Raw genomic sequence first — 57,073 nt, forward strand, 5'->3', positions numbered from 1 at the left:
AACAAATTTGCAGGCAACATTTTTGAATGAATACAATGATCTAAAGTTTGTTCAATCCGATCATAGCTTTCGAGACAGATGTTTCTTTGCGCCTGCTGAACTATAGTCATTTCTCCCACAAATTCACATTTGTGGAATATAATCTCCATCAATAAACGTCGCCGTTCTTCTGTCACGGTAGATTCAAGGAGATGAACGAGTATTTCTCTTAACACTGATAGTGGATCGTCGGGGAATTTTGCCTGATACTCAGTCTCAAGCTCACCAATACTGGATTCTGATAGTTCCCAGATTTCACTAAATAAATCCGACTTGTTTTTGAAATGCCAATAGATTGCACCGCGAGTCACGCCAGCGGCTTTTGCAATCTCCGCCAGCGAGGTGGAAGATACCCCTTGTTGCGAGAACAACCGTAGCGCTACATCCAGGATGTGTTGTCGTGTTTCCTGCGCTTGTTGTTTGGTTTTTCGTGCCATATGTCGGTGAATTTACAGGTGTTAGATTTACATACATTTATGGATGTATGTACCATAGCACGACGATAATATAAACGCAGCAATGGGTTTGTGGACTTTTGACCATTGATCAATTTGAAATCGGACACTCGAGGTTTACATATGAACAAAAACAGAGGGTTTACGCCTCTGGCGGTCGTTCTGATGCTCTCAGGCAGCTTAGCGCTTACAGGATGTGACGACAAACAGGCCCAACAAGGGGGCCAGCAGATGCCAGAAGTTGGGGTTGTGACGCTCAAAACCGAACCTCTACAGATCACAACTGAACTGCCGGGTCGCACCAGTGCTTTCCGTATTGCGGAAGTTCGTCCTCAGGTAAGCGGGATTATCCTGAAGCGTAATTTCGAGGAAGGTAGTGATATCGAAGCAGGAGTGTCTCTCTATCAGATTGATCCTGCGACGTATCAAGCCACTTATGAAAGCGCGAAAGGCGATCTGGCGAAAGCCCAGGCCGCTGCCAGCATCGCTCAGGTAACGGTTAACCGTTATAAAAAGCTGCTCGGCACGCAGTACATCAGTCAACAAGATTACGATCAGGCGCTGGCCGATGCGCAACAGGCGAATGCCGCTGTCGTTGCCGCGAAAGCCGCCGTTGAAACCGCGCGCATTAACCTGGCGTACACCAAAGTGACCTCTCCGATTAGCGGCCGTATTGGTAAATCTGCCGTGACGGAAGGCGCGCTGGTGCAAAACGGTCAGGCGACAGCGCTGGCAACCGTGCAGCAGCTCGATCCTATCTATGTTGACGTGACGCAGTCGAGCAACGACTTCCTGCGTCTGAAACAAGAACTGGCTAACGGAACGCTGAAGCAGGAAAACGGCAAGGCGAAAGTCGAGCTGGTGACCAGCGACGGCATCAAATTCCCGCAGACCGGTACGCTTGAGTTTTCAGACGTGACCGTCGATCAGACCACCGGTTCTATCACCATCCGCGCCGTCTTCCCTAACCCGGATCACACCTTATTGCCGGGAATGTTTGTTCGCGCGCGTCTGGAAGAAGGAACCAACCCTACTGCGTTACTGGTGCCGCAACAAGGCGTGACCCGTACGCCGCGCGGCGATGCTACCGTGCTGGTTGTGGGTGCGGATGACAAAGTGGAAAACCGTCAAATCGTGGCCAGTCAGGCGATTGGCGACAAATGGCTGGTGACCAGTGGTCTGAAAGCAGGCGAACGCGTCATTATCAGTGGGCTGCAGAAAGTGCGTCCTGGTGCGCAGGTGAAAGCACAAGAGATTACCGCAGAGAACAACCAGCAAGCCGCTAGCGGTAACCAGCCTGAGCAGTCTAAGTCTTAACTTAAACAGGAGCCGTTAAGACATGCCTAATTTCTTTATCGATCGCCCCATATTTGCATGGGTGATCGCCATCATCATCATGTTGGCAGGGGGGCTTGCGATCCTCAAGCTGCCGGTCGCGCAATATCCGACGATTGCGCCGCCCGCAGTGACGATCTCCGCAACCTACCCTGGCGCTGATGCCAAAACCGTGCAGGATACGGTCACGCAGGTTATCGAACAGAATATGAACGGTATCGATAACCTGATGTACATGTCCTCAAACAGTGACTCCACGGGTACCGTGCAGATCACCCTGACGTTTGAATCCGGTACGGATGCAGATATCGCGCAGGTTCAGGTGCAGAACAAACTGCAGCTGGCGATGCCGTTACTGCCGCAGGAAGTACAACAACAGGGTGTGAGCGTTGAGAAGTCGTCCAGTAGCTTCCTGATGGTTGTCGGGGTTATCAATACCGACGGCACTATGACGCAGGAAGATATTTCGGATTACGTCGCCGCCAACATGAAAGACACCATCAGCCGTACTTCCGGCGTGGGTGACGTTCAACTGTTTGGTTCGCAGTATGCGATGCGTATCTGGATGGACCCGACCGAACTCAACAAGTATCAGTTGACCCCGGTCGATGTCATTGCGGCTATCAAAGCGCAGAACGCCCAGGTAGCCGCCGGTCAGTTAGGCGGTACGCCGCCGGTGAAAGGCCAGCAGCTTAACGCATCGATTATTGCTCAGACCCGTCTGACATCAACCGACGAGTTCGGCAAAATCCTGCTGAAAGTGAACAAGGACGGCTCTCAGGTTCGCCTGCGTGACGTCGCGAAAATTGAACTGGGCGGCGAGAACTACGACATCATCGCGAAGTTCAACGGTAAACCGGCCTCCGGTCTGGGGATCAAACTGGCGACCGGCGCGAACGCGCTGGATACCGCCGCGGCGATCCGTGCCGAACTGGTGAAGATGGAACCTTTCTTCCCGTCAGGCCTGAAAATCGTTTACCCGTATGACACTACCCCATTCGTGAAAATCTCTATTCACGAAGTGGTGAAAACGCTGGCGGAAGCGATCATCCTCGTGTTCCTCGTGATGTATCTGTTCCTGCAGAACTTCCGCGCGACGCTGATCCCGACTATTGCAGTACCGGTCGTTCTGTTGGGGACCTTTGCGGTGCTTGCCGCTTTTGGCTTCTCGATAAACACCCTGACGATGTTCGGGATGGTGCTCGCCATCGGCCTGTTGGTGGATGACGCCATCGTGGTGGTCGAGAACGTCGAACGTGTCATGTCCGAAGAGGGGTTACCGCCGAAAGAAGCCACGCGTAAATCCATGGGCCAGATTCAGGGCGCACTGGTGGGTATCGCGATGGTGCTGTCTGCGGTATTTATCCCGATGGCTTTCTTTGGCGGATCTACCGGTGCGATTTATCGTCAGTTCTCCATCACCATTGTGTCCGCAATGGCGCTGTCCGTACTGGTTGCGTTGATCCTGACGCCGGCGCTGTGCGCCACCATGCTTAAACCGGTTGCCAAAGGCGACCACGGTGAAGGCAAGAAAGGCTTCTTCGGCTGGTTTAACCGCATGTTCGATAAGAGCACGCACCATTACACCGACAGCGTGGGTAATATTCTGCGCAGCACCGGTCGTTATCTGCTGCTGTATCTGATCATCGTCGTCGGCATGGCGTTCCTGTTCGTCCGTCTGCCAAGCTCCTTCCTGCCGGACGAAGACCAGGGCGTATTCCTGAGCATGGCCCAGTTGCCTGCGGGGGCGACCCAGGAACGGACGCAGAAAGTGCTTGATGAGATGACCGACTACTTCCTTACCAAAGAGAAGAACAACGTTGAATCGGTGTTTGCGGTTAACGGCTTCGGCTTTGCAGGTCGTGGTCAGAACACCGGTATCGCGTTCGTCTCATTGAAAGACTGGGCTGACCGTCCGGGTGAAGAGAACAAGGTTGAAGCCATTACCCAACGCGCTTCTGCCGCCTTCTCGCAGATTAAAGACGCCATGGTATTCGCCTTTAACCTGCCCGCGATTGTGGAACTGGGAACCGCGACTGGTTTTGACTTCCAGTTGATTGACCAGGCGGGACTCGGTCACGAAAAACTGACCCAGGCGCGTAACCAGTTGTTCGGCGAAGTGGCAAAACATCCGGATCTGCTGGTCGGCGTTCGTCCGAACGGTCTGGAAGATACGCCGCAGTTCAAGATTGATATCGACCAGGAAAAAGCACAGGCGCTGGGTGTTTCCATTAGCGACATTAATACCACGCTGGGTGCCGCATGGGGCGGAAGCTATGTGAACGACTTTATCGACCGCGGTCGTGTGAAGAAAGTTTACGTCATGTCCGAAGCCAAATACCGTATGTTGCCGGAAGATATCGGTAACTGGTATGTGCGCGGCAGCGATGGTCAAATGGTGCCATTCTCAGCCTTCTCGTCTTCACGCTGGGAATACGGTTCACCGCGTCTGGAACGCTATAACGGTCTGCCTTCTATGGAGATCTTAGGTCAGGCGGCACCGGGTAAGAGTACCGGTGAAGCGATGGCAATGATGGAGCAGTTGGCCAGTAAGCTGCCATCCGGTATCGGCTACGACTGGACGGGGATGTCCTACCAGGAACGTCTGTCCGGTAACCAGGCCCCTGCCCTGTATGCCATCTCACTGATTGTCGTCTTCCTGTGTCTGGCGGCGTTGTATGAGAGCTGGTCGATTCCGTTCTCCGTTATGCTGGTGGTTCCGCTGGGGGTAATTGGTGCGCTGTTAGCGGCCACTTTCCGCGGTCTGACCAACGACGTTTACTTCCAGGTGGGCCTGCTCACAACCATTGGGTTGTCGGCGAAGAACGCGATACTGATCGTCGAATTCGCCAAAGATCTGATGGATAAAGAGGGCAAAGGCCTGATTGAAGCGACTCTGGATGCGGTTCGTATGCGTTTACGTCCGATCCTGATGACCTCTCTGGCGTTCATTCTGGGCGTTATGCCACTGGTTATCAGCTCCGGTGCCGGTTCCGGCGCGCAGAACGCCGTAGGTACTGGCGTAATGGGTGGGATGGTCACCGCAACGGTTCTGGCTATCTTCTTCGTCCCGGTTTTCTTTGTGGTGGTACGCCGCCGCTTCAGCCGGAAAAGTGAAGATATTGAACACAGCCATTCCGTAGAACATCGCTGATGCTCATCTGATAAAAGGCCGCGCAAGCGGCCTTTTTTTCGAATGAAATCAGCAAAAGGGCTTATTGATACCTTGTTGACTTTTGGTTGTAGATAATAAAGGTTATAATCCATAAGAGGATGAAGGCTATTTCTGGCCATTTGGCTTATGGCTTATTCCCTGCTTAACCACTCATTATTAAGACAATTCCTGGGGGGCATCCGTTTCTGGTTTCGTGCCGGAGGTAAGCGATGAGGATGGAAAGAGAGGATAATCTGATGAATTTCAAAATAATCACGTAATTATCTCATTTCGGAATGGGCTGGCGACATGCTATAATGAGAAAAATCCACAAACCTTCACTTTCTCTCATATTACATTAATTGTAATTTTTCGTAATATAACGATGAAATCTTTTTTAGAGTAGATTATAGTTAAATCATCAAGCGTAGAAGGCAAGTACCAGGTCAGTTAGTTGTACCCATCCCGAAAGGTGTTCGGTTAGTTCAAGCCACTAAGAAGGGGATGCGTTATGGATGAATACTCACCCAAAAGACATGATATAGCGCAGCTTAAATTTCTTTGTGAAACGCTTTATCACGACTGTCTTGCAAACCTTGAAGAAAGCAATCATGGCTGGGTAAACGACCCAACCTCGGCGATCAACCTTCAACTCAACGAACTGATAGAGCATATTGCAACCTTCGCACTTAATTATAAAATTAAGTATAATGAGGACAATAAGCTGATTGAGCAGATTGATGAATATCTGGACGACACATTTATGTTGTTCAGCAGTTATGGCATTAATGCGCAGGATCTGCAGAAATGGCGGAAATCAGGTAATCGCTTGTTCCGCTGCTTTGTGAATGCCACCAGAGCTAACCCTGTTAGTTTATCTTGTTAAAAATTATTACAATCATAGGTAAGATTTATGTCCGATAAACCATTAACTAAAACTGATTATTTGATGCGCTTGCGACGCTGTCAGACAATTGACACGCTTGAACGCGTGATTGAGAAAAATAAATATGAATTATCTGACAATGAATTGGCTGTATTTTACTCAGCCGCCGATCACCGTCTTGCAGAATTGACGATGAATAAACTTTACGACAAGATCCCCTCCTCCGTCTGGAAATTCATTCGTTAATTTGATTACTGAATATCAGGAAATACGGATGTTTTCCTGGGGAACATTTATCTTATTTGCAATAACAATAGCATGGCTATTGTGACTTCTGTCACGGTATAGTTCAGGGATCGTTCCCTGATTAACGCAGACCCTCTACTGTATTGCCTCACCAGTGAACAGGCAGAGAGCGCAGAATGAGTGAAGAGAAGCGTAAAATGATAGCGGGTGAACGGTATCACCCGGCAGATGAGACTCTGCGCCATGACCGATTGCAGGCGCGTCGGTTCGTTCACCGCTACAATCACACCGCCCCGGATGAAAAGGCCGAACGCCTGGCTATTCTCCACGCCCTGTTAGGTCAGTGCGACCGCCCCTACATCGAGCCGTCATTTCGCTGTGACTACGGTTACAATATCTTCCTGGGTAAAGACTTTTACGCCAACTTCGACTGCGTCATGCTCGACGTTTGTCCCATTATTATTGGTGATAACTGCATGCTGGCTCCCGGCGTTCATATCTATACCGCCACGCATCCGCTGGATGCGACAGAACGCAATAGCGGACTGGAGTTCGGCAAACCCGTCACGATTGGCAATAATGTCTGGATTGGTGGGCGTGCGGTCATTAATCCCGGCGTCAGCATTGGTGACAATGTGGTGGTTGCCTCCGGCGCCGTAGTGACCAAAAGCGTACCCGCCAACGTCGTGGTGGGGGGTAATCCAGCACGGATTATTAAAACACTGTAAATAGAATTGTAACTGTTATGCTAAATTGTGGTTAATCTGTTACTTTTTTCAGGCTAATCGCCCACTTAAAATAGGGCGTTCCCCTGTAAGTTGCGAAATCACGAAGGCAAAAAATGACAGAAATACAACGCCTGCTCACTGAAACCATCGACGATCTAAATGTGCGTGAGAAGCGCGATAATAAGCCCCGCTTTAGCATCAGCTTTATTCGTAAACATCCAGGCCTGTTTATCGGGATGTATGTTGCGTGGTTTGCCACGCTGGCGGTCATGCTGCAATCAGAAACGCTGGTTGACTCCGTCTGGCTGCTGGTGGTGCTGTTTGTCATCCTCAACGGTTTTTTCTTTTTTGATGTCGCCCCGCGCTATCGCTATGAAGATATCGACGTACTGGATTTCAGGGTGTGTTACAACGGCGAGTGGTACAACACCCGCTTTGTGCCTCCTACACTGATTAGCACCATCCTTCACTCCCCGGACGTTGACGATGAACGCAAAGCGCAATTACAGAAGATGCTGACGCGTAAAGGCGAACTGTCGTTTTACGATATCTTCACTCTTGCCCGCGCAGAAGCCACACCATAGCCAATTGGTATTGCCGGATAGACTTTCCCTCTATCCGGCCCTCTTCTCTCTAACGCCGTTTTTTCCTTCCCTGTACCGCTTTGAAACGCGGGTTGCTCTTACAAATCACATATAAACGCCCTTTCCGCTTTACGATCTGACAGTCGGGATGGCGCTGCTTTGCGCTACGTAATGAATTCAAGACCTGCATGATATCCTCATCAGCGTTGATATTGTGTTATAGTATAACATTACTTTATCGCTGAACGCATGACAGTTCAATCCTTTCCGCATTAACGCGCGTTCTTTTGCATTGAAGACGGCGAAAAGTCGGACTCCCCACAAAAAATTCTGCAGATTAACGACATCATTTACAGGGCTTTTTTCCCGATCGGATATACTTTCTCTACAATGCGTTATTAAGGATATTTGCGTGAGAACACGACATCTGGTCAGTCTGGTAACAGGAGTGCTTATCCTCGCCGTATTGGTTCCGGTCGGTTTGAGTGTCTGGCTCGCTCATCGCCAGGTCGAAAAGAAATTCATCGAGGAGCTGGATACCTACTCATCGCGCGTCTCTGAACGTACTGAACGCGTGGTGGCCCAGGCAAAACAGGCATTACAGCAGATTAACGCCGTGAACAGCGCACCGTGCTCGCGTGAACACTTACTGGCGATGCGGAGACTTTCCTTCAGCTATCGCTATGTCCAGGAAGTACTGTATCTGCGAAACAACATACCACGCTGTTCCTCTCTGGAGCAGGAAAGTTATACGTCGGCCTTCCCGCCGCCCATGAAAATCACTAACGATGGCTACCGCGCCTGGTTTACCGCGCATAACGATCTGGGGATCGAGCGTTACATGGCAGCACTGGGCTATGGCGACTATATCGTGATGATTGATCCCGCCTCATTTATCGACGTGGTTCCTTTTGGCGCCTGGCAGATCGATGTCGCGATTATTGGCGTAAAACGCAATACCGTCATTGCCAGCAGCAGCGCGCTCGCACCGAATATTCTGCAATTTACTCAGGAAACCACGCCTCGCCACATGGAAAGTCATGGCATTATTTATGAGATTCGCCCTTTCCCGGAGATGGGCATTACCATTGTCAGTTGGGCGTCGACCCTCCCACTACAAAAAATCTGGTACCGGCAGGCGCTGATCTGGGTTCCCGCCGGCACTCTGATCGGTCTGCTGGCCGCCGCCTTTATTTTGCGCATTCTGCGCCGTCTCCAGTCACCCCACCACCGATTGCAGGATGCCATCAATAACCGCGATATTAAGGTCCATTATCAGCCTATTGTGTCACTCAGCACCGGCAAAATCGTAGGGGCGGAAGCGCTGGCGCGCTGGCCGCAAACTGACGGCAGCTACCTGTCGCCCGACATTTTCATCACTCTGGCCGAAGAGACTGGTCTTACCGAACCTCTCACCCGCTTAATCATTGAAACGGTATTTGAGGATATGGGGAAATGGCTGAAGCAGCATCCCGAACAGCATATTTCCATAAATGTTGAAGCGGCGGATCTCGCCTCTGAAAAGCTCCCGACGTTGCTCAGTAAACGGCTTAACCGGTATCAGCTTGCCCCCTCACAGATTGCGCTGGAACTGACGGAACGGGGATTTGCCGATCCGAAAACCAGTTCACCCATTGTCGCCCGCTATCGTAAGGCGGGGCATGCTATCTATATTGATGATTTTGGCACCGGCTATTCCAGTCTTAGTTATTTGCAGAATCTGGACGTAGATATCCTGAAAATCGACAAATCGTTTGTCGATGCGCTCGAATATAAAAACGTGACGCCGCATATCATCGAAATGGCCAAAACGCTGAAGCTGAAAATGGTGGCGGAAGGAATTGAAACGGCTAATCAGGAAGACTGGTTGCGCCAGCACGGCGTCCATTATGGGCAGGGCTGGCTTTACAGCAAAGCACTGCCCAAAGAAGCATTTATTCTGTGGGCGGAAAAACGCTTATAACGCAAAGATGGCTGGCGGCACGCCGCACAGCCAGTCACGCTAGTCGTCGATAATGGGGGAGAATCCGCCGTAAATCATACGTTTACCATCAAACGGCATCGACTCACTGAACGCTTTCATGCGCGGATCGTTCATCATCTTCTGATTCGCCGCATCCCGCACTTCTTTCGACGGGTATTCAATCCAACTGAATACCACTTCTTCGTGCTCCTCGGCTTTCACCGCCATACGAAAATCGGTGAGTTTGCCATCGGGCACATCCTCAGCCCAGCATTCCACAATGCGGAGCGCGCCAAATTCCTTGAACAGCGGTGCTGCTTTTGCCGCCATCGCCTTATAAGCCTCCTTGTTTTCGGCAGGTACGGCAAGGACAAATCCATCCACGTACTTCATGAGAAAAACCTCCGAAGTCCACCGCACGGCAAGCCTATTCCAGCCGCGTCAGTCGTGAATAAGTGTAGTCGCCCTCTCCTGTCTACGCCGTCTGAATCCGCGCCCTGGGTTTGTAGCGAAACCACGGCAGGCAGATCTGGATCAGCGGCCCAATCGCCAGCGCATACAGCACGGTTCCGACGCCAAGCGTACCGCCGAGCAGCCAACCGCTCAGTAAAACAGAAACTTCAATCGCCGTTCGGATCGTACGCACCGACCATCCCGTGCGGGCGTGAATACCGGTCATCAGACCGTCTCTCGGCCCGGCGCCAAACCCCGCGCCAATGTACATCCCCGTCGCCAGGGCGTTCACTACCACGGCCGCCACCAGCATAAGGCTACGCACCGCGAGAGAGGAAAACGTTGGTATCATCGCCAGCGCGGCATCGGCGGCAAGCCCGATCACAATCACGTTACTGAGCGTCCCCAATCCTGGGCGCTGACGCAGGGGGATCCACAGCAGGAGTACCAGCGCGCCGACAATAATCATCACCACGCCAATCTTCATCGACAACAGATTCGCCAGCCCCAGATGGAACACGTTCCACGGATCGGCACCTAAATCCGCGCGCACAAACATCGCGGTTGATACCCCATACAGAGCCAGCCCAAAATAAAGTTGAACCAGACGACGTCCCATTTTCACCCTCCCCGTTCAGATAGTCTTCATCATCTCTGTAATTGGCACTATGATTAATGACCAGTTTTGAAAAAGTGGACTGCAATGTCATCACGTCGTTATGGAAGTCAATCTCTCCAGCGCCTGATTGGGCACTGGCAGGACAGCGCCGCAAGAACTCCGCTCTGGCGGCAACTGGCAGAAGCGTTGCGTCTGCTGATCCTCGACGGGCGTCTGGCACTCGACAGCCGTTTGCCCGGAGAACGCGAACTGGCTGCGGTACTCGACATCAGCCGGACCACCGTGGCCAGCGCGCTGGCGCAATTGCGGGAAGAGGGATATCTGGAGAGTCGGCACGGCAGTGGGTCGCGTGTGGTTCTGCCAGGTCATATCCGCGAAGTGCCGACGCGAACCGGTACCACGATGGCATTGGATCTCTCCACCGCCGCCCTCAGTGCGGGGCCTGAAATCCATCAGGCTTATCAACAGGCGCTGGTTGCGATGCCACCGCATTTGCTGACGTCGGGCTATCAACCGCAGGGATTACTCTGCTTGCGTGAATCGCTCGCCCGTCATTACTGTGCGCGAGGCCTTCCGACAACGGCGGATGAAATCATGGTGGTCAACGGCGCGGTCAGTGGTCTGGCGCTGATCCTGCGCTTATTGACTGGCCCCGGTGATCGGGTAGTGGTCGATCATCCGACGTACCCGCTGGCAATTGCGGCCATTCAGGGCGCCTCCTGTCGACCGGTGGGCGTGTCATTACCCGAACAGGGTTGGGATACGGATGGACTGGCCGCAACCATCGCCCAGACCTCACCGAGAATGGCCTATCTGATGCCGGATTTCCATAATCCCACCGGGCGGTGTATGGATGATGGGACGCGGCACGTCATCGCGGATATCGCTGCCCGTACGCGTACAACGCTAGTGATTGACGAAACGATGGTGAACCTCTGGTACGACGCCCCACCGCCCCCGCCACTGGCGGCGTATCACCGCGACGCCCCGGTAATTATGCTGGGTTCAGCGGGCAAGAGTTTCTGGGGAGGACTGCGTCTGGGCTGGGTGCGTGCGCCATCACGTACCATCGCCGCGCTGGTGCAAACGCGGGATACGGTCGATTTGGGCTCGCCGGTCATCGAACAACTTGCCACCACGTGGCTCCTGGATAATGCTGATTCATTTTTGCCGCAGCGCAGACAACAGCTCGCCGCGCGGCGCGCACTCTGCAACACCCTGATGCGCAAACACTTTCCCGAGTGGCGCTATCAGCAACCACAGGGCGGATTATCCTTCTGGGTAGAACTGCCGGATACGCTGGCAACGCTTTTCGCCACGCGGGCGGAAAGCGTCGGGATCCAACTCGGAACAGGCACCCGTTTTGGGCTCGCGGGCGCGTTTGATCGTTTCTTACGTATGCCGTTTGCCTTACCGGAAGAGCCTCTGCGCGCGGCGTTTAACACCCTGGAACCGATCTGGGAAACACTGCGTCTGCAGTCCGGCAACGCTAAGGTGCGTAAGATTATTTAATGCTGACGAGGAACCGGAAACCCCTTGAGGGAAATCACAAAATTATCGCCCTCTTTCTTTATTTTGGCACCGGCATCGCACCAGTCAGAGGCTATACGGAAAAATTCATCACTACCGACGTTCCAGCTCAGGCAAACATGCTTAACATAACCCGAGCGGAGCAGTTCACAGGCTTCGCCATAGTTACTGGCGATGGAGAGCGTTTGCTGTTTCATTTTTTCTTCTTCAGTAGTCTTCGCAATGCTTTGATTTCTTTAGGAGTCAGTGGCTCAACAAACGACTCTTCCGTGTGTTGGCTATCGATATCGCCAGCCGAGACCCCCGCCTCTGCCGCAACGTCGAAGGCAATCAGCAGCAGTTTTTCTGTCGTGACGCTTAAATTCTCATTATTCAGTTCAGCGTAATGACGAAGTTTTTCTTTTAATGTCTCATCAATTTTGACATTCAGTACTGCAGTAGCCATCGTAAGAATCCTTGTGGACAGGCAAAAGCACGGTTCCGGCGACGACAGGATCGCCATGACGTGATAAGCGAATTGAGCGCCAGGATTTAACATCCCAAGAACACTCTGCCAGCATTTGATGACAAAAAAATGACAAAACTATGACAACAACAAGAAGAAAAACGAAGATGTGATGCCAGATGGCACAAATGGGTGGGGGYCCTGCCAGCTACATCCCGGCACACGCGTCATCTGCCTTGGCTGCTTCCTTCCGGACCTGACCTGGTAAACAGAGTAGCGTTGCGGGAGAACCAACAGAGCCCCCATTGAGAGCGTTGTTAACCAACGCGCAGGCGCATTATCACTGCTGCCCCCTGTAATTGCAAGCCATCGGCGGTCAGATGCTGGTTTCTTGCGCAATGGAACTTCCCGCGCCCGCCATTCCAGATTATGCTGAAAGATTACCGCAGGAAGAGACCATGGACAGACAAGACACTTTCCCACAGCGCGTCTGGCAAATTGTTGCCTCCATTCCCGAAGGCTGTGTCACCACTTATGGCGACGTCGCGTTGCTCGCAGGTTCTCCGCGCGCGGCCAGACAGGTCGGCGGCGTACTCAAACGTTTACCCGAAGGCAGCACTCTGCCCTGGCATCGGGTGGTGAATCGGCACGGCGCGATTTCACTCACCGGTCCCGATCTACAGCGACAACGGCAGGCATTACTGGCGGAAGGTATTGTGGTATCAGGGAGCGGGCTGATTGATTTGCAACGGTATCGCTGGAATTATTGACCCTCTCCGGGTGGAGAGGGTCAGACAGGCCTTAGTACTGTGTCGGAGCAGGCACCGCTGAAGACGGGTTGACCTGCGTTGGCGAAGTTGAAGGCACCGTTGTCGCTGCCCCACCGCTTGCCTGCACAGGCACTTCCGTTTGCTGCACCGGCACCAGAGTCAGATCGGCTTTCGTACCGCCCTGGTTGATGACCGGCTGAACGGTATCGGTAATAAACACCAGTTTGTCATTCACCGTAATTGCCGCACTCAGCAGAATGCGGGCATTCGGCTGCACGTCAGCCGGGTTAAACGGCAGAACGAAGCTAAATGGCGCCTGTTTCCCTTCGGTACGAACCGCTTTCTGGGACAACACTTTCGACGGGGCGTCGGCGAGCGACGCATCCGACAGGGTCACGGTAAGCACGGCGTCAGGCGGCAATGCCACTTTCTGACGGATCCATACGGTACCCGAGACATTAGGTTGCTGAATAGCAGGCTGTGTGGCCGTTGCTGAAGTGTTTGGGTTTGGCGCTGGCGTCTGGATATCCGCGCTTTTATCCGCGCAGGCGGCCAGAGCAACCGCAACCGCTAAACCACTTACCATGTGCATGAGCTTCATTAAATTCTCCTTATCATCTCTGCACCAGCGGGTTTTCCTCCCGCCGGAAGAGTGGTTAACAAAAACGTAACGTAGCTAAGTGTGGCACATATCACTTATTTTTGCCTGGAATTGGCCAGTTTTTCAGACTATTGCACCCATCGGACCACTTCCAAAATTGCGTTATACTCTGCCTATCTCGCTTCGGCGTCGTTGTTACCTGGAGAGCATGTATGAGTCAGGCACTGAACAATTTGCTGACATTGTTGAATCTGGAAAAAATTGAGGAAGGACTCTTTCGGGGCCAAAGTGAAGACTTAGGGTTGCGCCAGGTATTTGGTGGACAGGTCGTCGGTCAGGCGCTGTATGCAGCGAAAGAAACGGTACCAGAAGAACGCCTGGTCCACTCGTTTCATAGCTATTTTTTACGCCCTGGTGATAGCCAGCGACCGATTATTTATGACGTGGAAGTTCTGCGCGACGGCAACAGCTTCAGCGCCCGCCGCGTTGCCGCTATTCAGAACGGAAAGCCTATCTTTTATATGACCGCTTCATTCCAGGCGCCAGAGCCCGGTTTCGAACATCAAAAAACCATGCCGCACGCCCCCGCGCCGGAAGGATTGACATCAGAGACCGACATTGCCCGGTCAGTCGCGCATCAGTTGCCGCCGATTTTAAAAGATAAATTTCTCTGCGATCGCCCGCTGGAAGTGCGTCCCGTTGAGTTTCATAACCCGTTAAAAGGCCATGTGGCAGAACCCACGCGCCAGGTGTGGATCCGCGCGAACGGTACGTTACCCAACGACATTCGCGTCCATCAGTATCTGTTGGGCTACGCCTCCGATCTCAATTTCCTGCCGGTTGCCCTGCAACCTCACGGCATTGGTTTCCTGGAAAAAGGGATTCAGATTGCCACGATCGACCACTCCATGTGGTTCCACCGTCCGTTTGATTTGAATGAATGGCTGCTGTACAGCGTGGAAAGCACGTCGGCCTCCAGCGCGCGTGGATTTGTTCGCGGCGAGTTCTACACGCAGGATGGCAAACTGGTGGCCTCGACCGTGCAGGAAGGGGTAATGCGTAATCACAACGAATAAAAAACCGGATGGCATTGCTGCGCATCCGGCGATATCCCGCGTTGCCCGGTTAAGTTCACCGGGCATTTTTCTGTTATGCGTTGTAGGCATTCTCGCCGTGACTGTTCACATCCAGCCCTTCGCGCTCTTGCTCTTCCGGGACGCGCAGACCAACGGTCATATCCGCCAGCTTGTAGCCGATGAAGGCCACGACGCCAGACCAGACGATCGTGATGGCGATGCTCTCAAGCTGAACCAGCAGCTGATGCCCCATCGTCACCCCTTCAGCAAAGCCCACACCGCCCAGTGCGCTTGAGGCAAAGACCCCGGTAAGAATACAACCGACAATCCCGCAGACACCGTGAACGCCAAACACATCACACGGGTCATCAACGCGCAGCAGACGTTTGAGCATTGTCACGCCCCACAGCCCGGCCACGCCAGCCACCACGCCAATGATTAACGCGCCACCGACACCGATGTAACCACAGGCAGGCGTCACGCCGACCAGACCAGCAATCGCCCCTGAGCATGCCCCCAGCAGAGACGGTTTACCGCGCAACGCCCACTCGCCGAAGATCCAGCCGAGGATCGCGGCGGCCGTGGCAACAACGGTGTTCACAAAGGCCAGCGCAGCAATTTCGTTCGCCGTCCCTGCGGAACCGGCGTTAAAGCCGAACCAACCGATATAGAGGATCGCCGTACCGGTAAAGACCATCGGCAGGTTATGCGGTTTGAACGCCTCTTTGCCGAAACCCACACGTTTGCCAATCAGGTAAGCCCCCACCAGGCCAGCGATGGCGGCGTTGATATGCACGACGGTACCGCCGGCAAAGTCCAGCGCACCGTGCGATCCCAACAGGCCGCCGCCCCACACCATATGGGCAATCGGAATGTAGGAGAGGGTCAGCCAGACCACCACGAAGATCAGGACGGCAGAGAAACGGATGCGTTCCGCCAGCGAACCGACGATCAGGCCGACAGTAATACAGGCAAACGATCCCTGGAATGCAACGTGAATATATTGGTAGATACTGCCCATTACGGCGGTCAGTTCAATGTTTTTCAGCATCACCCAGTTGAAGTTACCGAAGAAGCTGTTCCCTTCGCCGAATGCCAGTGAATAACCAAACACCACCCATATGATGCACACCAGCGCAAAGGTGACGGTGACCTGCGTCAGCATCGACAGGACGTTCTTCCCGCGGATCAAACCGCCGTAAAACAGGGCGATACCCGGTATGGTCATAAACAGCACCAACGCGGTACAAATCATCATAAAGGCGTTATCGGCTTTATCCGCCACTGCCGGAGCAGCCATCGCGAGACCTGGCAGCAGCGCCAGCGAAGCAAGGCCCGTTTTCATCGTTGCTATCTTCATTTTGTCGTTTCCCGTTACTGTGTGCCAGGCTTTACAGCGCCGCTTCGTCAGCTTCGCCGGTGCGAATACGAATGACGCGTTGCAGCTCCGCGACGAAAATTTTGCCGTCGCCAATTTTTCCGGTGTAGGCCGCCTTGCTGATGACATCGATCACTTCATCCAGTTGGTCGTCGGCAATGGCCACATCAATCTTCACTTTAGGCAGGAAGTTGACACTGTACTCTGCACCCCGATATAACTCGGCATGACCCTTCTGACGTCCGAACCCTTTCACTTCGGTGACGGTCAGCCCTTGAATACCAATAGAAGAGAGCGCTTCGCGAACGTCTTCCAGTTTGAACGGTTTGATTACCACGGTAACCAGCTTCATAGATCCCCTCCAGTCAGAATTCGGCATATGGTGCGACTACACGACTGAGGTATTGCAAGGGGTATGCCAGAATTGAAAAAGCGGGGCCGATGTCTGTTCTACAGGCCGTCTGACTGGCGATTCAGAATGGAAAACGGAACGGGAAAAGAAAAACGCACCATGGCAGTGCATGATGCGTTACATTTTTGCACCACCGCCGAAGCGACCCGGCAGTGGCGGTGCATCAGGCGGGAAGCGACTCCTCACGAACGCTGGCGGCAAGCTCTTCGCCAGCGAGCTGGAGCTGATACATCTGCCAGTAGCGCCCTTGCGCCGCAAGCAGTTGCTGATGAGTACCACGCTCTACCGCCTGTCCACGATGAAGCACCAGAATGGTGTCCGCCTCAACAATGGTCGACAGTCGGTGCGCAATCACCACCAGCGTGGTGTGTTCGCGCACGGCGGCCAGCGCATGCTGAATGGCCTGCTCGGTACCGGAATCGATACTGGCGGTCGCTTCGTCGAGGATCAAAATTTGCGGCGTTGCCACCAGCACCCGCGCCAGCGCCAGTAACTGTTTCTGCCCGACGGAGAGATTGTTCCCCTGCTCGCCAAGTTGAGTATGAATGCCTTCGCTCATCCCGCGAGCCAGCTCCGCCAGTTGCACCGTCTCCAGGGCTTGCCACACTTGTTCTTCAGAGATATCCCGCCCCAGCGTCACGTTTGCCAGGAATGAATCCGCCATGACCACCGGATCCTGTTGCACCATCGCGACGCCCTGACGCAACGCGCTGTGACTCAGTGAACGTAATGGACGCCCGTCAAGGCGAATCTCCCCCTGACTCAGTGGGTAATAGCCCATCAGCAGACTGGCAAGCGTACTTTTACCGCTGCCGGTATGCCCAACCAGTGCAACAAAACTGCGGGACGGTACGGAAAGGCTGACATTTTGCAGCACCAGATTATCATCGCGGTAGGCGAACGACACATCCTCAACGTCAATCTGCCCGGACGCCAGCGGTCGCGGGTCCTGCCCGTAACGCTGGCGCGGCCCGTCCATCAGTTCAAACACGCGCTCCCCGGCCACCACGGCCTGTTGCAGCATCGACTGCTGAGTGGTCAGTTCGATCAGCGGTTCATTAAGGCGTCCCAGATAACTGATAAAGGCGTAGAGCACCCCGACTTCTATTGTTCCTGCCGACGTAAAACTGAACAACATCAACAGACCGCAGAGAATGAGCGCGGAAAACAGGCTCAGCAGAGGCCGTAATAAGAAGCCATCTAAACGCAACGTCTGCATACGCGCCAGATAATGCGAGCGGCTGGCTTCGCCCATCCTCTCACCAAAGCGCGCCTGCTGGCGAAACTGCTGGATCACGCTCATGCCGTTAATCACTTCGTTGAAGCCATCATTGATATCGGCGAGATAAGCCCGCACACGACGGACTATCGGCGTGCTGTAACGCTGATAGATAATCATCACCACCAGCACCGCCGGGAAAATCAGGATCGCCACCAGCGCCATGCGCCAGTCGAGACTGAACATTGCCACCAGCATCGCGCCAATCAGCGCCGCGCTGCGCAGAACTGTCGCGACTACCGTGACATACAGATCGCGGATCACTTCGGTATCGTTGGTGACGCGCGAAATGAGCTGTCCGACGGGCTGCGTGTCAAATTCACTCAACGGCTGGCGCAGCGCGGCATCCATCACGTCGGTACGCAATTGCTGCACCACGCCGACCGCAGCGCGGTTAAACAACAGCGACTGAGCATAGTGCAGACTGGCGGCGAGAATCTGTAGCCCAAGATAGGCGGCAATGAGTCCGGTCACCCTCCCCAGCGGCAGGTTATTTTTAGCCACCATGTTGTCGATGAAGTAGCTTATCAGTAGCGGCCCGCTGACTTCTGCTGCCGCCGCGACCCACAGCATAATCACTGCAACGCCTAATGGTTTTCGCCATGGCGATCCATAGGCCAGCAGGCGTTTGAGGGTCGGCCATAACTGCCCAAAACTACGCATTTGCCGCCTCCTCGTTATTTTCCGGCGCATCATCAAGCGCCGCTTCCAGTTGCTGATAACGGTACATATCGCGATACCAGCCCGCCTGCTGCACCAGTGCCTCGTGATCGCCGCGCTGCGCGATATGCCCATGCTGCATCACGATGATTTCGCTCGCTTCAGTCAGCGCCGAGAGGCGGTGCGCGCTGATAATCACCGTTCGCCCTTCTCCCCACTGGCGCAGATTGTGCAAGATCTGATGCTCCGTTCGCCCGTCCACCGCCGACAGGGCATCATCCAGGATCAGGATTTCGGCATTCAGCAACAGCGCCCGCGCAATGGAGATACGCTGTTTCTGTCCGCCGGAAAGCATCACGCCGCGCTCACCGACTTCAGTGTCGTAACCCTGCGGCAGACGGAGAATATCCTCATGCACACTGGCTAAACGCGCGACATGTTCAATATCCTGCTGCGTGGCGCCGGGGCAGCCCAGCGCAATGTTATTGGCTACCGTATCCGAAAACAGGAATGGCGTCTGACTGACCACCGCCAGCCGACTGCGCCAGCTATCCAGTTGCAGGCATGGCAGAGGGATGTCATGAAAACGGATATCTCCCTGGGTGACATCGAAATGGCGCTGAATCAGCGACAACACGGTACTTTTACCCGCACCAGTCGGCCCGCAGATGCCGAGCATCTGCCCAGGCTTAAGCTGAAAATTGACATTTTCCAGCGTCGGGTGCGTGGTTTGCGGATAGCTGAACTCACGGATTGCCACCGCTAGCTCGCCCCGCCCTTCCGGCACCGGTTCGCTGCCATCATTCACCACCGGCGCTTCTGCCAGCATCGCGCGAATACGACCGTAAGCCGCACTGCCGCGCTCCACGATGTTAAACATCCACGCCAGCGCCAGCATCGGCCAAATCATCAGCCCGAGATACATCATAAAGCTGGTCAGTTGTCCCAGCGTCAGCGAACCTTGTACGACCATCCAGCTACCGCCGCCGATAGCCAGCAGGTTCGCCGTGCCGATGGCGATATAAATCGTCGGATCAAAGCGGGCATCAATACGCGCCACACGCATGTTTTTCTTCCCGGTATCTTCCGCGTCAGCCGCAAACAGCGCGGACTGCCGATCTTCCAGGCCAAAGGCTTTGATCATGCGAATACTGGTCAGGCTCTCCTGGGTACGGTCGTTGAGACTGGAGAATGCCGCCTGCGCCAGCCGGAAGCGGTCGTGCAGACGATCGCCATAACGTTTGATCATCAGCGCCATCACCGGCATCGGCAGCAGGGCAAACAACGTGAGCTGCCAGCTGATCTGCGTGGACATCACAATCAGCACCGCACAGCCCATCACCAGCGAATCCACCAGCGTCAGAACCCCTTCCCCGGCGGCAAAGACAACGCGGTCGACATCATTGGTGGCGCGCGCCATGAGATCCCCAGTGCGGTGGCGCAGATAAAATTCAGGATGCTGGCGGCTGAGTTGGCGGTAATAATCTTCGCGTAGCTCCACCGCCAGTTGGTAAGACGCACCAAACAGCAGCACGCGCCAGACGTAGCGCAGCAGATAGACCACCACGGCAATCAGGGCGATGGTGCCAATCCACAGCATGATCTGTTGCGGCGTAAAGCGTTGTGTAGATACGCCATCCACCACAATACCGACCACTTTTGGTGGAATGAGTTGCAGAATAGCGATGAGGATAAGCAAGGCAACCGCCCCGAGGTAGCGACGCCACTCCCGGCGAAAATACCAGCTTAATTGAGCAAATAATCGCACGTATTATGTCCTGACCTGATTTTCCGGCAAATCGTGCCGGGAGAGTTATTCGATTGGCAGCGCAGTGGTGTATTTAATCTGTTCCATGGCAAAGCTCGACGTGACGTCCGACAGACCGGGAACGCTATTGACCAGACGTTTATAGAAGTCGTCATAGCGCTTCATGTCGGCCACCTGAACCCGCATCAGGTAATCGTACTCCCCGGCCATGCGCCAGAAGCCCAACACCTCCGGCATCTCACTGACCACCGTCACGAAGCGGCAATACCAGTCACTGCTGTGATGCTGGGTTTTAATGAGCACAAAGGCAGTTAATCCCAGCCCCAGTTTTTCCGGATCCAGCAGTGCGACTTTACCGACCAGAATACCCTCATCTTCCAGTCGTTTGAGGCGTTTCCAGCAGGGTGTGGTGGTCAGATTAACGGCATCCGCCAGCGCCTGCAAAGAGAGGGTGCAGTCCTGTTGCAACAATGCAAGCAGCTTACGGTCAATTTTATCTAACATACCGGCACCTCAGAGAAGAATTTTCTCCTTACATTCTATTTTAAAGGCTAAATGGCAACAATTTTTTCCGTGCTTTTCGCTACTCTTGGCACAAAATGACAAATGGATACTAATGATGAACAGCACCTGGGTTAAAAATGCCATCAATGAGATTAACGCGGATTATCAGCGCTCGGCGGATACCCATCTTATCCGCCTGCCATTACCGGCATTTCCGGATATCCAGCTCTATCTGAAAGATGAAAGCACCCACCCGACCGGTAGCCTGAAGCACCGGCTGGCGCGTTCGCTGTTCCTCTATGGGTTGTGCAATGGCTGGATTAAGGAAGGCACAACTATTATCGAATCCTCTTCCGGTTCAACGGCAGTCTCCGAAGCCTATTTCGCGCGCCTGCTGGGGCTGCCGTTTATCGCCGTCATGCCCGCCTGCACGGCCAAACGGAAAATCGAACAGATTGAATTTTACGGTGGTCGCTGTCATTTCGTGGACAGCGCCTGCGAGATTTATGCGGCGTCAGAACAACTGGCGCATGAGTTGAACGGCCATTATATGGATCAGTTCACCTATGCCGAACGCGCCACCGACTGGCGCGGTAACAACAATATCGCCGACAGCATCTTCCGCCAGATGCAGTGTGAACCGCATCCCATACCGAAACACATTGTGATGAGCGCCGGAACCGGCGGGACCTCCGCGACCATTGGCCGCTACATCCGCTGCCAGGGTTACGATACAAAATTGATGGTGGTGGACCCGGAAAACTCCGTCTTCCTGCCTTTCTGGCAGTCGCGTGATGCTACGCTGCGCAGCCCTGTCGGCAGCAAAATTGAAGGAATTGGACGCCCGCGCGTCGAACCGTCATTCATTGCCGACGTGGTCGATGAGATGCTGCGCGTACCGGATGCCGCCAGCGTGGCGACCGCGCACTGGCTGGAAACGCAACTGGGCCGCAAAGTCGGCGCCTCTACGGGCACCAATATGTGGGGTATGCTGCAACTGGCCGCCCGCATGCGCGAAGCCGGAGAAACCGGTTCGCTGGTGACGCTACTGTGCGACAGCGGCGAACGCTATCTGGACACCTACTACCATGCTGAATGGGTGAGCGCCCATATTGGCGATCTTCGCGCGGCGAAAGCAGAGCTGGCGCGGTTGCTGAATACGCATTAAATCAAAAAAAACCGGGCTGAACGCCCGGTGCTGGTAGGGTCTCTCATTCGGGGGAATAAGGAAGATTTGGATAGTCCAGCCAATGTGTCAAAAAGTGTGATACCGCCTGGTTGCGACAATGACCAATCACCGGTAAATGGGGAAGTTCGGCAATAAGCTGCGGCATGGCATTGCCCATGATCAGGCCACGGCCGACACTGCCAAGCATTTCGCGATCGTTCATCGCGTCACCAAACGCCATACATTCCGCCAGCGACAGCCCCAGATGTCCGCTCAGGACCTCCAGTGCAGAACCTTTGTTACAGCCTACCGGCAGTACTTCCAGGCAATCGATCGCCGAGTAACAAAGATGGGCTCGTGCACCCAGTACCTCTTCAAGCTGAATTTTCAGCCTCGTCAAATCGTCATGATCGCCACAGAAGCAAACTTTAGTCACCCGATCTGCCGGAATACGCGCGACATCCACAATCTGATAGCGAAAACCGCTATAGACGTGGGCGTGCAGCATCTCGGGAATCTCTTGTCCGGTAAACCAGCCGTTATCGTTGAAGACATGCATACTCGCCTGTGTGTCCCAGTGCTGATGCAGGACGATCTCAGCAACAGCCGGATCCAGATCCTGACGGTGCAGCACCTCGCCTTCCAGCGAGTGAATGCGTGTCCCGTTACCGGTGATCAGAAAAGCATCGAGTGAAAAGGTGCCGAGAATATGGCGCATTTCCAGTACATGGCGTCCGGTGGCAAACGTCAGGGTAATGTCACGTTCACGCAGACGCGCCAGAGTAGAGAGCGTTTCATCACCCAAATGGTGATTTGGCATCAACAGGGTGCCATCCATATCAAATGCAGCCAGGCGTGCCATCTCTTTCTCCACTCGGTGACGGATTAACTTGTGATTCAGTATTACCTGAGATATACGGAAGTAATAGTGAATAGATAAAAGAAATTGTTCCGGGTTTATATGCGACTTCTCAATCGGCTTAATCAGTACCAGCGACTCTGGCAGCCTTCTAACGGCGAACCGCAGCACGTGACCGTCGGGGAACTGGCTGAACGCTGCTTCTGTAGTGAGCGGCACGTCCGCACGTTGTTGCGCCAGGCGCAGGAATCAGGTTGGCTGGTCTGGGAGGCGCAGTCCGGACGCGGTAAGCGCGGGCAACTGCGTTTTCTGGTGGCCCCGGAATCATTGCGCACGGCGATGATGGAACAGGCGCTGGAGAAGGGCCAACAGCTTAGCGTACTGGAGCTGGCGCAACTGGCACCCGGTGAACTGCGGGCCATGCTGCAGCCCTTTATGGGGGGTCAATGGCAAAACGACACGCCCACGCTGCGTATTCCCTATTACCGTCAGCTTGAACCGCTGCATTCTGGTTTTCTTCCCGGTCGCGCCGAGCAACATCTCGCAGGGCAGATTTTCTCCGGACTGACCCGTTTTGACAGCCAGACGCAGCGGCCATGCGGGGATTTAGCCCACCACTGGGATATTTCCGCCGACGGGTTGCGCTGGGACTTCTATATCCGCTCGACGCTGTTCTGGCACAACGGTGACGCGGTAGAGACCACACAGCTTCATCAGCGACTGCTGATGTTGCGCAAACTCCCGGCACTGAACCGGCTGTTTATCAGCGTAAAGCACATTGAGGTGACGCATCCACAGTGCCTGACGTTTATCCTGCACCGCCCGGATTTCTGGCTGGCGCACCGGCTGGCAAGCTACGGCAGCCTGCTGGCACATCCGGAACACCCCGTCATCGGAACGGGACCTTTTCGTCTGACGCTGTTTACGCCCGAACTGGTACGTCTGGAAAGCCATGACCATTACCATCTCGTACATCCACTGCTCAAAGCCATTGAATACTGGATCACCCCTCAGCTTTTTGAGCAAGATCTCGGCACCAGTTGTCGCCATCCGGTGCAGATAACCATTGGCAAACCCGAAGAGCTCGCCACGGTGAGCCCGGTAAGTACCGGCATCAGTCTCGGCTTTTGCTATCTCGCGCTGAAAAAAAGCGCCCACCTGACGCCACTGCAGGCTCGTCGGCTGGTCAGCCTTATTCATCGTTCTTCACTGCTGCAAACGCTGGATGTGAGAGAAAACCTGATTACGCCCTGCAACGAATTGTTGCCTGGCTGGGCCATTCCGCAGTGGGAGGGGCTGGAATCGGTTGAACTACCGAAAAAAATGACGCTGGTTTATCACCTGCCGGTGGAACTGCATACTATGGCAGAACACCTGCGCCACACGCTGGCCGCCCTCGGCTGCGAACTGACGCTGATTTTTCATAACGCGAAAACCTGGGACGGCTGCCAACGGCTTGCCGAAGCGGATCTGCTGATGGGAGACCGCCTGATTGGCGAAGCGCCCGAATATACACTCGAACAGTGGCTACGCTGTGATTCACTTTGGCCGCACGTGCTTGATGCACCAACATTCTCACATCTTCAGGCCACGCTGGATGCGCTGCAAATCAGACCGGAAGAGGATCATCGCTATGCCGCGCTGCGGCAAGTTTTCGCCAGCCTGATGGATGACGCGACGCTGACGCCGCTGTTTAACTATCACTATCGCATCAGCGCACCACCTGGTGTGAACGGGGTGCGGTTGAATCCGCGCGGCTGGTTTGAGTTCACCGAAGCCTGGCTACCGCCACCCGCGTCGTGAAGAAGCTGGTCGCCAGGCAACTCTGGCGCTACCATAGCGGCTTTATACACGTCATTCTTCAAACTGCCTCTTTGTCGGCTACGTCTGTTCACCCCTGTCATTTACTTATGTAAACTCCAGGAGATTCTCAGACTTTTCGTCTCGATGCAATTTGAATGGCTTTGTGTACAGTAACTTATCAGGATTAACCATGAAACGTGCCGTCGTAGTATTCAGTGGAGGCCAGGACTCCACCACCTGTCTGGTGCAGGCGCTGCATCAGTATGATGAAGTGCATTGCGTGACCTTTGATTATGGTCAGCGCCATCGCGCGGAGATTGATGTTGCACGTGATCTGGCCCTGAAACTGGGTGCACGTGCACACAAAGTACTGGACGTGACGCTGCTGAGTGAACTGGCAGTCAGCAGCCTGACCCGTGACAACATCCCGGTTCCGGATTATGAACCGGATGCTGATGGGATCCCGAATACCTTTGTCCCTGGACGTAATATTCTGTTTCTGACCCTGGCGGCGATTTATGCTTATCAGGTAAAAGCAGAAGCGGTGATTACCGGCGTCTGCGAGACCGATTTCTCTGGTTACCCTGACTGCCGCAATGATTTTGTCGAGGCGCTGAATCACGCCATTAAACTGGGGATGGCGAAAGATATCCGCTTTGAAACGCCGCTGATGTGGATTGATAAAGCCGAAACCTGGGCGCTGGCAGATTATTGGGGTAAGCTGGATCTGGTACGTGAAGAAACGCTGACCTGCTATAACGGCATCAAGGGCGACGGTTGCGGCCACTGCGCAGCCTGTAATCTACGCGCAAATGGCCTGAATCATTACCTGGCAGATAAACCGGTCATAATGGCGGCAATGAAGCAGAAGACCGGTTTGAAATAATTGCGGGTTTCGCCGGATGGCGGTGCCAGGCACCTTATCCGGCCAACAGTTGGATCATCCACCCCTACTTCACCATCTGCTCCAGCTTTTCGCGTAACTCCCCTTCCAGCGGCAGCGCTTTTTGCGATTTCAGATCAATACAGACGAACGTAATAAGCGCATCAGCCACCACCTGTCCTTCCGGTTCCAGCGTAATCACCTGGCTTAGAATACCGCTTTTCCCGTTTAGCTGTTGCACCTGACTGGTGACGGTTAGCAGATCACTCAGAACCGCTGGACGGCGATAGTTAATATTGATGTTGACCACCACGAAAGCGATATTGTGGGCCGTCATCCATTGAAAACTATCGCTGCTCTCCAGGCCATCCCAGCGGGCTTCCTCCAGAAACTCAAGATAGCGGGCATTATTCACGTGCTGATAGACATCAAGATGATAACCACGAACCTTAATCTGTGTTTGCATAGCGCAGAGACCTTACGTTTTTGTTATAGAGAGACAAGAGTAGAGAGATCATAACTGGTATGACCTCTCTCAGTCTGGCAAATATTTGCCAGTGCGCAAGTGATTAAAGTGTTAAAGCAGACAGATTGCGCTCCACTAACGCGTTGCCCATCCCCGGCACTTGTTTGAGATCTTCCACCGTTTTAAACGGGCCGTACTCTTCACGATAGCTGACTATCGCCTGCGCTTTCTTCAGGCCAACACCGTTCATCGCCCGCGCCAACTCTTCTGCCGATGCGGTATTGATGCTGACCCTGGTGCCCTCTTCGGTGCTGGCTTTCGCCGGAACCGCGGATTTGTTTTGCCCTGCAACCGGTGCTTGTGCGCTGGTCTCCACCGCCGGGCTTTTCGCTGCCGCTGTCGATGACGCCGCCAGCGCGCTTTGCGTCATACCCGCGCAGGCGAAGGAAAGGGTGATAAGTAACGCTTTGATTCCATGTTTCATACTGTTTTCTCCTTGTTAGTGAACAGTGGAATCACGATAACGAGGTTAAAACCAGCGAACAAATGGCAAATGTCAGAAATGGAAAAGGCCGCGAAAGCGGCCTTCAGGTGTTACAACGGTTGTGCAATGATTTGCGAGACGTCTCGACGATTACGGCTGTTGATCCATCGCATCGCCGATTTTGATTTTCGCCGATTTACGCAGGTTACTCATCAATGCCTCAAAGACAATCTGCGCATTGTTCTGGGTGATCCCCTGAACCATCGCTTTCTTCTGATCTTCCGGCATGGAGCCCGCTTTCACGTCGTCCAGAGCCAGCAAAACCACATTGCCCTGCATATCGTTGGCAATGCCATAGCTCGGCTTATCTTTCGCCGGCAGGCTCAGACCAAACGCCACCTGGCTAACCGGATCCTGGCCCGTACGGCTCAGCGTTTTAGACTCTCCAAAGCTCAGACCAGCGGCTTTCATCGCTTCTGCGCCTTTACCCGCCTTCAGCTCAACCAGCAGTTTTTCCGCATCCAGTTTAGCCTGCTGCTCTGCCTTGTTGTGCTTAACCAGCGCCGTAACCTGATCTTTCACCTCAGACAGCGGCTTCACGGCCTCTGCCTTGTGATCGCTGATACGCAGAACAAACGCGCGATCGCCATCGACGGTGATGATATCGGAGTTTCTGCCCGGCGCGCCGTTTTCACCCACCAGAGCACCATCAAAAATGGCGTCTGATACCGGTTTGAAATTCAGCTCTTCCGGCAGGTTCTCGTGACTGAACCAGCCCGTCTGTACCGCTTTCGCGCCAGCTGCCTGTTCGGCACCCGCCAGAGATTCCGTATCATTGTTCGCCGCATCGCTCACTTTCTGCTGTAAAGCAAAGTAAGCATCCAGCGCTTTTTCCTGTTTCACTTTCGCTGCGATGTCATCACGGACTTCGTTCAGCGGCTTCACAACCGCCGGCTGAATGTCGTCCAGACGCACAACCAGAAAGCCAACAGAGGATTTAATCACGCCAGAAAGCTGGCCCTTCTCTTTCAGCCCGGCATTTTTCAGCTCTTCCGGCGTGGTGGCGTCTTCCAGCCAACCCATATCGCCGCCGTTGCGGGCAGAGATGATGTCGGCCGATTTCTCTTTCGCCAGCGCAGCAAAGTCACCACCTTTGTTCAGCGCGTCGAGTACCGCTTTCGCTTCATCTTCCGTTTTAGTCTGGATGATGCTGTAACGGCTACGCTGTGCCTGGGTGAACTGATCCTGATGCTGATCGTAATAAGACTGGATATCTTCATCGCTAACCGGCTTTTGCATCGAGGCGGCGTCCAGCTTGATGTAGCTGACGCGGAACTGTTCCGGAGTCATGAAGCTGTTTTTGTGCTGCTCGTAGTAGCTGGCCACTTCCTGATCCGTCACCGACTGCTTCGCTGCAAGAGCATTGACGTCAATCGTGGCTTCACGGACGACACGCTGCTGTGCAACCAGCGCCGCCAGCTCATCAGTCTCACCCTTGAGCATAAAATCGGTGCCCGCGACGCCGCTGATAAGCTGCTGTGTAGTCAGTTGGTTACGCAAGGCTTGCGCATACTGGTCAGCGGTCATCCCCATCTGATTAACAATCGCGTTATAACGGTTGTTATCAAATTTGCCATCGACCTGGAATGCCGGCGTGGAGAAAATCGCCTGCTTCACCTGCTCGTCGCTGATGCCAAGTTTGAGTTCGCGGGCATACTGATCAAGCAGCGCTTCATCAATCAGACGATTAAGCGTCTGCTGGCGCAGGGTTTTCATGTAACCTTCGTTTGCCGCAAGCTCAGAGTACTGATCGCCCAACTGTTGCTGCATGCGATTACGTTCGCTGTTGAACGCATTCTCAAACTGCCCACGGCTGATTTCCTGGTCATTCACTTTAGCGGCGTAGTTGTTGCCTCCGCCAATCAGGTAACCACTCACGCCGGTCAGAATGAACGACACGATAATGATTCCGAAAATAATCTTGAGCACGAGACTGTTAGCAGCCGTGCGTAAGCTGTCCATCATGGTGTAACCACACTCCGCTGTAGGTGACTATACACGGCATCTTTCACGCGGCCTCGTCGTTAACTGCCCCGATGAAACGTGAATGCCTTGTGTATATACGCGTTACGCAGCATAGCGTTTCCTGAACGCTGCGCATAAAGGCCTATTGTGACAAGAAACAGGGGCGATTGTCAGCCCACAACATGTAGAAAATCGCTGCAAAAACAAAAAAGGCACATCAATTGATGCGCCCTTGTACTGAGTCCTGTCCCCGGAAGGGGATCACGCTTAGTTTACTGCGTCTTTCAGTGCTTTACCTGCACGGAAACCAGGTACTTTGGCGGCAGCAATGGCGATCTCTTTACCTGTTTGCGGGTTGCGGCCAGTACGGGCAGCACGCTCTTTAACAGCAAAAGTACCAAAACCTACCAGCGCAACGTCATCCCCTTCTTTCAGAGATTCGGTAACAGAAGCAATAATTGCGTCTAACGCACGCCCTGCCGCAGCTTTGGAGATATCAGCCCCTGCAGCAATTTTGTCGATCAGTTGAGATTTATTCACTCTTCTCTTCCTCATTATAATTTATATCGCACCAGAATCCTTCAAAGTGCGACCGCGCAGCAGTTATATCAGGCCTGCCATGCCCTTACAACACCCGATAATGATGGCAAGCCCAATCCGTCATCTAAATTAGCTATACAAAAAAAGGCTGGCAAGTACGAAATGGCCTGCCAGCCCTGTTTTTATTAGTGCTCTTTGCGCGAGGTCACTATTTTGCCGTCACAACCTGCATTCCAGAGGGTTCATTTTGCAATGCGAGCGTCAGAACCTCTTCAATGCGTTTCACCGGATGGATGTCCAAATCGGCAATAACATTGTCCGGAATCTCTTCCAGGTCGCGTTTGTTTTCATCCGGAATTAAGACCGTTTTAATACCACCACGGTGCGCAGCCAGAAGTTTTTCTTTTAACCCACCGATCGGCAGTACCTGACCACGCAGGGTGATCTCACCGGTCATCGCCACATCGGCACGCACCGGGTTACCGGTCAGGCAGGAAACCAGTGCGGTACACATCGCAATACCGGCGCTCGGACCGTCTTTCGGCGTCGCCCCTTCCGGAACGTGAACGTGAATGTCGCGTTTTTCGTAAAAGTCCGGATTAATACCCAGTTTTTCCGCACGCGCGCGCACCACGGTCAATGCAGCCTGAATGGACTCCTGCATCACTTCACCCAGCGAACCGGTGTAGGTCAGCTTGCCTTTGCCCGGCACGCAGGCGGTTTCGATGGTCAGCAGATCGCCGCCCACTTCCGTCCACGCCAGACCGGTCACCTGGCCTACGCGGTTTTCATTGTCCGCGCGACCATAGTCAAAGCGCTGTACACCCAGGTAGTCGTGCAGGTTATCGCCATTGATCACAATGTGTTTCAGTGACTTATCCAGCAGCAATTGCTTAACCGCTTTCCGGCACAGTTTGGAAATTTCACGTTCCAGACTACGCACGCCAGCCTCACGAGTGTAGTAACGAATAATGCCGATAATGGCGCTGTCGTCGACCGTCAGCTCGCCTTTCTTCAGCGCGTTACGCTCAATCTGCTTCGGCAACAGGTGCTGTTTGGCAATGTTCAGCTTCTCGTCTTCGGTATACCCGGACAGACGGATCACTTCCATACGATCCAGCAGCGGCGCTGGAATGTTCATGGAGTTGGAGGTCGCGACAAACATCACGTCGCTGAGATCGTAGTCCACTTCCAGGTAGTGATCGCTGAACGCCACGTTCTGCTCAGGATCCAGAACTTCAAGCAGTGCGGATGCCGGATCGCCACGCATGTCGGAAGACATTTTGTCGATCTCATCGAGCAGGAACAGCGGGTTTTTCACGCCCACTTTCGCCATTTTCTGGATCAGTTTACCCGGCATTGAACCGATGTATGTCCGACGGTGGCCACGAATTTCCGCTTCATCACGCACGCCGCCCAGCGCCATACGGATGTATTTACGCCCGGTCGCTTTGGCGATGGACTGACCCAGAGAGGTTTTACCTACCCCCGGCGGTCCCACCAGGCACAGGATCGGCCCCTTGATTTTGTTCACACGGCTTTGTACCGCGAGATACTCAAGGATGCGGTCTTTCACGCGCTCCAGACCATAATGGTCGGTATCAAGGATTTCCTGCGCCTGACGCAGGTCTTTTTTGACCTTGCTACGCGCATTCCATGGCACCTGTACCATCCAGTCGATGTAACCACGCACGACGGTCGCTTCCGCTGACATCGGCGACATCATTTTCAGCTTCTGCAGTTCAGCTTCGGCTTTCTCTTTCGCCTCTTTCGGCATTTTTGCCGCGTCGATCTTCCGCTTCAGCGCTTCGTTTTCGTCCGGCGCATCGTCCATTTCGCCGAGTTCTTTCTGAATCGCCTTCATTTGCTCATTCAGATAGTACTCACGCTGGGACTTCTCCATCTGCTTTTTCACGCGGTTGCGAATGCGCTTCTCCACCTGCAGCAGATCGATTTCAGACTCCATCATCGCCATCAGATATTCCAGACGTTCATTCACATCTGACATCTCCAGCACGGACTGCTTATCCGCCAGCTTCAGCGGCATATGGGCAGCGATGGTGTCCGCCAGACGTGCCGGATCGTCAATGCTATTGAGCGACGTCAGCACTTCTGGTGGGATTTTCTTGTTCAGCTTGATGTAGCCTTCGAACTGGCTGATCGCTGTGCGTACCAGCACTTCCTGTTCGCGCTCATCAATAGCAGGCGAATCAAGGTATTCCGCTTTCGCAGAGAAGTGCTCGCCGTTATCAGACAGCGCAGAAATACGCGCACGCTGTAACCCTTCGACCAGCACTTTGACGGTGCCGTCAGGCAGTTTCAGCATCTGCAAAATAGAGGCCACGGTCCCGACGGTGAAAAGATCGTTTACACCCGGCTCATCCGTTGATGCTTCCTTCTGGGCGACCAGCATGATTTTTTTATCATGGTCCATAGCCGCTTCCAGACAACGGATAGATTTTTCCCGCCCTACAAACAAGGGTATGACCATGTGCGGATAAACCACCACATCGCGCAACGGCAATACGGGGATTTCAATGCGTTCAGAACGCTCAGGATTCATAGAGCTCTCTCTTAGTTTAGTGTCCGCCAGGTAATCAGATGGCATAGCTGTGCTTCATGCCACCTTTAACATGTATGTCAGTATATGGGGATGTTTCCCACACATTCAACGCCATGATTACGGAAAAAGTAAAGGGGAGATAAAATCCCCCCTTTTTGATTAACTGATTGTATGGATTGGCTAATTATTCACCAGATGCCTGCTGGGCTTCCGGCTTGCCGTAAATCAGTAATGGCTTGCTCTGACCGCCGATCACCGACTCATCAATCACCACTTTTTCGACGTCTTCCATCGAAGGCAGATCATACATGGTATCCAGCAGCGCGGCTTCTACGATGGAACGCAGACCACGGGCACCAGTTTTACGCGCCATGGCTTTGCGGGCAATCGCATCCAGCGCTTCGTCGCGGAACTCCAGGTCAACGCCTTCCAGATTGAACAGCGCCTGATACTGCTTGGTCAGCGCGTTTTTCGGCTCTTTCAGGATCTGGATCAGCGCTTCTTCGCTCAGTTCGCTCAGCGTTGCCACAACCGGCAGACGACCAATAAACTCAGGAATCAGACCAAACTTGATCAAATCTTCCGGCTCAACCTGCGAGAGCAGTTCGCCTTCGCTGGCCTTGTCGGATTTCGCTTTCACCGTTGCACCAAAACCAATGCCGGAGCCGGTTTCAACGCGGTTGGCGATCACTTTATCCAGGCCGGCAAACGCACCGCCACAGATGAACAGGATCTTAGAGGTATCCACCTGCAAGAATTCCTGCTGCGGATGTTTACGTCCACCCTGCGGCGGAACGGCAGCAACCGTCCCTTCGATCAGTTTCAGCAGCGCTTGCTGTACGCCTTCACCGGAAACGTCACGGGTGATCGACGGGTTGTCAGACTTACGGGAAATCTTGTCAATTTCATCGATATAGACAATACCACGCTGCGCTTTCTGCACATCGTAGTCGCACTTCTGCAACAGTTTCTGGATGATGTTCTCAACGTCCTCACCCACGTAACCCGCTTCGGTCAGCGTGGTGGCATCCGCCATCGTGAACGGAACGTCCAGCAGGCGCGCCAGCGTTTCCGCCAACAGCGTTTTACCGGAGCCGGTCGGACCGATCAGCAGAATATTACTTTTGCCCAACTCGACGCCATTACTGGTGTCGCCGTTGCGCAGACGTTTGTAGTGGTTGTATACCGCGACCGCCAGCACTTTCTTGGCCTGTTCCTGACCGATGACGTAATCGTCAAGATGGTTACGAATTTCGTGTGGCGTCGGCAGCGCACTGCGTTCACGGTGCGGTGCTACTTCCTTAATCTCTTCGCGAATGATGTCGTTACACAGATCGACACATTCATCGCAGATATACACGGATGGACCGGCGATGAGCTTACGCACTTCATGCTGGCTTTTGCCGCAAAAAGAGCAGTACAACAATTTGCCCGAGCCATCTTTGCGTTTATCTGTCATGAGTCAAAACCTCTTCTTTGTTCTTTGTGCCGCACACGACGACGCAAAATGCCATTCTCAGGCGCAACTCGCTTTGTCGCGTTGTGCCGCCCCTGGTAAGTATAGCGGCAGAGTTGCGCCCCGGGCATCAATTACGATGGGTCAAAATCGAGTCGACTAAGCCATACTCAACTGCCTCAGCGGCAGAGAGGAAGCGATCGCGCTCAGTATCACGCTCAATCTGCTCAAGAGATTGACCCGTATGGTGTGCCATAAGTTCGTTCATGCGCCCTTTAACTTTCAGGATTTCACGGGCGTGAATTTCAATATCCGTTGCCTGGCCCTGGTAACCGCCCAACGGCTGATGAATCATTACGCGGGAGTTCGGCAGGCAGAAACGTTTACCTTTCGCCCCGGCCGTCAGCAAGAACGCGCCCATTGAGGCCGCCTGGCCCATACAAATGGTGCTGACGTCTGGCTTAATAAACTGCATGGTGTCATAAATCGACATGCCTGCGGTAATTACGCCGCCCGGAGAGTTAATGTACAGGTAGATATCTTTTTCCGGGTTTTCAGCTTCCAGGAACAGCATCTGCGCCACAATCAGGTTAGCCATATGATCTTCGACCTGGCCGGTCAGAAAAATGACACGTTCCTTAAGTAGACGAGAGTAGATATCAAAAGAGCGCTCACCACGTGAGGTCTGTTCAATGACCATCGGCACCAGCGCCATATGGGGTGCAAAGTTATCTCGTTCGCCGCTGTATGACATTTCCGTCTCCTGGATAAAAAATGAAAAAACCTGCTGTACCGATTGTAACCTTATGGACGGATTATCAGCTAGTCCCTCTGTTATGGGTACGGCATCGCCATAATTCAAGCATAACAATCTTTTGCCTGAACGCTAACACCGAAAAGGGCTTTTTCGCACGCTTCCATGCAAAAGTCATGACAAAAAAAAGACCCGCCACCTGACGGTGACGGGCCTTTGAGCGAAATTCGCGCGTTTAAGCGGAATTACGCCTGCTGGTTCATCAGCTCATTGAAGGTCGTGGCTTTTTCAGTCACTTTGGCTTTCGCCAGAACCGCTTCAACCGCCTGTTCTTCCAGAGCGACGTTACGCATGTTGTCCATCAGCTCTTTATTTTTGCTGTAGAACTCGATCACTTCTTTCGGATCTTCGTAAGCAGAAGCCATCTCTTCGATCAGGCCCTTCACGCGATCTTCATCCGCTTTCAGTTCATTGGTACGAATCACTTCGCCCAGCAGCAGACCCACAACTACGCGACGCTTAGCCTGTTCTTCGAACAGTTCACGCGGCAGTTCCAGCGCTTGTTTCTCGTTACCACCGAAACGCTGAGCAGCCTGACGGCGCAGAACGTCGATTTCGCTGTCAATCAGTGCAGCAGGAACGTCGATGTCGTTCGCTTTCACCAGACCGTCGATTGCCTGAGATTTAACACGGTTACGCACCGCGCCTTTCAGCTCGCGTTCCATGTTTTTACGGACTTCAGTACGCAGACCGGCAACGGAACCATCTTCAACGCCAAAACGTTTGATGAATTCTTCAGTCAGTTCCGGCAGCTCACGCTCTTCCACTTTCTTCAGGTTGATGGCGAATTTCGCCGCTTTACCTTTCAGGTTTTCAGCGTGGTAGTCTTCCGGGAAAGTCACGTCGATGGTGAACTCTTCGCCCGCTTTGTGACCTTTGATACCGTCTTCAAAGCCCGGGATCATACGACCCTGGCCCATCGCCAGTACGAAATCAGACGCTTTACCGCCTTCGAACTCTTCGCCGTCTACAGAACCGGTGAAGTCGAGGGTAACGCGGTCTTCTGCATCCGCAGCGCCGTCTTTATCTTTCCAGGTCGCCTGCTGTTTGCGCAGGGTATCCAGCATCACGTCAACATCCGCATCGGTGACTTCAACAACCGGTTTTTCAACTTCGATTGTGTCCAGGCCGGTCAGTTCAACTTCCGGATAGACTTCGAATTCTACCGCGTAGGTGAAATCTTCACCCAGTTTGTATTCGCCCGGAACGTAGTTCGGTGCGCCAGCCGGATTGATTTTTTCTTTGATGATGGCATCAACGAAGTTGCGGCTCATCAGGTCACCCAGAACGTCCTGGCGAACGGACGCGCCATAACGCTGAGCAACAACATTCATCGGTACTTTGCCTTTACGGAAGCCGTCAATACGCACTTTCTTCGCTACGTTGACCAGCTCGCTTTTAACAGCGGTCTCGATGCTGTCAGCAGCGATAGTAATCGTTACACGGCGGCCAAGGCCTTGAGTGGTTTCAACTGAAACTTGCATCTTGTTACCTCAAAAAATCACAGTGCTCGGTCAACTCTACTCCGCAAGCACAGATTATTAGCTTCGCGGAACCGGGATGTTCTCTTAATCAATCACATTCCCTGTCGTCAGAATCATCCCGAAGACATTCAAATAAGACGCGGCATTATAGCGGCATCACTTTTATGAGTCGAGAACGGTTATTACGCGTTGCTGCGGCATTTTTCACAATTCCCGGCTATTCTTGCCCTGAAAAGGGTTTGACTCGTGCAAAATTCAGACAAAACAAAACGGCCCGCAGGCCGTTTTCACATAATCTTTAGCAACATACTGGAAAAACGCCAGCAGTTGCAAATGCGTTTTTACGCGATGCTTCCAGCACCACGACAGGGAGGTGACGCAAAGATCGTATCCTGCAACCCTTCCCACTCTTTAATGGTATAAGTATGCAGAGCTAGCGCGTGGACCGTCGTAGACAGTTCTGCGGTTAATGTACCGTAGATCATCCGATGACGATTCAAAAAACGCTCGCCGGTAAAGCGATCGCTAACCAGAACGACCTTAAAGTGGCTTTCTGAGCCAGCCGGGACATTATGACGATAGCTTTCATCCACGACCTCGAGGAACACGGGTTGGAACGCTGCCCTTAATTTTTCTTCTATTTGCTCACGTATCATCATGATATATCTCCTCAAACGGCGCTGAGATGTCACCCATCCCTTTAAATATTAGCCGCTTTTACCGGTTCCATTGCACCATTACAACAAAAATTTAGCCTTCGTCTGATTTTCGCCATCAACGCGATGAAGTTTACTGATTAAACCCGTTGGGGGATGGCATAAATGCCCAATTTGGTCTCTATAACTTCATTATTCCGACAACATGATGAATTTACATGCGTTACCCACTTCCCCTCGCCGTTGGCGATGTTATGATGGCGGGAATTTTTCTCTATCCATATGATTAAGAGTTACTGAGAGCACGAACATGTTAAAAAAAATCCTCTTCCCGTTAATCGCGCTTTTCATGCTGGCGGGCTGTGCGACACCACCAACCACGATTGACGTTTCGCCTAAAATCACGCTCCCACAACAGGATCCTAGCCTGATGGGCGTGACCGTTAGCATCAACGGCGCCGATCAGCGTCCGGACCAGGCGCTGGCAAAAGTGACCCGCGACAATCAGCTGGTGACACTGACGGCCTCCCGCGATCTGCGCTTCCTGTTACAAGAAGTACTGGAAAAACAGATGACCTCGCGCGGTTATATGGTTGGCCCGAACGGTGCGGTGAACCTGCAGATCATTGTTAACCAGCTATACGCGGATGTGTCTCAGGGCAACGTGCGTTATAACATCGCCACCAAGGCCGATATCGCGATCATCGCGACGGCGGCCAACGGCAACAAGATGACCAAAAACTACCGCGCCAGCTACTCCGTTGAAGGCGCGTTCCAGGCGACCAACAAGAATATCGCCAACGCGGTTAACAGCGTGCTGACCGATACGATTACTGATATGTCTCAGGACACCAGCGTCCACGACTTCATCAAACAGAACGCTCGTTAATTTCTGCCCCCTGACCCGGCTCCGCGCCGGGTCAGCTTTATATGCCCATGCCTAGTCACTACTTACGCATTTTTCAACAACCGAAATCAGCCATTTTGCTGATGTTAGGTTTTGCCTCCGGCCTGCCGCTCGCGTTGACCTCCGGTACGCTTCAGGCATGGATGACCGTCGAGAATATCGACCTGAAAACCATCGGTTTCTTTTCGCTGGTCGGTCAGGCTTACGTCTTTAAATTTCTCTGGTCTCCGGTCATGGACCGCTACACACCGCCCTTTTTAGGTCGTCGTCGTGGCTGGTTGCTGACGACGCAATGTTTGTTGCTGGTCTCCATCGCCGCGATGGGTTTTCTGGAGCCCGATAGCCAGTTGCGCTGGATGGCGGCGCTGGCGGTAGTGATCGCCTTTTGTTCAGCGTCGCAAGATATTGTGTTTGACGCCTGGAAAACAGACGTCTTAGCCGCAGAAGAGCGCGGAACCGGTGCGGCAATCAGCGTGCTCGGCTATCGCCTCGGCATGCTGGTGTCCGGTGGACTGGCGCTGTGGATGGCCGACCGCTGGCTTGGCTGGCAGGGCATGTACTGGCTGATGGCAGCATTACTGATCCCTTGTATTATTTCCACTCTGCTCGCCCCCGAACCGACCGACAGCATTCCGGTGCCAAAAACGCTGGAGCAGGCAGTCGCAGCCCCGCTACGCGATTTCTTCGGACGTAACAACGCCTGGCTGATTTTGCTGCTCATCATCCTTTATAAGCTGGGTGATGCCTTCGCCATGAGCCTGACCACCACCTTTTTGATTCGTGGTGTGGGCTTTGACGCCGGAGAAGTGGGCGTCGTCAATAAAACGCTGGGGCTGATCGCCACGATTATTGGCGCGCTGTACGGCGGGGTGTTGATGCAACGGCTGACGCTGTTTCGCGCTTTACTGATTTTCGGCATTCTCCAGGGCGTCTCCAACGCCGGATACTGGCTACTGTCGGTGACCGACAAGCACATGTTCAGCATGGCTGCGGCGGTGTTTTTCGAGAACCTGTGCGGAGGAATGGGGACGTCAGCGTTCGTCGCGCTACTGATGACGCTGTGTAATAAGTCATTTTCTGCCACCCAGTTTGCCCTGCTGTCAGCACTTTCTGCCGTGGGGCGCGTCTATGTTGGCCCGGTTGCCGGTTGGTTTGTCGAGGCGCATGGCTGGTCGACGTTTTATCTTTTCTCCGTCGTGGCCGCCGTTCCGGGCCTGATATTGCTGCTGGTGTGTCGGCAAACGCTGGAGTACACGCGACAGAGCGAAAGTTTCCTGCCGCGAACAGAATTCCGTTCGGCCTACCGTCTGGCGTTATGGATTTTGATAGCGGGATGCGCGTTGCTTGCTGTCTGGCTGCTGTTGCTGTCGCTGAACGCGCTGGATTTCACTAACTTCTCCTTCCTCGCCGGACTGCTGGAAGTCGCGGTGACAATCGCCATTTTCGGCATCGTGTTTGGCGGCTTGCTCGACTATCTGTCGCTACGCAAAACGCGGCTGGTGTAAGCGCCCCTTTATTTAGCCGTTGTAATCACCCTGCGTAATTATATCGGCTAAATAAACAACAACTGAAAAAATTAATATTTGTTGTTTTGTGCGCAATAGAATCTGGAAATTATTGACGCCTTTTATAGGTTTTATTTTCCTTACTCGATTCAGCCGAAACACATTTATTTTTTGTATTTTATTTGTCTCTTTATTGATAATCACTTGTTAACCAATTGTTTTATTTTTGCATTGGTTATACCAATTGCCCTCGCGTCGCCTCCCTGAAGTCCCCTTTCGTTATAACGTGATGTTGCAACAGGTTCTTAATGCTGAAACGACATATCTTGCAACATATGTGACACGGGCGGCAGAACCCGGTAACACAGATCCAATGATGTTTACAGTAATGTAACCTTCCCGTAAAATGCCCACACACTTTAAACGCCACCCGGTCCCGTGGAATTGAGGTCGTTAAATGAGACTCAGGAAATACAATAAAAGTTTGGGATGGTTGTCATTAATTGCAGGCACTGCATTACTCAGTGGCTGTAATTCTGCGCTGTTAGATCCCAAAGGACAGATTGGACTGGAGCAACGTTCGCTGATACTGACGGCATTTGGCCTGATGTTGATCGTCGTTATTCCTGCAATCTTGATGGCTGTAGGTTTTGCCTGGAAGTACCGTGCAAGCAATAAAGATGCGAAGTATAGCCCGAACTGGTCACACTCCAATAAAGTGGAAGCGGTGGTCTGGACGGTTCCTATCTTAATCATCATTTTCCTTGCCGTGCTGACCTGGAAAACCACTCACGCTCTTGAGCCAAGCAAGCCGCTGGCGCATGACGAGAAGCCCATTACCATCGAAGTGGTTTCCATGGACTGGAAATGGTTCTTCATCTACCCGGAACAGGGCATTGCTACCGTGAATGAAATCGCCTTCCCGGCGAACACTCCGGTGTACTTCAAAGTGACCTCTAACTCCGTGATGAACTCCTTCTTCATCCCACGTCTGGGCAGCCAGATTTATGCCATGGCCGGTATGCAGACTCGCCTGCATCTGATCGCCAATGAAGCCGGTATCTATGACGGTATCTCCGCAAGCTATAGCGGACCTGGTTTCTCCGGTATGAAGTTCAAGGCTATCGCAACAGAGGACCGCGCCGCATTCGACCAATGGGTTGCTAAAGCGAAACAGTCACCGAACACCATGAGCGACATGGCGGCGTTCGAGAAAGTGGCTGTGCCAAGCGAATACAACCAGGTGGAATACTTCTCCAACGTGAAACCCGATTTGTTTAAAGACGTGATTAACAAATTTATGGCTCACGGTCAGAGCATGGACATGACCCAACCAGAAGGTGAGCACAGCTCGCACGAAGGAATGGAAGGCATGGACATGAGCCACGCGGAAGCCGCCAACTCAAGGGGCTGAGGAAGAATACGATGTTCGGAAAATTGACACTGGATGCAGTTCCGTTCCATGAACCCATCGTCATGGTTACGATCGCTGCTATTATCATCGGTGGTGCGGCTTTACTTGGCCTGATTACTTACTTTGGTAAGTGGACCTACCTGTGGAAAGAGTGGCTAACTTCGGTTGACCACAAACGCCTTGGCATCATGTATGTCATCGTCGCTATCGTCATGTTGGTTCGTGGCTTTGCTGACGCCATCATGATGCGTAGTCAGCAAGCGCTGGCGTCTGCAGGTGAAGCGGGCTTCCTGCCGCCTCACCACTACGATCAGATATTCACGGCTCACGGCGTGATCATGATCTTCTTCGTGGCAATGCCATTTGTTATCGGTCTGATGAACCTGGTGGTTCCACTGCAGATCGGTGCGCGTGACGTTGCGTTCCCGTTCCTGAACAACCTGAGCTTCTGGTTCACCGTTGTCGGCGTTATCCTGGTTAACCTGTCTCTGGGTGTGGGTGAATTCGCGCAGACCGGTTGGCTGGCGTACCCGCCGCTCTCGGGAATTGAGTACAGTCCAAGCGTCGGGGTCGACTATTGGATATGGGCAGTCCAGTTGTCCGGTATTGGTACAACCCTGACCGGTATCAACTTCTTTGTGACTATCATTAAGATGCGCGCGCCAGGCATGACCATGTTCAAGATGCCGGTCTTTACCTGGGCATCGCTGTGCGCGAACATCCTGATTATCGCCTCCTTCCCGATTCTGACGGTTACCGTCGCGTTGCTTACCCTGGATCGTTATCTGGGCACCCATTTCTTTACCAACGATATGGGCGGCAACATGATGATGTACATCAACCTGATTTGGGCCTGGGGCCATCCGGAAGTGTACATTCTGATTCTGCCGGTATTCGGGGTGTTCTCGGAAATCGCCGCGACCTTCTCACGTAAACGTCTGTTTGGTTACACCTCGCTGGTGTGGGCAACCGTGTGTATTACCGTATTGTCGTTCATCGTCTGGCTGCACCACTTCTTTACCATGGGTGCCGGTGCGAACGTTAACGCCTTCTTCGGTATTACCACCATGATTATCGCCATCCCGACCGGGGTGAAGATCTTCAACTGGCTGTTCACCATGTATCAGGGCCGTATCGTATTCCACTCAGCAATGCTGTGGACGATTGGCTTTATCGTGACCTTCTCAGTCGGCGGGATGACCGGCGTACTGCTGGCGGTCCCGGGCGCGGACTTTGTACTGCACAACAGTCTGTTCCTGATTGCGCACTTCCATAACGTTATTATCGGCGGCGTCGTATTTGGTTGCTTCGCGGGTATGACCTACTGGTGGCCAAAAGCGTTTGGCTTCACGCTGAACGAAACCTGGGGTAAACGCGCATTCTGGTTCTGGATCATCGGCTTCTTCGTTGCTTTCATGCCGCTGTATGTGCTGGGCTTTATGGGGATGACTCGTCGTCTCAGCCAGCAGATTGACCCTCAGTTCCATCCGATGCTGGTTGTTGCTGCCTGTGGCGCCGCGCTGATTGCAGTGGGTATCCTGTGCCAGTTCATTCAGATGTATGTTTCTATTCGCGACCGCGAACAGAATCGTGATCTGACCGGTGACCCATGGGGTGGCCGTACGCTGGAATGGGCAACGTCTTCTCCGCCTCCGTTCTATAACTTTGCCGTTGTGCCGCACGTTCATGAGCGTGATGCCTTCTGGGAAATGAAAGAAAAAGGTGAAGCGTACAAGCAGCCTGCGCACTATGAAGAGATTCATATGCCGAAGAATAGCGGTGCCGGTATCGTCATTACCGCCTTCGCTACGCTGTTTGGTTTCGCCATGATCTGGCATATCTGGTGGCTGGCTATTGCAAGCTTCGCAGGCATGATCATCAGCTGGATTGTGAAAAGCTTTGATGAAGATGTGGACTACTACGTGCCGGTCCCGGAAATCGAAAAACTGGAAAACCAGCATTTCGATGAGATTACTAAGGCAGGGCTGAAAAATGGCAACTGATACTTTAGCGCACGCGACTGCCCACGCGCACGAACACGGGCACCACGATGCAGGCCAGAACAAAATCTTCGGATTTTGGATCTACCTGATGAGCGACTGCATTCTGTTCTCTATTCTGTTTGCTACCTATGCCGTTCTGGTGAACGGCACCGCAGGTGGCCCGACAGGTAAGGACATTTTCGAACTGCCATTCGTTCTGGTTGAAACTTTCCTGCTGTTGTTCAGCTCCATTACCTATGGCATGGCGGCGATCGCCATGCACAAGAACAACAAGAGCCAGGTGGTTTCCTGGCTGGCGTTGACCTTCTTGTTTGGTGCCGGCTTCATCGGGATGGAAATCTATGAATTCCATCATCTGATTGTTAACGGTATGGGCCCGGATCGCAGCGGCTTCCTCTCTGCGTTCTTCGCGCTGGTCGGCACCCACGGTCTGCACGTGACGTCCGGTCTTATCTGGATGGCCGTGCTGATGGTACAGATCGCCCGTCGCGGCCTGACCAGCACCAACCGCACCCGCATCATGTGCCTGAGCCTGTTCTGGCACTTCCTGGACGTGGTGTGGATCTGTGTGTTCACTGTTGTTTATCTGATGGGGGCGATGTAATGAGTCATTCTAACGTGAACAGCGGCGCGTCCCATGGCAGCGTAAAAACCTACATGACAGGATTTATCCTGTCGGTCATCCTGACGGTCATTCCGTTCTGGATGGTAATGACAGGTGCTGCCTCTCCGGCCGTAATTCTGGGGACTATCCTGGCAATGGCAGTGGTGCAGATTCTGGTGCATCTGGTGTGCTTCCTGCACATGAACACCAAATCTGATGAAGGCTGGAACATGACGGCTTTTGTCTTTACCGTGCTGATCATCGCCATCCTGGTTGTCGGTTCCATCTGGATCATGTGGAACCTCAACTACAATATGATGATGCACTAAGAGCGGCGGTTATGATGTTTAAGCAATACCTGCAAGTAACGAAACCAGGCATCATCTTTGGCAACCTGATCTCGGTGATCGGGGGGTTCCTGCTGGCCTCCAAGGGCAGCATCGACTATCCCCTGTTCATCTACACGTTGGTCGGAGTGTCACTGGTTGTGGCGTCGGGTTGTGTATTTAACAACTACATCGACAGGGATATCGACAGAAAGATGGAAAGGACCAAGAATCGGGTGCTGGTAAGAGGCCTGATCTCTCCTAAAGTCTCGCTGGTGTACGCCACCCTGCTGGGTATTGCTGGCTTCATGCTGCTGTGGTTTGGCGCGAACCCTCTGGCCTGCTGGCTGGGGGTGATGGGCTTTGTGGTTTATGTGGGCGTTTACAGCCTGTATATGAAACGCCACTCGGTCTACGGGACGCTGATCGGCTCTCTCTCCGGCGCGGCGCCGCCGGTGATCGGCTACTGCGCAGTCACCGGAGAGTTCGACAGCGGCGCGCTGATTCTGCTGGCGATTTTCAGCCTGTGGCAGATGCCGCACTCTTATGCCATCGCGATTTTCCGCTTTAAGGATTATCAGGCGGCTAACATCCCGGTTCTGCCGGTGGTGAAAGGCATTTCCGTCGCCAAGAACCACATTACGCTGTACATCATCGCATTTGCCATCGCGACGCTGATGCTCTCTCTGGGCGGCTATGCCGGATATAAATATCTGGTAGTGGCGGCAGCGGTGAGCGTCTGGTGGTTAGGCATGGCGCTGCGCGGTTACAAAGTGGAAGATGACAGAGTCTGGGCGCGCAAGCTGTTCGGTTTCTCCATCATCGCCATTACCGCGCTCTCCGTGATGATGTCCGTCGACTTTATGGTGCCGGATTCACACAATCTGCTGACCTACGTCTGGTAAGACAGATAACGGTATTAAAAGGGTGCTTCGGCACCCTTTTCTATTTCTGTCACAAATCTCTCTTCCGGTAATATTTACTCAATAACCTCATGTTTACCCCGCCTGCTTAGCGCTTTACACTAGGCGCGAAATTGAGACAGAGGTGGGAATGAACGATTATAAAATGACACCGGGTGAGTTGCGCGCCACCTGGGGTTTAGGGACCGTATTTTCGCTGCGCATGCTTGGCATGTTTATGGTCCTGCCGGTTCTGACCACATACGGTATGGCGCTACAGGGCGCCAGTGAAGCCTTGATTGGACTCGCCATCGGCATCTATGGTCTGGCGCAGGCTATCTTCCAGATCCCCTTCGGACTGCTTTCCGACCGTATCGGTCGTAAGCCGCTGATTGTCGGCGGCTTAGCGGTGTTTATTCTCGGCAGTGTTATCGCCGCGCTGTCGGACTCCATCTGGGGCATTATTCTTGGCCGTGCGTTACAAGGTTCGGGCGCGATTGCCGCCGCGGTGATGGCGCTGCTGTCAGATTTAACCCGCGAGCAAAACCGCACGAAAGCGATGGCGTTTATTGGCGTAAGCTTTGGCATCACCTTCGCGATCGCCATGGTGCTTGGGCCAATCATCACCCACGCCCTGGGGCTTAACGCCCTCTTCTGGATGATCGCCGTCCTGGCGACGCTTGGGATCATCCTGACGCTGTGGGTGGTGCCAGACAGTGACAACCACGTGCTCAATCGCGAATCAGGAATGGTGAAAGGCAGCTTCAGCAAAGTGCTGGCGGAACCGAAACTGCTGAAACTCAACTTTGGCATCATGTGTCTGCACATTCTGCTGATGTCCACCTTCGTTGCTCTACCCGGCCAGTTGGCTGATGCCGGGCTACCCGCAGCGGAACACTGGAAAGTGTATCTGGTGACGATGCTGATTTCGTTTGGCTCGGTCGTCCCGTTTATTATCTACGCCGAAGTGAAGCGGCGGATGAAACGGGTGTTCCTGTTTTGCGTCGCGCTGATTGTGATTGCCGAGATTGTTCTCTGGGGCGCGGGCAGCCATTTCTGGGAACTGATTATCGGTGTGCAATTGTTCTTCCTCGCCTTCAATCTGATGGAAGCCCTCCTCCCTTCGCTCATCAGCAAAGAGTCTCCGGCGGGCTATAAAGGCACGGCGATGGGCGTGTATTCCACCAGCCAGTTCCTCGGCGTCGCGCTGGGCGGTTCACTGGGCGGTTGGGTCGACGGGATGTTTGACGGTCAGACGGTTTTCCTTGCCGGGGCGTTTTTAGCCGTTGTCTGGCTTGCCGTCGCCAGCACCATGAAAGAGCCGCCGTATGTCAGCAGCCTGCGGGTGGTCATTCCACCGGAGATTGCAGCCGATGACGTGCTGAAGCAGCGTTTACTGGCAACAGAAGGCGTCAGTGAAGTGTTGATTGCACAGCAGGAACATTCCGCCTATGTGAAGATCGACAGCAAAGTGACTAACCGCTTTGAGGTTGAGAAGGCCATCAGCCAGGCGTAAAAATGAAAACGGTCCGGAAGGCCGGACCGTTAAAGATTAATCGCGGAAGTTTTTAAACTGGAACGGCTGTCCCAAATCGCCGCCGCGCACCAGCGCCATCACGGACTGGAGGTCATCGCGGGATTTCCCGGTCACGCGAATCTCTTCGCCCTGAATCTGCGCCTGCACCTTCAGCTTGCTGTCTTTAATCAGCTTAACGATCTTCTTCTGCACGGCGCTCTCGATGCCCTGCTTCAGCTTCGCTTCGACAAACCAGGTTTTCCCGCTGTGTACGAACTCTTCCGGTACATCAAGCGATGCCCCTTCAATGCCGCGCTTAAGCAACTTGGCACGCAGAATATCTAGCAACTGGTTGACCTGGAAATCGGATTCGCTCAGCACCTTGATGGTTTTATTGGCATCATTGAGCTCAATGGTCGCTTCAACGCCGCGAAAATCAAAACGTGACTCAACTTCCCGAATGGCGTTATCTACGCCGTTACGAGCTTCCTGAAGATCAACTTCAGACACAATATCGAAAGATGGCATCTTTTCCTCTCCCTTCATTTTTGATGCGAAGCATAATACCTGCAAAGTGACTCAACAGACAGCGCTATACTATGTTAGCAAACACCTGGTGCTGTTGCGGGTGAGGAGGAAGAATGAAAATTACCGTACTGGGATGCGGAGCCTTAGGACAGTTATGGCTTTCGGCGCTGTGCAAACAGGGACATGAAGTACAAGGTTGGCTGCGCGTTCCGCAGCCCTATTGCAGCGTGAATGTGATTGAGACGGACGGGTCGATATTTAACGAATCCCTGACGGCAAACGATCCGGAGTTTTTAGCCACCAGCGATTTGCTATTGGTGACGCTCAAAGCGTGGCAGGTCTCCGACGCGGTCAAAGCGCTGGCGTCAACGCTGTCGGAAATGACGCCCATTCTGTTGATCCATAACGGCATGGGAACGATTGAAGAATTGCACGCTATCCACCAACCCTTGCTGATGGGAACGATCACCCACGCCGCACGTCGCGATGGCAACGTCATTATCCACGTCGCGAACGGCACCACGCGTATCGGTCCGGCGCGCGAGCAGGATGGCGATTTCAGCTATCTTGCCGATTTGCTGCAATGTGTGCTGCCTGACGTCGCCTGGCATAATAATATTCGCGCCGAGATGTGGCGCAAGCTGGCGGTGAACTGTGTGATCAATCCCCTGACCGCGCTGTGGAACTGCCCGAATGGCGAACTGCGCAACCATCCTGAAGAGGTCAATCTGATCTGCCAGGAAGTCGCGGCGGTCATTGAGCGCGAAGGTCACCATACCTCGGTGGACGATTTACGCTATTATGTCGAGCAAGTTATTGACAGCACAGCAGAAAATATCTCGTCTATGCTGCAGGATATCCGGGCCATGCGTCATACCGAGATAGACTACATTACCGGCTATCTGTTGAAACGCGCCCGTGCCCACGGGATTGCGGTGCCGGAAAACAGCCGCCTGTTTGAGTTAGTAAAACGTAAGGAGAGTGAGTATGAGCGCATCGGCACTGGTATGCCTCGCCCCTGGTAGTGAAGAAACCGAAGCGGTTACCACTATCGACCTGCTGGTTCGGGGTGGAATCAACGTCACCACCGCGAGCGTCGCCAGCGACGGCAGTCTGACCATTGTCTGTTCACGCGGCGTAAAACTGCTGGCGGATGCGCCGCTGGTTGCCGTGGCCGATGGCGACTACGACATCATCGTCCTGCCGGGCGGCATTAAAGGTGCCGAGTGTTTTCGCGACAGCACGTTGCTGGTCGAAACCGTCAAGCAGTTTCACCGTTCCGGACGGATTGTCGCCGCCATTTGCGCGGCAGCCGCTACCGTACTCGTTCCGCATGACATTTTTCCCATCGGCAATATGACGGGCTTCCCGGCGCTGAAAGATAAAATACCCGCAGAACAATGGCAGGATAAACGCGTGGTGTGGGACCCGCGGGTGCAATTACTGACCAGCCAGGCGCCGGGCACCTCTATCGATTTTGGCTTAAAGATTATCGACCTGCTGGTTGGGCGTGAGAAAGCCCACGAAGTGGCGTCACAACTGGTGATGGCGGCAGGCATTTATAATTACTACGAGTAAGATGACGCCACACATGTCAGTCTCCAGGCCGGATAAGACGCTTTAGCGTCGCCATCCGGCCTGGAGACCAATCATTCAAAACCAGGGCGCGGAACTCATGACATTGCTGTAAAACAGCATTCTACCGGCCAGTTCTCCCGTGATGATGAGTGCCACCCATAGCCAACTGCGCATCCCGCTGTTCAGACGTGATACTCCCCACACTGCGACGCACACGCTGGCGAACAGCTGCCACCAGAGCAGAGGGCTGGATGCATCGGCGCCCGGAACCTGATAACGAAGGCCCAGTGCGCCTGCACTCAGTACCATGCCCGCCACAATCCCCGCATTACAGACCGAAGAAGGTGAAAGGTGCCAGTACGCTCTGGCAATGGCGACACTCATAAACCCCGTCAGCAGCGCCGTTCCCAGGAAAGCGGCAGGCGTCGCAGCGCTGTGCCAGAGCGGGTGTAATGGCATCTGGTAATAGACCTGCGACGTCACCAGAATAGTGCCCAATCCCACCAGTGCCGTCACACCGCCCAGCAGCGTCATTCCGCGCGGCGCAGGCCTGAACCAGCACAGCAGTAGCCAGCAAAACATCACGCCATTGAGCACAATAAACGCGGCAACTTCCCGACTGAGCCAGGAGCTTCCCAGTCCAGTCAGAGAGCGGTAAGCACCTTCAGGCGCGCCCAGATGCGCCAGCGACGCACAGGACCCCAGCACGGTAATGATCCAGAACCGAAGCGCCAGCGTACGACACTGCATTGCGCTGAATTTCTGTGCGCTGAAAACCTGGCATAGCGTCAGCGCCAGTACCCCGCCAGCCCCCCACTGAGCAAAGACAGTAAAGAAGACCAACGGCAATTCATACTGTTCCATGTTGTTCTCCTTAATCCCGCGGCGGAATAATGACAATGTTAGGCTGGCTAATCGTGTGATCGGGCAGGTTGTAGCGTTTTTCCAGCACCGTCCATGGCGTCGTATGCTCCTTACGCAGCTCAGCGATCTCGCCAAAACGTAATACGCCTGCAGGACAGGATTCTACGCAGCGCGGCTGCAATCCTTCATCGAGACGTTCAGCACACAGATTGCACTTACTGGTTTTCCCTTCTGCGGGATCGTACACCGGCGCACTCCACGGACAGGCCATGATGCACATCCGGCAGCCAATGCAGCGATCGTGATCCTGCACGACAATGCCGTCGGCGCGTTTGCTGTACGTCCCTGCCGGGCAGACTTTCATGCATTGCGGGTCATCGCAGTGGTTGCACGACATACTGATGAAGGCTTGCGTATTGGGTTCATCCGTATGGCGTTCACGAACCCGACGCCAGAGAACGCCCATCGGCGTCATGTTTTCTGATTTGCAGGCCATGCTACAGGTTTTACAACCGTAGCAATTTTGCATATCAATAAGAAATCCATACTGTTTCATGCAATTAAGCCTCCCTTCTCACATCGACGAGCGTACTGTTGCAACAGTGTCCATTGCCCAACACTTCCACCTGATCGTTAGTCACATGGCTACTGCTTCCGCCCTGCTGCTCCCACCAGCCGTTATCCAGACTCACCACTCCGCGTTTGATATGGGTGGTCACGTCAGCAATCGCCCGATGCTGACCGCGGTGATTGAACACCACGACCCACTCTCCGGGCTGAATCTTTCGCTGACGGGCATCTTCCGGATGGATCATCACATTCGGGCGGTTACGCTGAACCTCCAGGATCCACTCATTCATCCCGTGGCTGGAGTGCACGCTGCGCGCCAGTTTGCGCTGCACCGCCATTAGCGGGTAGGTTTGAGCCAGTTCAGGCGATCCTTTAACCGATTCTTTCACCTGCTTCCAGGTCACCACCGGCAGGAAATCTTTCTTCGCCCACTCCTCAATGTACAGATGCGCTTTGCCGGTCGAGGTGAGGAACTGGCCGTCTTTAAACGGGATCCAGTCATCTTCAACGGGACACACCGGCCCCTTTTTCAGCATGTCGCGGGTAATGCCCGAGCCTTTCAGGCAGGTGTCGATATAGTGCTCAATAGGCTGGTTAAAAACCTCTCCAAAACCAAAGCGTTCAGCCAGCCGGGCAAAAATCCAGTAATCGGGTTTGGCTTCTCCCGGCGGCTCCACGGCCTTCTCCATCAGTTGCACATAGTGACTGCGCACGCCCGCCATAAGGCTGACATCCTCAAAAATGGTCGTGACGGGGAGCACCAGATCGGCGTACAGCGCAGACGAACTCATCAGATTGTCGGCTACCACCACAAACGGTACCTTTTTAAAGGCCTCTCTGACCTGGTTGGTATTGGGTAACTGGGTCATCGCACCCAGCGTCATATTCCACCAGAACTTAATCGCATGCGGTTTTTCATTAACGACCCAGTCACCAATTTTAGGAATAGGAATGGCGGGAATTTTGGCCGCATTTGGCGCCGGAGGAACGATGGGCGAGAATTTTGCCATCTGTCTGACGCCACCCGCATCGCAGACCCCCGCCCCGGCTTTGCCGATATTGCCGGTGATCAACGCCAGATAGAACTGGCTGGCAGCGACGTAAGTCCCAAACTCGGTTCTCTGTGCCCCCGACATGTTCTGAACAATCATCGCCGGTTGCGTTGCAGCGTAATCTCGTGCCAGACGGAGCACTGTCTGCGCGGGCACGTCAGTCTCCTCCTCCACTCTCTGTGCTGTCCAGGGTTTTGCCTGCGCCCAGACGTTATCCAGCACGGTGGTGAATTCACTGTTGGCAGGTAATTCCTCGCTGAGCAATGCGGGTATTACGCCGGGCGCATCATGGCGTTTCAGGGTCTGACTCTGGGTATCAAACACCAGATAGCTGTCCGCGTCATTTGGGTCGGCACGCATCAGTTGCTGCTGCGGATCCACCAGATAAACCGCACCGGTATGCGCGCGCAGGAAATCCGCGTCATAGCGTTTCTCCTGCATGATGATGTTAATCATCCCTAATGCCAGGGCGATATCCGTACCCGGCACGATCGGCACCCATTCGTCGGCTTTGGCCGCCGTTTCGTTAAATCGCGGATCGATCACCACCAACCGTGCGCCGTTTCTCTGCGCCTGTGAGTAGTTTTTAAAATAGGCATGCATGGTGACCGCCGGGTTATTCCCCCAACATAAAATGTAGCGGCTGTCTGCAATGGTATCGCGGGTATCGGCATAGCGCAGGCCAACCATCGGCATCATCGCCGCAGTGACCGCCGCGCAACAGAGCGACCCCGCGGTTTTGGTACTGCCGCCAAGATAATCGAAAAAGGCTTTGGCCATATCGTTCTTGATGGAGTCCATGTTCCCGGAAGCGGCAGTGAGCAGTAACCCTTTATTGCCCTCAGTGGCAATGGTCTCCCGGATGTTCTTTTCAATGAGATCCAGCGCGGCGTCCCAGGTGATCGGTTTAAATTTTCCCTCGCCTTTTTCTCCCGTCCGCAACAATGGCTGCGTCAGCCGTAATGGGTGATAGACCCATTTGGTACGGCTAATTCCCCGTAAACAGCACTTCACATTGAAGCCTTTCGTCGCTTCAATTTTCATTAACCGGTCTTTCCAGACGTACGCCGTCAGGTTGCAGTGCAAACATTCCATCGCACAGGTCGAGCGGAACGTCTGGTAGTCCGATTGCTTAAGACGAAATCGGGGTAAAGGCGCACCGTTAGCCTGACGTAGCGTCAGAAACGTCGGTGCTAATGAAGATAACCCCACCACACCGAACCCTTTTAACAGGGTTCTTCTTTTTAAGCGGATATTGCTCAATGCGTCCATGTTCTTGCCTCTAAAATAGTTCATTATTAGTTAACCCAGGTTCACCAGTGATTAACCTGACCCAGGTCAACATCTAACCATTTAGGCGTAGTACGCTTTTTAAATTGCGAAGGCAGTACTGATTTCAGCCGCGATGGTATACTCGCGAAGAATCAAAAAAGAGAACGCATATGGCTGAAACATCGCAAGGGGTCAATTCGGTTGATATCGCCGTCAATATTCTGGCGTTTGTTGCCAGTCAAAACGGCCAGACACGGGCCATCGATATCGCCACGGGATGCAATCTGTCGAAAAGTCGTTTACACAAGTATCTGGTCTCACTCTGTCGAACCGGTATGCTGGGGCAAAATGAAAAAGGACTTTACTGCCTGGGGTCAACCCTTCTTCAGATGGCGGGGAATCCAACAGCAGCACGCGATCCGGTGAGTGAACTCAATACGGCGCTGATCGCGTTTCGCGATACCTTTAACCACTCTACCGGCGTGGTGGTTGAGACGGACGGCGGATTAGTGCTGAAGCACTACAATCGCAGCTTCCGTAATGTAGATATCGATTTTCTACCCAACACGCCCGTTCCGCTTCACGCCAGTTCAGCGGGTCAGGTATTCATGAGTTATTCCACTTATCAGCCGCAAAACCAGGCGCAGGCACAACTGATCGAGCAGATACGCTCTCGGGGCTACGCGGTGCGTCACCATCCGACACAGGGGATCCCTGGCGCACAGTCGATTGCCTGTCCGCTACGGAATGAAAAGGGAGAGCTGGTGGCGATTGCCGTAACGATGGGGTTCTTCAGTGCAGACGACATGCCGCAGATTGCCGGGCAGTTAGTGAGAAGCGTCGAAGCGCTTCATCTGCAGGAGTAAGATTCCCCCGGCGCGGATGGCCGGGGAAAATCGCGATTACGGGCGATACACCTTCACATTCTCAAAGCCCTGTTCGCGCAGATACAGCGCTTGCAGACGACTCATCACGCCGCGCTCGCACCACAACAGCCAGGTTTTATTCTGGTCGAGATCGCCGAATTGAGTGCTCAGCTTGTAGAACGGCAGTGAAACCACATCGACACCTTCTACCTTCAGCGGCTTATCGTCCTGCTCGTCGATGGAGCGGATATCCAGAATCACGTCGTTCGGGCCAAAACCGCTGACGGTTTCAACTTCCACCACGTCCTGCTGGGTCTGCTGCGCGATGTCGCGAATATCGATATTACTGGCTTCTTCGACCACTTTGTCGAGGATGCTGAAGTCAAAGTTCTGCTCTTCCGCTTCAATCTTCGCCTTGATGGCTTTCACCGTTGGGCTTTTTGAAATCACGCCGCAGTATTCCGGCATGGTGCGGGCAAAATCTTCAGTCCCAATCTGGCGCGCCAGATTGATGATGTGCTCTTTATCGTAAGAGATCAGCGGACGCAGAATCAGCGTATCGGAGACGTTATCGATCAGACGCAGGTTGGTCAGCGTCTGGCTGGAGACCTGTCCCAGCGCTTCGCCGGTGACCAGCGCCTGCACGCCATAGCGCTCCGCCACTTTCGACGCCGCACGAACCATCATACGTTTCAGTACCACGCCCATCTGGCCGTCATCCACTTTCTCGAGGATCTCGCCGACCACCGGTTCAAAGTTGATGGCGACAAAACGCACGCGATGCGAACTGCCGAAGCGGTTCCACAGATAGTGCGCCACCTGACGAACGCCGATTTCATGGGCCGCGCCGCCGAGGTTAAAGAAACAGTAGTGAACGCGGCAGCCACGACGCATCAGCATATAGCTGGAAACGCCGGAGTCGAAGCCGCCGGAGATCAGCGACAGTACGTCTTCCTGGGTCCCGATCGGGAAACCGCCGATCCCTTCGTAACGACCTTTGATCAGCAACAGACGATCATCTTCCACTTCCAGATGCACAGTAACGTCTGGATTGGTCAGCTTCACGCGCGCCGATTCAATATGCTGATTTAAACCGCCGCCTACGTAACGTTCCACGTCAATAGAGCTAAACTCGTGTTTACCGCGACGTTTAACGCGCACGCAGAAGGTTTTGCCTTCCAGTTGATCGCGGTACTGCACCAGCGCCTTCTCGAAAATATCGTGCATATCGGTAAACGGCACGTCTTCAACTTCGAGAATGTGGTGAATCCCCGGGATACGGGTCAGCGCGTCGCGGATCGCCAGACGCTGGTTTTCATCTTTCGCGCGAACTTCGATGTTATCCCAGTGACGGACCACGGCGAGGGCCTCATCATAGTGCTTTAAAACGTTACGAATGTTCCCGGTCAGCATTTTTATAAAGCGCAAACGCACAGATTGGCTTTTGATGGTGATTTCCGGGAACAATTTAATGATAAACTTCATGGCGGCAATGGTTCTTTAGCAAGCCAGTTACGGCTTGTCGTGGAGAAATAGTACAGCAACCCCGTTAAGCGGCTGCATCCAGGCGCGGAAGTATACCACTATCACGCGATTCCTGTGCACATTGCGCGTTATACCCTCAATAATTCAAGTTGCAGGCGGGCGGCAAAGGGGAATATCCCCTGGCGCTAAACACGTAAGCGGCTGGAGTGAGCGAATGCGGCCAACGTACATGCAGCCTGAAGTTGGGTGGGTAAATTTGATAATTGCTCTGAGTCCGTTACCATATCAGGGCTGAAAATACTGAGAGTCCGACATTTATTATGGCGAAGAAAAATGAGGCGCCGGTCAGCTTTGAAACGTCGCTGAACGAGCTGGAGCAAATTGTAACGCGTCTGGAAAGTGGCGATCTGCCGCTGGAAGAGGCGCTGAACGAATTCGAACGTGGCGTGCAGCTGGCACGTCAGGGTCAGGTGAAATTGCAACAGGCTGAACAGCGTGTGCAAATTCTGCTGTCTGACAATGAAGACGCATCCCCTACGCCTTTTACAGCGGATAACGAGTAAATGGATTTTTCGCAGCAGCTTCAGGCCTGCGTCGAGCAGGCCAACCAGGCGCTGAGCCGTTTTATTGCCCCACTGCCCTTTCAGAACACTCCCGTGGTCGAAACCATGCAGTATGGCGCATTATTAGGCGGTAAACGTCTGCGTCCGTTTCTGGTGTATGCCACCGGTCAGATGTTTGGTATCAGCCTGAACACGCTGGATGCCCCGGCAGCCGCCGTTGAGTGCATTCATGCTTACTCGCTGATCCATGACGATCTGCCTGCAATGGACGATGACGATCTGCGTCGCGGCCTGCCGACCTGTCACGTCAAGTTTGGCGAGGCCAATGCGATTCTGGCGGGTGATGCCCTGCAAACGCTGGCATTCTCGATTATCAGCGACGCCCCGATGCCGGAAGTTGCTGACCGCGATCGAATCGCAATGATTTCCGAGCTGGCGAGCGCCAGTGGCATCGCCGGAATGTGCGGTGGTCAGGCGCTGGATCTCGACGCCGAAGGTAAACAGGTGCCGCTGGAGGCGCTGGAGAAAATCCATCGTCATAAGACGGGCGCGTTGATTCGCGCCGCGGTTCGCCTGGGGGCGTTAAGTGCCGGAGAAAAAGGCAGAAATGCGCTGCCAATACTCGACAAATACGCAGAAAGTATCGGTCTGGCATTCCAGGTTCAGGATGACATTCTGGATGTGGTGGGCGATACTGCAACGTTGGGTAAACGTCAGGGCGCCGATCAGCAGCTTGGCAAAAGTACCTATCCTGCACTTCTGGGCCTTGAGCAAGCCCGGAATAAAGCCCGGGATTTAATCGCAGAGGCTCGCCAGTCGCTAAACCAACTGGCCGCACAGTCACTCGATACCTCGGCACTGGAAGCGCTAGCGGACTACATAATCCAGCGTAATAAATAAACACTCTGTCTTACTTAAAGGCCTCTGATGAGTTTTGATATCGCCAAATACCCTACCCTGGCACTGGTCGACTCCACCCAGGAGTTACGACTGCTACCAAAAGAGAGTCTGCCGAAACTCTGCGACGAACTGCGCCGCTATTTACTCGACAGCGTCAGCCGTTCCAGCGGACACTTCGCCTCCGGGCTGGGCACGGTCGAGCTGACTGTGGCGCTACACTATGTCTATAACACCCCGTTTGACCAGCTCATCTGGGACGTGGGTCATCAGGCTTATCCGCACAAGATTTTGACCGGTCGTCGCGATAAAATTGGCACTATCCGCCAGAAAGGCGGTCTGCACCCGTTCCCGTGGCGCGGTGAAAGTGAATACGACGTCCTGAGCGTGGGTCACTCCTCCACCTCGATCAGCGCAGGCATCGGTGTGGCGGTTGCTGCGGAAAAAGAGGGTAAAGATCGTCGTACCGTCTGCGTGATTGGCGACGGGGCGATTACCGCCGGGATGGCATTCGAGGCGATGAACCATGCGGGCGATATCAAACCCGACATGCTGGTCATCCTCAACGACAACGAAATGTCGATTTCCGAGAACGTCGGCGCGCTGAACAATCACCTCGCGCAGTTGCTCTCCGGTAAACTTTACTCTTCCCTGCGCGAAGGCGGAAAAAAAGTATTCTCTGGCGTACCGCCGATTAAAGAACTGCTCAAACGCACCGAAGAACATATCAAAGGCATGGTCGTGCCCGGCACGCTGTTTGAAGAACTGGGCTTTAACTACATCGGCCCGGTCGACGGTCACGATGTCCTGGGACTTATCACCACGCTGAAAAACATGCGCGACCTGAAAGGTCCGCAGTTCCTGCATATCATGACCAAGAAAGGTCGGGGTTATGAGCCGGCGGAAAAAGACCCCATTACTTTCCACGCCGTACCGAAATTCGATCCGTCCAGCGGTTGTCTGCCGAAAAGCAGCGGCGGTCTGCCGAGCTATTCGAAAATCTTCGGCGACTGGTTGTGCGAAACGGCGACCAAAGACAGTAAGCTGATGGCGATCACCCCAGCCATGCGCGAAGGATCCGGCATGGTCGAATTCTCGCGTAAATTCCCGGACCGCTACTTTGACGTGGCGATTGCCGAGCAGCACGCGGTGACCTTCGCTGCCGGACTGGCGATTGGCGGTTACAAGCCGGTTGTCGCTATCTACTCAACGTTCCTGCAACGCGCATACGATCAGGTGATTCATGATGTGGCGATCCAAAAGCTACCGGTCATGTTTGCGATTGATCGTGCGGGGATTGTCGGGGCTGACGGACAAACGCACCAGGGGGCGTTCGATCTCTCCTATCTGCGCTGCATCCCGGACATGGTCATCATGACCCCGAGCGATGAGAATGAATGCCGCCAGATGCTGTTTACCGGTTATCACTACAGCGATGGCCCAACGGCAGTGCGCTATCCACGTGGAAATGCCGTCGGCGTTGAGCTGACACCGCTGGAAAAACTACCGATCGGAAAAGGCGTGGTGAAGCGTCGCGGCGAAAAGCTGGCGATCCTCAACTTCGGTACGCTGATGCCAGATGCGGCGAAAGTCGCGGAATCCCTCAACGCCACACTGGTCGACATGCGCTTTGTGAAACCGCTGGATGAAGCCCTGATCCTTGAAATGGCAGCGTGTCATGAGGTGCTGGTGACGCTGGAAGAGAACGCCATTATGGGCGGGGCCGGTAGCGGCGTGAACGAAGTGCTTATGGCGCACCGCAAACCGGTTCCTGTCCTGAATATTGGCCTGCCGGACTTCTTCATTCCGCAAGGAACTCAGGATGAAGCCCGTGCCGGGTTGGGTCTGGATGCCGCAGGCATTGAGGCCAAAATCAAGGCCTGGTTGGCATAATCACCACTTCGCTCCTGCTATGCTTACTGAATAACGAGCATAACAGGAGCGAAATAATGCAATACAACATCTTAGGAAAAACGGACCTCCGGGTTTCCCGCCTTTGTCTGGGATGCATGACGTTCGGCGAGCCGAATCGTGGAAACCACGCCTGGACGCTTCCCGAAGAGAGCAGTCGCCCTATCATCCAGCGCGCCCTTGAGGGCGGCATCAACTTTTTCGATACCTCGAACAACTATTCA

55 protein-coding genes and 1 other RNA gene (1 of these 56 cut by a window edge) are annotated in these 57,073 nt (G+C 53.7%); 28 read left to right on the plus strand and 28 right to left on the minus strand.

The features are described 5' to 3' along the window. Positions 1 to 476 (minus strand): multidrug efflux transporter transcriptional repressor AcrR (acrR, locus tag JTI98_RS20320; protein WP_043002000.1); only part of this gene is annotated, 476 nt, incomplete at its 3' end. Between the two features lie 141 nt (positions 477 to 617). Here acrR and acrA point away from each other — a divergent pair. The 6 genes from acrA (at position 618) to JTI98_RS20350 (ending at position 7,427) form a co-directional block, all read left to right on the plus strand. Next, positions 618 to 1,811, plus strand: a complete 1,194-nt coding sequence (gene acrA / locus JTI98_RS20325) for a multidrug efflux RND transporter periplasmic adaptor subunit AcrA (RefSeq protein ID WP_216081739.1) — start codon at positions 618 to 620, stop codon at positions 1,809 to 1,811. Positions 1,812 to 1,833: 22 nt separating this feature from the next. Continuing rightward, positions 1,834 to 4,983 carry an efflux RND transporter permease AcrB gene (gene acrB / locus JTI98_RS20330; protein ID WP_216081740.1) on the plus strand — a complete coding sequence of 1,050 codons (3,150 nt, stop codon included), beginning with the start codon at positions 1,834 to 1,836 and terminating at the stop codon, positions 4,981 to 4,983. A gap of 511 nt (positions 4,984 to 5,494) precedes the next feature. Next, positions 5,495 to 5,869 (plus strand): Hha toxicity modulator TomB, encoded by a 375-nt coding sequence (tomB, locus tag JTI98_RS20335; protein ID WP_042324455.1) that lies wholly within the window; start codon positions 5,495 to 5,497, stop codon positions 5,867 to 5,869. Positions 5,870 to 5,896: 27 nt separating this feature from the next. After that, the gene (locus JTI98_RS20340; protein WP_001280991.1) at positions 5,897 to 6,115 is read left to right on the plus strand and encodes an HHA domain-containing protein; all 219 of its coding nucleotides are present in this window, start codon (positions 5,897 to 5,899) and stop codon (positions 6,113 to 6,115) included. Between the two features lie 176 nt (positions 6,116 to 6,291). Next, complete coding sequence (maa, locus tag JTI98_RS20345; RefSeq protein ID WP_044327283.1) at positions 6,292 to 6,843, plus strand: maltose O-acetyltransferase; 552 nt, start codon at positions 6,292 to 6,294, stop codon at positions 6,841 to 6,843. A gap of 113 nt (positions 6,844 to 6,956) precedes the next feature. Next, positions 6,957 to 7,427 (plus strand): YlaC family protein, encoded by a 471-nt coding sequence (locus tag JTI98_RS20350; protein WP_043001559.1) that lies wholly within the window; start codon positions 6,957 to 6,959, stop codon positions 7,425 to 7,427. A gap of 49 nt (positions 7,428 to 7,476) precedes the next feature. On the opposite strand, the gene ykgO is transcribed toward JTI98_RS20350, so the two are convergent. After that, entirely contained in the window at positions 7,477 to 7,617 is a 141-nt protein-coding gene (gene ykgO, locus JTI98_RS20355) for a type B 50S ribosomal protein L36 (protein WP_003859006.1), read from the minus strand. A gap of 222 nt (positions 7,618 to 7,839) precedes the next feature. On the opposite strand from ykgO, the gene JTI98_RS20360 reads away from it, so the two are divergent. Then, positions 7,840 to 9,390, plus strand: a complete 1,551-nt coding sequence (locus tag JTI98_RS20360; protein WP_044327285.1) for an EAL domain-containing protein — start codon at positions 7,840 to 7,842, stop codon at positions 9,388 to 9,390. A 39-nt stretch (positions 9,391 to 9,429) separates the two neighbouring features. Here JTI98_RS20360 and JTI98_RS20365 read toward each other — a convergent pair whose 3' ends face one another. Both JTI98_RS20365 and JTI98_RS20370 read right to left on the minus strand, forming a co-directional pair. Next, positions 9,430 to 9,783 carry a DUF1428 domain-containing protein gene (locus JTI98_RS20365; protein ID WP_043001561.1) on the minus strand — a complete coding sequence of 118 codons (354 nt, stop codon included), beginning with the start codon at positions 9,781 to 9,783 and terminating at the stop codon, positions 9,430 to 9,432. An 82-nt stretch (positions 9,784 to 9,865) separates the two neighbouring features. After that, a complete protein-coding gene (locus JTI98_RS20370; protein WP_043001562.1) occupies positions 9,866 to 10,462 on the minus strand; it encodes a YitT family protein in 597 nt (198 codons plus the stop codon). A gap of 84 nt (positions 10,463 to 10,546) precedes the next feature. Here JTI98_RS20370 and JTI98_RS20375 point away from each other — a divergent pair, with 84 nt between their 5' ends. After that, the gene (locus tag JTI98_RS20375) at positions 10,547 to 11,974 is read left to right on the plus strand and encodes a PLP-dependent aminotransferase family protein (RefSeq protein ID WP_044327286.1); all 1,428 of its coding nucleotides are present in this window, start codon (positions 10,547 to 10,549) and stop codon (positions 11,972 to 11,974) included. On the opposite strand, the gene JTI98_RS20380 is transcribed toward JTI98_RS20375, so the two are convergent. From JTI98_RS20380 to ffs, 3 genes are all read right to left on the minus strand, one after another. Further along, complete coding sequence (locus JTI98_RS20380; protein WP_043001564.1) at positions 11,971 to 12,189, minus strand: hypothetical protein; 219 nt, start codon at positions 12,187 to 12,189, stop codon at positions 11,971 to 11,973. The two genes, JTI98_RS20375 and JTI98_RS20380, sit on opposite strands and share 4 nt — an antisense overlap. Next, a complete protein-coding gene (locus JTI98_RS20385; RefSeq protein WP_043001565.1) occupies positions 12,186 to 12,437 on the minus strand; it encodes a hypothetical protein in 252 nt (83 codons plus the stop codon). Before JTI98_RS20385 ends, JTI98_RS20380 begins: the two co-directional genes overlap by 4 nt. A gap of 199 nt (positions 12,438 to 12,636) precedes the next feature. Continuing rightward, an RNA gene (ffs, locus tag JTI98_RS20390) (signal recognition particle sRNA small type) lies at positions 12,637 to 12,733 on the minus strand. Positions 12,734 to 12,895: 162 nt separating this feature from the next. Here ffs and JTI98_RS20395 point away from each other — a divergent pair. Beyond that, positions 12,896 to 13,207, plus strand: a complete 312-nt coding sequence (locus tag JTI98_RS20395; RefSeq protein WP_044327287.1) for an MGMT family protein — start codon at positions 12,896 to 12,898, stop codon at positions 13,205 to 13,207. Positions 13,208 to 13,238: 31 nt separating this feature from the next. Here JTI98_RS20395 and JTI98_RS20400 read toward each other — a convergent pair whose 3' ends face one another. Beyond that, complete coding sequence (locus JTI98_RS20400; RefSeq protein WP_044267638.1) at positions 13,239 to 13,808, minus strand: YbaY family lipoprotein; 570 nt, start codon at positions 13,806 to 13,808, stop codon at positions 13,239 to 13,241. A gap of 212 nt (positions 13,809 to 14,020) precedes the next feature. Between JTI98_RS20400 and tesB the strand changes: the two genes are divergently transcribed. After that, positions 14,021 to 14,884 (plus strand): acyl-CoA thioesterase II, encoded by an 864-nt coding sequence (tesB, locus tag JTI98_RS20405; RefSeq protein ID WP_043001567.1) that lies wholly within the window; start codon positions 14,021 to 14,023, stop codon positions 14,882 to 14,884. A gap of 73 nt (positions 14,885 to 14,957) precedes the next feature. Here tesB and amtB read toward each other — a convergent pair whose 3' ends face one another. The 5 genes from amtB to decR form a co-directional block, all read right to left on the minus strand. Continuing rightward, the gene (gene amtB / locus JTI98_RS20410) at positions 14,958 to 16,244 is read right to left on the minus strand and encodes an ammonium transporter AmtB (protein WP_043001568.1); all 1,287 of its coding nucleotides are present in this window, start codon (positions 16,242 to 16,244) and stop codon (positions 14,958 to 14,960) included. A 31-nt stretch (positions 16,245 to 16,275) separates the two neighbouring features. Then, the gene (gene glnK, locus JTI98_RS20415; RefSeq protein ID WP_002891893.1) at positions 16,276 to 16,614 is read right to left on the minus strand and encodes a P-II family nitrogen regulator; all 339 of its coding nucleotides are present in this window, start codon (positions 16,612 to 16,614) and stop codon (positions 16,276 to 16,278) included. A 223-nt stretch (positions 16,615 to 16,837) separates the two neighbouring features. Then, the gene (locus JTI98_RS20420) at positions 16,838 to 18,616 is read right to left on the minus strand and encodes a SmdB family multidrug efflux ABC transporter permease/ATP-binding protein (RefSeq protein WP_044258949.1); all 1,779 of its coding nucleotides are present in this window, start codon (positions 18,614 to 18,616) and stop codon (positions 16,838 to 16,840) included. Then, complete coding sequence (locus tag JTI98_RS20425) at positions 18,609 to 20,381, minus strand: SmdA family multidrug ABC transporter permease/ATP-binding protein (protein ID WP_216081741.1); 1,773 nt, start codon at positions 20,379 to 20,381, stop codon at positions 18,609 to 18,611. Before JTI98_RS20425 ends, JTI98_RS20420 begins: the two co-directional genes overlap by 8 nt. A gap of 45 nt (positions 20,382 to 20,426) precedes the next feature. Then, on the minus strand, positions 20,427 to 20,885 hold the full coding sequence (gene decR, locus JTI98_RS20430) for a DNA-binding transcriptional regulator DecR (protein WP_043001571.1): 459 nt from the start codon (positions 20,883 to 20,885) through the stop codon (positions 20,427 to 20,429). 112 nt (positions 20,886 to 20,997) lie between these two features. On the opposite strand from decR, the gene JTI98_RS20435 reads away from it, so the two are divergent. Continuing rightward, positions 20,998 to 22,053, plus strand: coding sequence for a PLP-dependent cysteine synthase family protein (locus tag JTI98_RS20435; protein ID WP_216081742.1), 1,056 nt, complete (start codon positions 20,998 to 21,000; stop codon positions 22,051 to 22,053). Positions 22,054 to 22,096: 43 nt separating this feature from the next. Here JTI98_RS20435 and cof read toward each other — a convergent pair whose 3' ends face one another. Continuing rightward, positions 22,097 to 22,915 carry an HMP-PP phosphatase gene (cof, locus tag JTI98_RS20440; RefSeq protein WP_216081743.1) on the minus strand — a complete coding sequence of 273 codons (819 nt, stop codon included), beginning with the start codon at positions 22,913 to 22,915 and terminating at the stop codon, positions 22,097 to 22,099. A 99-nt stretch (positions 22,916 to 23,014) separates the two neighbouring features. Between cof and JTI98_RS20445 the strand changes: the two genes are divergently transcribed. Continuing rightward, positions 23,015 to 24,715 (plus strand): SgrR family transcriptional regulator, encoded by a 1,701-nt coding sequence (locus tag JTI98_RS20445; protein ID WP_044327292.1) that lies wholly within the window; start codon positions 23,015 to 23,017, stop codon positions 24,713 to 24,715. A 190-nt stretch (positions 24,716 to 24,905) separates the two neighbouring features. Then, positions 24,906 to 25,601: a 7-cyano-7-deazaguanine synthase QueC gene (gene queC, locus JTI98_RS20450; RefSeq protein ID WP_043001575.1), complete on the plus strand. Its 696-nt coding sequence runs from the start codon at positions 24,906 to 24,908 to the stop codon at positions 25,599 to 25,601. A gap of 64 nt (positions 25,602 to 25,665) precedes the next feature. On the opposite strand, the gene fadM is transcribed toward queC, so the two are convergent. The 9 genes from fadM to bolA form a co-directional block, all read right to left on the minus strand. After that, positions 25,666 to 26,064, minus strand: a complete 399-nt coding sequence (gene fadM / locus JTI98_RS20455; protein ID WP_043001576.1) for a long-chain acyl-CoA thioesterase FadM — start codon at positions 26,062 to 26,064, stop codon at positions 25,666 to 25,668. 103 nt (positions 26,065 to 26,167) lie between these two features. Then, entirely contained in the window at positions 26,168 to 26,548 is a 381-nt protein-coding gene (locus JTI98_RS20460; RefSeq protein ID WP_090048840.1) for a helix-hairpin-helix domain-containing protein, read from the minus strand. 150 nt (positions 26,549 to 26,698) lie between these two features. Further along, on the minus strand, positions 26,699 to 28,573 hold the full coding sequence (gene ppiD / locus JTI98_RS20465) for a peptidylprolyl isomerase (protein WP_044267655.1): 1,875 nt from the start codon (positions 28,571 to 28,573) through the stop codon (positions 26,699 to 26,701). A 267-nt stretch (positions 28,574 to 28,840) separates the two neighbouring features. After that, positions 28,841 to 29,128, minus strand: a complete 288-nt coding sequence (hupB, locus tag JTI98_RS20470) for a nucleoid-associated protein HU-beta (RefSeq protein WP_152754439.1) — start codon at positions 29,126 to 29,128, stop codon at positions 28,841 to 28,843. Positions 29,129 to 29,321: 193 nt separating this feature from the next. After that, complete coding sequence (gene lon, locus JTI98_RS20475) at positions 29,322 to 31,676, minus strand: endopeptidase La (RefSeq protein ID WP_042285905.1); 2,355 nt, start codon at positions 31,674 to 31,676, stop codon at positions 29,322 to 29,324. 184 nt (positions 31,677 to 31,860) lie between these two features. Beyond that, entirely contained in the window at positions 31,861 to 33,135 is a 1,275-nt protein-coding gene (clpX, locus tag JTI98_RS20480) for an ATP-dependent protease ATP-binding subunit ClpX (RefSeq protein ID WP_042324505.1), read from the minus strand. 127 nt (positions 33,136 to 33,262) lie between these two features. Beyond that, positions 33,263 to 33,886: an ATP-dependent Clp endopeptidase proteolytic subunit ClpP gene (gene clpP, locus JTI98_RS20485; protein WP_002891804.1), complete on the minus strand. Its 624-nt coding sequence runs from the start codon at positions 33,884 to 33,886 to the stop codon at positions 33,263 to 33,265. A gap of 245 nt (positions 33,887 to 34,131) precedes the next feature. Next, on the minus strand, positions 34,132 to 35,430 hold the full coding sequence (gene tig / locus JTI98_RS20490; protein ID WP_043001579.1) for a trigger factor: 1,299 nt from the start codon (positions 35,428 to 35,430) through the stop codon (positions 34,132 to 34,134). A 341-nt stretch (positions 35,431 to 35,771) separates the two neighbouring features. Further along, positions 35,772 to 36,089, minus strand: coding sequence for a transcriptional regulator BolA (gene bolA, locus JTI98_RS20495; RefSeq protein ID WP_042324511.1), 318 nt, complete (start codon positions 36,087 to 36,089; stop codon positions 35,772 to 35,774). A 307-nt stretch (positions 36,090 to 36,396) separates the two neighbouring features. Here bolA and JTI98_RS20500 point away from each other — a divergent pair, with 307 nt between their 5' ends. The 8 genes from JTI98_RS20500 (at position 36,397) to JTI98_RS20535 (ending at position 45,263) form a co-directional block, all read left to right on the plus strand. Further along, positions 36,397 to 36,975, plus strand: coding sequence for a lipoprotein (locus JTI98_RS20500; RefSeq protein ID WP_043001580.1), 579 nt, complete (start codon positions 36,397 to 36,399; stop codon positions 36,973 to 36,975). Between the two features lie 47 nt (positions 36,976 to 37,022). Then, entirely contained in the window at positions 37,023 to 38,498 is a 1,476-nt protein-coding gene (ampG, locus tag JTI98_RS20505; RefSeq protein ID WP_216082278.1) for a muropeptide MFS transporter AmpG, read from the plus strand. A gap of 457 nt (positions 38,499 to 38,955) precedes the next feature. Next, the gene (gene cyoA / locus JTI98_RS20510) at positions 38,956 to 39,912 is read left to right on the plus strand and encodes a cytochrome o ubiquinol oxidase subunit II (RefSeq protein ID WP_216081744.1); all 957 of its coding nucleotides are present in this window, start codon (positions 38,956 to 38,958) and stop codon (positions 39,910 to 39,912) included. A gap of 11 nt (positions 39,913 to 39,923) precedes the next feature. Then, positions 39,924 to 41,915 (plus strand): cytochrome o ubiquinol oxidase subunit I, encoded by a 1,992-nt coding sequence (gene cyoB, locus JTI98_RS20515; RefSeq protein ID WP_043001582.1) that lies wholly within the window; start codon positions 39,924 to 39,926, stop codon positions 41,913 to 41,915. After that, on the plus strand, positions 41,905 to 42,519 hold the full coding sequence (locus tag JTI98_RS20520) for a cytochrome o ubiquinol oxidase subunit III (RefSeq protein ID WP_043001583.1): 615 nt from the start codon (positions 41,905 to 41,907) through the stop codon (positions 42,517 to 42,519). The genes cyoB and JTI98_RS20520 overlap by 11 nt, the downstream gene beginning before the upstream one ends. Then, positions 42,519 to 42,848, plus strand: a complete 330-nt coding sequence (locus tag JTI98_RS20525; RefSeq protein WP_043001584.1) for a cytochrome o ubiquinol oxidase subunit IV — start codon at positions 42,519 to 42,521, stop codon at positions 42,846 to 42,848. The genes JTI98_RS20520 and JTI98_RS20525 overlap by 1 nt, the downstream gene beginning before the upstream one ends. A gap of 11 nt (positions 42,849 to 42,859) precedes the next feature. After that, entirely contained in the window at positions 42,860 to 43,750 is an 891-nt protein-coding gene (cyoE, locus tag JTI98_RS20530) for a heme o synthase (protein WP_080343218.1), read from the plus strand. A 148-nt stretch (positions 43,751 to 43,898) separates the two neighbouring features. Then, a complete protein-coding gene (locus tag JTI98_RS20535; RefSeq protein WP_216081745.1) occupies positions 43,899 to 45,263 on the plus strand; it encodes an MFS transporter in 1,365 nt (454 codons plus the stop codon). 36 nt (positions 45,264 to 45,299) lie between these two features. On the opposite strand, the gene JTI98_RS20540 is transcribed toward JTI98_RS20535, so the two are convergent. Further along, complete coding sequence (locus JTI98_RS20540) at positions 45,300 to 45,791, minus strand: YajQ family cyclic di-GMP-binding protein (RefSeq protein WP_043001587.1); 492 nt, start codon at positions 45,789 to 45,791, stop codon at positions 45,300 to 45,302. A gap of 113 nt (positions 45,792 to 45,904) precedes the next feature. On the opposite strand from JTI98_RS20540, the gene panE reads away from it, so the two are divergent. Beyond that, on the plus strand, positions 45,905 to 46,816 hold the full coding sequence (gene panE, locus JTI98_RS20545) for a 2-dehydropantoate 2-reductase (protein ID WP_216081746.1): 912 nt from the start codon (positions 45,905 to 45,907) through the stop codon (positions 46,814 to 46,816). After that, the gene (yajL, locus tag JTI98_RS20550; protein WP_216081747.1) at positions 46,779 to 47,369 is read left to right on the plus strand and encodes a protein deglycase YajL; all 591 of its coding nucleotides are present in this window, start codon (positions 46,779 to 46,781) and stop codon (positions 47,367 to 47,369) included. The genes panE and yajL overlap by 38 nt, the downstream gene beginning before the upstream one ends. A 75-nt stretch (positions 47,370 to 47,444) precedes the next feature. Here the strand turns inward: yajL and JTI98_RS20555 are convergent, their stop codons facing one another. The 3 genes from JTI98_RS20555 to JTI98_RS20565 are packed head-to-tail and all read right to left on the minus strand — an operon-like array spanning position 47,445 to position 51,127. Further along, positions 47,445 to 48,233, minus strand: a complete 789-nt coding sequence (locus JTI98_RS20555) for a DmsC/YnfH family molybdoenzyme membrane anchor subunit (RefSeq protein WP_216081748.1) — start codon at positions 48,231 to 48,233, stop codon at positions 47,445 to 47,447. 10 nt (positions 48,234 to 48,243) lie between these two features. Continuing rightward, positions 48,244 to 48,789: a 4Fe-4S dicluster domain-containing protein gene (locus JTI98_RS20560; RefSeq protein WP_044258969.1), complete on the minus strand. Its 546-nt coding sequence runs from the start codon at positions 48,787 to 48,789 to the stop codon at positions 48,244 to 48,246. Between the two features lie 4 nt (positions 48,790 to 48,793). Further along, positions 48,794 to 51,127: a molybdopterin-dependent oxidoreductase gene (locus JTI98_RS20565; protein ID WP_104446095.1), complete on the minus strand. Its 2,334-nt coding sequence runs from the start codon at positions 51,125 to 51,127 to the stop codon at positions 48,794 to 48,796. 170 nt (positions 51,128 to 51,297) lie between these two features. Between JTI98_RS20565 and JTI98_RS20570 the strand changes: the two genes are divergently transcribed. Next, positions 51,298 to 51,993, plus strand: a complete 696-nt coding sequence (locus JTI98_RS20570) for an IclR family transcriptional regulator (RefSeq protein WP_044267669.1) — start codon at positions 51,298 to 51,300, stop codon at positions 51,991 to 51,993. 36 nt (positions 51,994 to 52,029) lie between these two features. On the opposite strand, the gene thiI is transcribed toward JTI98_RS20570, so the two are convergent. After that, a complete protein-coding gene (gene thiI, locus JTI98_RS20575; protein ID WP_044327300.1) occupies positions 52,030 to 53,478 on the minus strand; it encodes a tRNA uracil 4-sulfurtransferase ThiI in 1,449 nt (482 codons plus the stop codon). Between the two features lie 320 nt (positions 53,479 to 53,798). Here thiI and xseB point away from each other — a divergent pair, with 320 nt between their 5' ends. The 4 genes in view from xseB to JTI98_RS20595 are tightly spaced (at most 56 nt apart) and all read left to right on the plus strand, a layout consistent with a single transcriptional unit that may run on beyond the window. Continuing rightward, entirely contained in the window at positions 53,799 to 54,041 is a 243-nt protein-coding gene (xseB, locus tag JTI98_RS20580) for an exodeoxyribonuclease VII small subunit (protein WP_042324547.1), read from the plus strand. Then, complete coding sequence (gene ispA, locus JTI98_RS20585; RefSeq protein ID WP_043001594.1) at positions 54,042 to 54,941, plus strand: (2E,6E)-farnesyl diphosphate synthase; 900 nt, start codon at positions 54,042 to 54,044, stop codon at positions 54,939 to 54,941. It begins immediately after the preceding gene. Positions 54,942 to 54,968: 27 nt separating this feature from the next. Then, entirely contained in the window at positions 54,969 to 56,831 is a 1,863-nt protein-coding gene (dxs, locus tag JTI98_RS20590; RefSeq protein ID WP_216081749.1) for a 1-deoxy-D-xylulose-5-phosphate synthase, read from the plus strand. Between the two features lie 56 nt (positions 56,832 to 56,887). Next, on the plus strand, positions 56,888 to 57,073 hold the 5' portion of the coding sequence (locus tag JTI98_RS20595) for an aldo/keto reductase (RefSeq protein ID WP_043001596.1). 789 nt of this gene lie beyond the right edge of the window; the window shows 186 of its 975 coding nt (coding positions 1-186); it begins with the start codon at positions 56,888 to 56,890; the stop codon falls past the right edge of the window.

The sequence above is a fragment of the Citrobacter sp. MGH 55 genome, from assembly GCF_016906145.1.
Taxonomy (GTDB): domain Bacteria; phylum Pseudomonadota; class Gammaproteobacteria; order Enterobacterales; family Enterobacteriaceae; genus Citrobacter_A; species Citrobacter_A amalonaticus.

Bases quoted from the DNA above. Each gene is read 5' to 3' on its own strand.
- JTI98_RS20375 (WP_044327286.1), top strand. From the start codon at position 10,547: ATGTCATCACGTCGTTATGGAAGTCAATCTCTCCAGCGCCTGATTGGG.
- panE (WP_216081746.1), top strand. From the start codon at position 45,905: ATGAAAATTACCGTACTGGGATGCGGAGCCTTAGGACAGTTATGGCTT.
- JTI98_RS20380 (WP_043001564.1), bottom strand. From the start codon at position 12,189: ATGAAACAGCAAACGCTCTCCATCGCCAGTAACTATGGCGAAGCCTGT.
- JTI98_RS20460 (WP_090048840.1), bottom strand. From the start codon at position 26,548: ATGAAACATGGAATCAAAGCGTTACTTATCACCCTTTCCTTCGCCTGC.
- JTI98_RS20540 (WP_043001587.1), bottom strand. From the start codon at position 45,791: ATGCCATCTTTCGATATTGTGTCTGAAGTTGATCTTCAGGAAGCTCGT.
- cof (WP_216081743.1), bottom strand. From the start codon at position 22,915: ATGGCACGCCTGGCTGCATTTGATATGGATGGCACCCTGTTGATGCCA.
- thiI (WP_044327300.1), bottom strand. From the start codon at position 53,478: ATGAAGTTTATCATTAAATTGTTCCCGGAAATCACCATCAAAAGCCAA.
- amtB (WP_043001568.1), bottom strand. From the start codon at position 16,244: ATGAAGATAGCAACGATGAAAACGGGCCTTGCTTCGCTGGCGCTGCTG.
- JTI98_RS20350 (WP_043001559.1), top strand. From the start codon at position 6,957: ATGACAGAAATACAACGCCTGCTCACTGAAACCATCGACGATCTAAAT.
- ppiD (WP_044267655.1), bottom strand. From the start codon at position 28,573: ATGATGGACAGCTTACGCACGGCTGCTAACAGTCTCGTGCTCAAGATT.
- clpP (WP_002891804.1), bottom strand. From the start codon at position 33,886: ATGTCATACAGCGGCGAACGAGATAACTTTGCACCCCATATGGCGCTG.
- fadM (WP_043001576.1), bottom strand. From the start codon at position 26,064: ATGCAAACACAGATTAAGGTTCGTGGTTATCATCTTGATGTCTATCAG.
- JTI98_RS20560 (WP_044258969.1), bottom strand. From the start codon at position 48,789: ATGAAACAGTATGGATTTCTTATTGATATGCAAAATTGCTACGGTTGT.
- ispA (WP_043001594.1), top strand. From the start codon at position 54,042: ATGGATTTTTCGCAGCAGCTTCAGGCCTGCGTCGAGCAGGCCAACCAG.
- JTI98_RS20500 (WP_043001580.1), top strand. From the start codon at position 36,397: ATGTTAAAAAAAATCCTCTTCCCGTTAATCGCGCTTTTCATGCTGGCG.
- JTI98_RS20565 (WP_104446095.1), bottom strand. From the start codon at position 51,127: ATGGACGCATTGAGCAATATCCGCTTAAAAAGAAGAACCCTGTTAAAA.
- lon (WP_042285905.1), bottom strand. From the start codon at position 31,676: ATGAATCCTGAGCGTTCTGAACGCATTGAAATCCCCGTATTGCCGTTG.
- JTI98_RS20445 (WP_044327292.1), top strand. From the start codon at position 23,015: ATGCGACTTCTCAATCGGCTTAATCAGTACCAGCGACTCTGGCAGCCT.
- JTI98_RS20555 (WP_216081748.1), bottom strand. From the start codon at position 48,233: ATGGAACAGTATGAATTGCCGTTGGTCTTCTTTACTGTCTTTGCTCAG.
- tesB (WP_043001567.1), top strand. From the start codon at position 14,021: ATGAGTCAGGCACTGAACAATTTGCTGACATTGTTGAATCTGGAAAAA.
- JTI98_RS20525 (WP_043001584.1), top strand. From the start codon at position 42,519: ATGAGTCATTCTAACGTGAACAGCGGCGCGTCCCATGGCAGCGTAAAA.
- JTI98_RS20370 (WP_043001562.1), bottom strand. From the start codon at position 10,462: ATGGGACGTCGTCTGGTTCAACTTTATTTTGGGCTGGCTCTGTATGGG.
- JTI98_RS20385 (WP_043001565.1), bottom strand. From the start codon at position 12,437: ATGGCTACTGCAGTACTGAATGTCAAAATTGATGAGACATTAAAAGAA.
- queC (WP_043001575.1), top strand. From the start codon at position 24,906: ATGAAACGTGCCGTCGTAGTATTCAGTGGAGGCCAGGACTCCACCACC.
- clpX (WP_042324505.1), bottom strand. From the start codon at position 33,135: ATGACAGATAAACGCAAAGATGGCTCGGGCAAATTGTTGTACTGCTCT.
- tig (WP_043001579.1), bottom strand. From the start codon at position 35,430: ATGCAAGTTTCAGTTGAAACCACTCAAGGCCTTGGCCGCCGTGTAACG.
- glnK (WP_002891893.1), bottom strand. From the start codon at position 16,614: ATGAAGCTGGTTACCGTGGTAATCAAACCGTTCAAACTGGAAGACGTT.
- acrB (WP_216081740.1), top strand. From the start codon at position 1,834: ATGCCTAATTTCTTTATCGATCGCCCCATATTTGCATGGGTGATCGCC.
- ykgO (WP_003859006.1), bottom strand. From the start codon at position 7,617: ATGCAGGTCTTGAATTCATTACGTAGCGCAAAGCAGCGCCATCCCGAC.
- xseB (WP_042324547.1), top strand. From the start codon at position 53,799: ATGGCGAAGAAAAATGAGGCGCCGGTCAGCTTTGAAACGTCGCTGAAC.
- JTI98_RS20570 (WP_044267669.1), top strand. From the start codon at position 51,298: ATGGCTGAAACATCGCAAGGGGTCAATTCGGTTGATATCGCCGTCAAT.
- dxs (WP_216081749.1), top strand. From the start codon at position 54,969: ATGAGTTTTGATATCGCCAAATACCCTACCCTGGCACTGGTCGACTCC.
- tomB (WP_042324455.1), top strand. From the start codon at position 5,495: ATGGATGAATACTCACCCAAAAGACATGATATAGCGCAGCTTAAATTT.
- cyoE (WP_080343218.1), top strand. From the start codon at position 42,860: ATGATGTTTAAGCAATACCTGCAAGTAACGAAACCAGGCATCATCTTT.
- JTI98_RS20365 (WP_043001561.1), bottom strand. From the start codon at position 9,783: ATGAAGTACGTGGATGGATTTGTCCTTGCCGTACCTGCCGAAAACAAG.
- cyoB (WP_043001582.1), top strand. From the start codon at position 39,924: ATGTTCGGAAAATTGACACTGGATGCAGTTCCGTTCCATGAACCCATC.
- acrA (WP_216081739.1), top strand. From the start codon at position 618: ATGAACAAAAACAGAGGGTTTACGCCTCTGGCGGTCGTTCTGATGCTC.
- JTI98_RS20535 (WP_216081745.1), top strand. From the start codon at position 43,899: ATGAACGATTATAAAATGACACCGGGTGAGTTGCGCGCCACCTGGGGT.
- decR (WP_043001571.1), bottom strand. From the start codon at position 20,885: ATGTTAGATAAAATTGACCGTAAGCTGCTTGCATTGTTGCAACAGGAC.
- bolA (WP_042324511.1), bottom strand. From the start codon at position 36,089: ATGATGATACGTGAGCAAATAGAAGAAAAATTAAGGGCAGCGTTCCAA.
- yajL (WP_216081747.1), top strand. From the start codon at position 46,779: ATGAGCGCATCGGCACTGGTATGCCTCGCCCCTGGTAGTGAAGAAACC.
- hupB (WP_152754439.1), bottom strand. From the start codon at position 29,128: ATGAGGAAGAGAAGAGTGAATAAATCTCAACTGATCGACAAAATTGCT.
- cyoA (WP_216081744.1), top strand. From the start codon at position 38,956: ATGAGACTCAGGAAATACAATAAAAGTTTGGGATGGTTGTCATTAATT.
- JTI98_RS20400 (WP_044267638.1), bottom strand. From the start codon at position 13,808: ATGAAGCTCATGCACATGGTAAGTGGTTTAGCGGTTGCGGTTGCTCTG.
- maa (WP_044327283.1), top strand. From the start codon at position 6,292: ATGAGTGAAGAGAAGCGTAAAATGATAGCGGGTGAACGGTATCACCCG.
- JTI98_RS20420 (WP_044258949.1), bottom strand. From the start codon at position 18,616: ATGCGTAGTTTTGGGCAGTTATGGCCGACCCTCAAACGCCTGCTGGCC.
- JTI98_RS20435 (WP_216081742.1), top strand. From the start codon at position 20,998: ATGATGAACAGCACCTGGGTTAAAAATGCCATCAATGAGATTAACGCG.
- JTI98_RS20395 (WP_044327287.1), top strand. From the start codon at position 12,896: ATGGACAGACAAGACACTTTCCCACAGCGCGTCTGGCAAATTGTTGCC.
- JTI98_RS20520 (WP_043001583.1), top strand. From the start codon at position 41,905: ATGGCAACTGATACTTTAGCGCACGCGACTGCCCACGCGCACGAACAC.
- JTI98_RS20340 (WP_001280991.1), top strand. From the start codon at position 5,897: ATGTCCGATAAACCATTAACTAAAACTGATTATTTGATGCGCTTGCGA.
- ampG (WP_216082278.1), top strand. From the start codon at position 37,023: ATGCCTAGTCACTACTTACGCATTTTTCAACAACCGAAATCAGCCATT.